At 49.4% G+C, this 57,671-nt stretch carries 42 protein-coding genes, 1 tRNA gene and 1 riboswitch (1 of these 44 running past the window's edge); of the genes, 18 read left to right on the top strand and 25 right to left on the bottom strand.

The genetic code is table 11. The annotated features are described in order from the left end of the window. Nucleotides 1–1,156, bottom strand: partial view of a PD-(D/E)XK nuclease family protein gene (locus ACO0LI_RS27735; RefSeq protein ID WP_423036782.1) — the 5' end (the start) only. Its footprint begins 1,595 nt before the window's first position; only the first 1,156 of its 2,751 coding nucleotides appear in the window; the start codon lies at nt 1,154–1,156; its stop codon lies beyond the left edge, outside the window. A gap of 276 nt (nt 1,157–1,432) precedes the next feature. Here ACO0LI_RS27735 and trxA point away from each other — a divergent pair, with 276 nt between their 5' ends. Both trxA and rho read left to right on the top strand, forming a co-directional pair. Further along, entirely contained in the window at nt 1,433–1,759 is a 327-nt protein-coding gene (gene trxA / locus ACO0LI_RS27730) for a thioredoxin TrxA (RefSeq protein ID WP_422952738.1), read from the top strand. 239 nt (nt 1,760–1,998) lie between these two features. Beyond that, the gene (rho, locus tag ACO0LI_RS27725; RefSeq protein WP_110257254.1) at nt 1,999–3,261 is read left to right on the top strand and encodes a transcription termination factor Rho; all 1,263 of its coding nucleotides are present in this window, start codon (nt 1,999–2,001) and stop codon (nt 3,259–3,261) included. 184 nt (nt 3,262–3,445) lie between these two features. Here rho and ACO0LI_RS27720 read toward each other — a convergent pair whose 3' ends face one another. The 4 genes from ACO0LI_RS27720 to ACO0LI_RS27705 form a co-directional block, all read right to left on the bottom strand. Continuing rightward, nucleotides 3,446–4,030, bottom strand: a complete 585-nt coding sequence (locus ACO0LI_RS27720; protein WP_423036780.1) for a hypothetical protein — start codon at nt 4,028–4,030, stop codon at nt 3,446–3,448. Between the two features lie 236 nt (nt 4,031–4,266). Then, nucleotides 4,267–5,709: an efflux transporter outer membrane subunit gene (locus tag ACO0LI_RS27715; protein ID WP_423036778.1), complete on the bottom strand. Its 1,443-nt coding sequence runs from the start codon at nt 5,707–5,709 to the stop codon at nt 4,267–4,269. Nucleotides 5,710–5,711: 2 nt separating this feature from the next. Then, on the bottom strand, nt 5,712–8,867 hold the full coding sequence (locus ACO0LI_RS27710; RefSeq protein WP_422952735.1) for an efflux RND transporter permease subunit: 3,156 nt from the start codon (nt 8,865–8,867) through the stop codon (nt 5,712–5,714). A gap of 72 nt (nt 8,868–8,939) precedes the next feature. Next, nucleotides 8,940–10,313, bottom strand: coding sequence for an efflux RND transporter periplasmic adaptor subunit (locus ACO0LI_RS27705; protein WP_423036776.1), 1,374 nt, complete (start codon nt 10,311–10,313; stop codon nt 8,940–8,942). A gap of 643 nt (nt 10,314–10,956) precedes the next feature. Between ACO0LI_RS27705 and ACO0LI_RS27700 the strand changes: the two genes are divergently transcribed. After that, nucleotides 10,957–11,640: a TetR family transcriptional regulator gene (locus ACO0LI_RS27700; RefSeq protein ID WP_422952733.1), complete on the top strand. Its 684-nt coding sequence runs from the start codon at nt 10,957–10,959 to the stop codon at nt 11,638–11,640. A gap of 21 nt (nt 11,641–11,661) precedes the next feature. On the opposite strand, the gene ACO0LI_RS27695 is transcribed toward ACO0LI_RS27700, so the two are convergent. After that, the gene (locus ACO0LI_RS27695) at nt 11,662–12,291 is read right to left on the bottom strand and encodes a trimeric intracellular cation channel family protein (RefSeq protein WP_422952732.1); all 630 of its coding nucleotides are present in this window, start codon (nt 12,289–12,291) and stop codon (nt 11,662–11,664) included. Between the two features lie 604 nt (nt 12,292–12,895). Between ACO0LI_RS27695 and ACO0LI_RS27690 the strand changes: the two genes are divergently transcribed. From ACO0LI_RS27690 to ACO0LI_RS27675, 4 genes are all read left to right on the top strand, one after another. Then, a complete protein-coding gene (locus ACO0LI_RS27690) occupies nt 12,896–13,162 on the top strand; it encodes a type B 50S ribosomal protein L31 (RefSeq protein WP_186955279.1) in 267 nt (88 codons plus the stop codon). A gap of 183 nt (nt 13,163–13,345) precedes the next feature. Continuing rightward, nucleotides 13,346–15,070, top strand: coding sequence for an ArnT family glycosyltransferase (locus ACO0LI_RS27685; protein ID WP_423036774.1), 1,725 nt, complete (start codon nt 13,346–13,348; stop codon nt 15,068–15,070). After that, entirely contained in the window at nt 15,067–16,491 is a 1,425-nt protein-coding gene (locus ACO0LI_RS27680) for an MATE family efflux transporter (protein WP_423036772.1), read from the top strand. The genes ACO0LI_RS27685 and ACO0LI_RS27680 overlap by 4 nt, the downstream gene beginning before the upstream one ends. Before the next feature lie 93 nt (nt 16,492–16,584). After that, a tRNA-Leu gene (locus ACO0LI_RS27675) sits at nt 16,585–16,669 on the top strand. A gap of 425 nt (nt 16,670–17,094) precedes the next feature. Here ACO0LI_RS27675 and ACO0LI_RS27670 read toward each other — a convergent pair. The 5 genes from ACO0LI_RS27670 to ACO0LI_RS27650 all read right to left on the bottom strand — a co-directional run bounded on the left by ACO0LI_RS27670 (nt 17,095) and on the right by ACO0LI_RS27650 (nt 26,198). Next, entirely contained in the window at nt 17,095–20,484 is a 3,390-nt protein-coding gene (locus ACO0LI_RS27670; RefSeq protein WP_423036770.1) for a type I restriction endonuclease subunit R, read from the bottom strand. Between the two features lie 23 nt (nt 20,485–20,507). Then, on the bottom strand, nt 20,508–22,220 hold the full coding sequence (locus tag ACO0LI_RS27665) for a GmrSD restriction endonuclease domain-containing protein (RefSeq protein WP_423036768.1): 1,713 nt from the start codon (nt 22,218–22,220) through the stop codon (nt 20,508–20,510). A gap of 18 nt (nt 22,221–22,238) precedes the next feature. After that, complete coding sequence (locus ACO0LI_RS27660) at nt 22,239–23,402, bottom strand: restriction endonuclease subunit S (protein WP_423036766.1); 1,164 nt, start codon at nt 23,400–23,402, stop codon at nt 22,239–22,241. Nucleotides 23,403–23,538: 136 nt separating this feature from the next. Next, nucleotides 23,539–25,695 (bottom strand): N-6 DNA methylase, encoded by a 2,157-nt coding sequence (locus tag ACO0LI_RS27655; RefSeq protein ID WP_423036764.1) that lies wholly within the window; start codon nt 25,693–25,695, stop codon nt 23,539–23,541. A gap of 137 nt (nt 25,696–25,832) precedes the next feature. Then, nucleotides 25,833–26,198: a hypothetical protein gene (locus tag ACO0LI_RS27650; protein WP_110257271.1), complete on the bottom strand. Its 366-nt coding sequence runs from the start codon at nt 26,196–26,198 to the stop codon at nt 25,833–25,835. A gap of 203 nt (nt 26,199–26,401) precedes the next feature. On the opposite strand from ACO0LI_RS27650, the gene ACO0LI_RS27645 reads away from it, so the two are divergent. The 7 genes from ACO0LI_RS27645 to ACO0LI_RS27615 all read left to right on the top strand — a co-directional run bounded on the left by ACO0LI_RS27645 (nt 26,402) and on the right by ACO0LI_RS27615 (nt 34,476). After that, a complete protein-coding gene (locus ACO0LI_RS27645; protein ID WP_423036762.1) occupies nt 26,402–28,066 on the top strand; it encodes a VRR-NUC domain-containing protein in 1,665 nt (554 codons plus the stop codon). Beyond that, complete coding sequence (locus tag ACO0LI_RS27640; RefSeq protein WP_423036760.1) at nt 28,063–30,321, top strand: helicase C-terminal domain-containing protein; 2,259 nt, start codon at nt 28,063–28,065, stop codon at nt 30,319–30,321. Before ACO0LI_RS27645 ends, ACO0LI_RS27640 begins: the two co-directional genes overlap by 4 nt. Nucleotides 30,322–30,553: 232 nt before the next feature. After that, nucleotides 30,554–31,297 (top strand): TetR family transcriptional regulator, encoded by a 744-nt coding sequence (locus ACO0LI_RS27635; protein WP_422952725.1) that lies wholly within the window; start codon nt 30,554–30,556, stop codon nt 31,295–31,297. Beyond that, nucleotides 31,294–32,646: an ABC1 kinase family protein gene (locus ACO0LI_RS27630; protein WP_423036758.1), complete on the top strand. Its 1,353-nt coding sequence runs from the start codon at nt 31,294–31,296 to the stop codon at nt 32,644–32,646. Before ACO0LI_RS27635 ends, ACO0LI_RS27630 begins: the two co-directional genes overlap by 4 nt. Further along, the gene (locus ACO0LI_RS27625; RefSeq protein WP_423036756.1) at nt 32,630–33,025 is read left to right on the top strand and encodes a DUF6463 family protein; all 396 of its coding nucleotides are present in this window, start codon (nt 32,630–32,632) and stop codon (nt 33,023–33,025) included. Before ACO0LI_RS27630 ends, ACO0LI_RS27625 begins: the two co-directional genes overlap by 17 nt. Beyond that, complete coding sequence (locus tag ACO0LI_RS27620; RefSeq protein WP_422952722.1) at nt 33,022–33,531, top strand: DUF2867 domain-containing protein; 510 nt, start codon at nt 33,022–33,024, stop codon at nt 33,529–33,531. Before ACO0LI_RS27625 ends, ACO0LI_RS27620 begins: the two co-directional genes overlap by 4 nt. 153 nt (nt 33,532–33,684) lie before the next feature. Continuing rightward, on the top strand, nt 33,685–34,476 hold the full coding sequence (locus ACO0LI_RS27615) for a hypothetical protein (RefSeq protein WP_423036754.1): 792 nt from the start codon (nt 33,685–33,687) through the stop codon (nt 34,474–34,476). A 41-nt stretch (nt 34,477–34,517) separates the two neighbouring features. Here ACO0LI_RS27615 and ACO0LI_RS27610 read toward each other — a convergent pair whose 3' ends face one another. After that, nucleotides 34,518–35,273 (bottom strand): ATP-grasp domain-containing protein, encoded by a 756-nt coding sequence (locus ACO0LI_RS27610; protein ID WP_423036752.1) that lies wholly within the window; start codon nt 35,271–35,273, stop codon nt 34,518–34,520. A 179-nt stretch (nt 35,274–35,452) separates the two neighbouring features. Between ACO0LI_RS27610 and ACO0LI_RS27605 the strand changes: the two genes are divergently transcribed. Together ACO0LI_RS27605 and ACO0LI_RS27600 are read left to right on the top strand one after the other, a co-directional pair. Further along, complete coding sequence (locus ACO0LI_RS27605) at nt 35,453–35,872, top strand: hypothetical protein (protein WP_423036750.1); 420 nt, start codon at nt 35,453–35,455, stop codon at nt 35,870–35,872. Nucleotides 35,873–35,998: 126 nt separating this feature from the next. Then, nucleotides 35,999–38,875, top strand: coding sequence for a M16 family metallopeptidase (locus ACO0LI_RS27600; RefSeq protein WP_423036748.1), 2,877 nt, complete (start codon nt 35,999–36,001; stop codon nt 38,873–38,875). Between the two features lie 111 nt (nt 38,876–38,986). On the opposite strand, the gene ACO0LI_RS27595 is transcribed toward ACO0LI_RS27600, so the two are convergent. From ACO0LI_RS27595 to ACO0LI_RS27570, 6 genes are all read right to left on the bottom strand, one after another. Further along, a complete protein-coding gene (locus ACO0LI_RS27595; protein ID WP_423036746.1) occupies nt 38,987–43,057 on the bottom strand; it encodes a translocation/assembly module TamB domain-containing protein in 4,071 nt (1,356 codons plus the stop codon). Nucleotides 43,058–43,172: 115 nt separating this feature from the next. After that, nucleotides 43,173–45,062: an autotransporter assembly complex protein TamA gene (locus ACO0LI_RS27590; RefSeq protein ID WP_422952716.1), complete on the bottom strand. Its 1,890-nt coding sequence runs from the start codon at nt 45,060–45,062 to the stop codon at nt 43,173–43,175. Nucleotides 45,063–45,078: 16 nt separating this feature from the next. Further along, the gene (locus tag ACO0LI_RS27585) at nt 45,079–45,522 is read right to left on the bottom strand and encodes an ExbD/TolR family protein (protein ID WP_110257282.1); all 444 of its coding nucleotides are present in this window, start codon (nt 45,520–45,522) and stop codon (nt 45,079–45,081) included. A 16-nt stretch (nt 45,523–45,538) separates the two neighbouring features. Beyond that, a complete protein-coding gene (gene tolQ / locus ACO0LI_RS27580) occupies nt 45,539–46,234 on the bottom strand; it encodes a protein TolQ (protein WP_162040380.1) in 696 nt (231 codons plus the stop codon). Between the two features lie 59 nt (nt 46,235–46,293). Beyond that, the gene (ybgC, locus tag ACO0LI_RS27575) at nt 46,294–46,704 is read right to left on the bottom strand and encodes a tol-pal system-associated acyl-CoA thioesterase (protein ID WP_422952715.1); all 411 of its coding nucleotides are present in this window, start codon (nt 46,702–46,704) and stop codon (nt 46,294–46,296) included. A 129-nt stretch (nt 46,705–46,833) separates the two neighbouring features. Beyond that, on the bottom strand, nt 46,834–47,586 hold the full coding sequence (locus tag ACO0LI_RS27570; protein ID WP_423036744.1) for an SDR family NAD(P)-dependent oxidoreductase: 753 nt from the start codon (nt 47,584–47,586) through the stop codon (nt 46,834–46,836). A 198-nt stretch (nt 47,587–47,784) separates the two neighbouring features. Then, nucleotides 47,785–47,921: riboswitch (ZMP/ZTP riboswitch) on the top strand. A gap of 89 nt (nt 47,922–48,010) precedes the next feature. On the opposite strand from ACO0LI_RS27570, the gene glyA reads away from it, so the two are divergent. After that, nucleotides 48,011–49,261, top strand: coding sequence for a serine hydroxymethyltransferase (gene glyA / locus ACO0LI_RS27565; protein ID WP_423036742.1), 1,251 nt, complete (start codon nt 48,011–48,013; stop codon nt 49,259–49,261). Nucleotides 49,262–49,402: 141 nt separating this feature from the next. Further along, the gene (nrdR, locus tag ACO0LI_RS27560; protein ID WP_110257305.1) at nt 49,403–49,855 is read left to right on the top strand and encodes a transcriptional regulator NrdR; all 453 of its coding nucleotides are present in this window, start codon (nt 49,403–49,405) and stop codon (nt 49,853–49,855) included. Nucleotides 49,856–49,872: 17 nt separating this feature from the next. Here nrdR and ACO0LI_RS27555 read toward each other — a convergent pair whose 3' ends face one another. The 7 genes from ACO0LI_RS27555 to ACO0LI_RS27525 all read right to left on the bottom strand — a co-directional run. After that, nucleotides 49,873–50,322: a type IV pilin protein gene (locus ACO0LI_RS27555; protein ID WP_423036740.1), complete on the bottom strand. Its 450-nt coding sequence runs from the start codon at nt 50,320–50,322 to the stop codon at nt 49,873–49,875. Between the two features lie 33 nt (nt 50,323–50,355). Next, nucleotides 50,356–53,835 (bottom strand): pilus assembly protein, encoded by a 3,480-nt coding sequence (locus ACO0LI_RS27550; protein ID WP_423036738.1) that lies wholly within the window; start codon nt 53,833–53,835, stop codon nt 50,356–50,358. 160 nt (nt 53,836–53,995) lie between these two features. After that, complete coding sequence (locus ACO0LI_RS27545; protein WP_423036736.1) at nt 53,996–54,538, bottom strand: pilus assembly PilX family protein; 543 nt, start codon at nt 54,536–54,538, stop codon at nt 53,996–53,998. A 32-nt stretch (nt 54,539–54,570) separates the two neighbouring features. Continuing rightward, a complete protein-coding gene (locus ACO0LI_RS27540; RefSeq protein WP_423036735.1) occupies nt 54,571–55,509 on the bottom strand; it encodes a PilW family protein in 939 nt (312 codons plus the stop codon). 11 nt (nt 55,510–55,520) lie between these two features. Beyond that, a complete protein-coding gene (pilV, locus tag ACO0LI_RS27535) occupies nt 55,521–56,057 on the bottom strand; it encodes a type IV pilus modification protein PilV (protein ID WP_423036733.1) in 537 nt (178 codons plus the stop codon). A gap of 14 nt (nt 56,058–56,071) precedes the next feature. Continuing rightward, on the bottom strand, nt 56,072–56,683 hold the full coding sequence (locus ACO0LI_RS27530) for a GspH/FimT family pseudopilin (RefSeq protein ID WP_423036731.1): 612 nt from the start codon (nt 56,681–56,683) through the stop codon (nt 56,072–56,074). A 773-nt stretch (nt 56,684–57,456) separates the two neighbouring features. Next, on the bottom strand, nt 57,457–57,671 hold a 215-nt coding region (locus ACO0LI_RS27525; RefSeq protein ID WP_423036729.1), incomplete at its 5' end, for a hypothetical protein.

Raw genomic sequence — 57,671 nt, 5'->3', positions numbered from 1 at the left:
GCTCAGTATTATCCGGGTCTTTCCATAGCAAGTAAGGGGATTTCAAAAAATCCAGCAAGGCCATGGTATCGGCCCGCGTCGTCACCACTTCCAGCCAGGCGGCGATGGCTGCAGCAGCCCGGGTGGTCGATAGCTTCCAGCCGGTTTCATCTGCCACCATGATCTGTGCGCGTTCCAGCAAGGCGCGTATGCGGCGGGACACGACGCGGTCTTGCGCCACCACGGCCACACTTTGCTTGCCTGCCTGCAGCCAGTTGATGATGGTTTGCGCCCCCTGCACCGCCTCATCTTCGAGCGAAGTGGCGCGGCACAGGCGTATGTGAGATGTCTCTACATATTCAGTCAGCGCCTGCTGATGTTGGCTGCCGGTATCCTGCAAACCCGGCCAGGCATGGTAATACGGTTGCGGCAAGGTATGTGCGCGCCAGTCCAGGCTGATTTGCAATACGCTTTGTTTCTTTGCCCAGGCTTGCAAAAATGCCTGTTCCATGGGATTGGGCGGAGTGGGCGCTATCCATAGCAAAGGCTCGCTGGCCTGCGTGGCAATTTGCAGCAATTGCGCATAGCGTTTTACCTGCGGGTCATTGCCATCAAGCTGGCTCTGCCAGACTGACCATACCAGTTGTGTTTCTTCAGATAATAAAGCCTGCGCAGGTGCGGGCAATTGCGCCAGTGCTGCCTGCCAGTCTTTTTCCAGCTTGCTTTTATCCTTGCCTACGGTGGGCAATAAGACAGCAGTCAATTCATCCGACAGCGTCAGCAGAGTCTGCGCCAGCGGCAATAAATCAGTATTGCGGCGCGCACCAAATAATTTCTTTAACCAGGGATGTTGCCGCAATTCCGCATACAGCCCCATGAGTCTTTCGCTGGAATCTCCGCCAATGCTATTTTGCAGTGCAACATCCGGTGCCTGCATTTCCAGCAGGGCAAACAGGGTTTGTATGCGTGGCGGAATAAAGTTACCCTGCAATACTGCCCCCAATGCCCTTAACAGCAGGTGGGCGTGCTGGTAGGTGGGCACGATCACTCTTACCCCGGAAAAATCCCGCTCTTGCTCGCGCCCCCAGCCCTGCTCCCTGGCAGCGCGCAAAAACGCCTGTGCAGTCTGTTGCCAGAAGAGGGGGCCAGCAGGTATCAGTTGGGGATTATGTAGCATCAAGGATTAATGGTTTTGCCTGTAGAGCAAGTATACTATGCGACGGCTACAGCATTTTGGCTGCATGCATGACACTTTTCTAAAAAATAGGTTATTATCTACCGCATAGCTAACCATGCCTGACTCATTTTGCTTTAGTCACGGTGCGACACTATTCAACACCATTGAATTTGTGACTATCACCCCCAGATTCAAATCAGAATGCGGCGCGGTCCCAAAATACCGACATTCAGTGGCGCTGTTACCCCTTAATTTTTCCCTCTCGTTGAGGATTCCATGAGCGAAAACATCAAATATGTAAGCGATGCTTCATTCGAAGCAGACGTATTAAACTCTAACGTACCGGTATTGGTCGATTTCTGGGCTGAATGGTGCGGTCCTTGCAAAATGATCGCCCCTATACTGGAAGAAGTTGCCAAAGAATATAACGGCAAAATCATCGTAGCCAAGATGGACGTAGATGCCAACCAGGCAATTCCTGCCAAGTTCGGTATCCGTGGCATCCCTACCCTGATCCTGTTCAAGGATGGTAAATCAGCGGCACAAAAAGTAGGTGCATTGGCAAAAGGCCAATTAACCTCTTTCATTGACAGTAATATTTAAGGTATTATTGCGGTCTGAAACTTTAAAGCTGCGAACAACAAGATTGTTTGCAGCTTTAAAATACAGAAACAAGAGACAGCTGCCCCGGTTGATGACCCTCAACTGCTGCATGCAAATTCAGACCTGAATTACATAATATTAAATAAAACGAAACCAAGACAGAATTCTTTCTATCCTGTTTAATCTGTAGTTCCTCTGCTCACTCCCCCACCCCATAATCCCATCCCGGGACACTCACCATGCATCTATCTGAACTAAAGGCCTTACACGTATCCGCTTTATTGGAAATGGCCATAGGACTCGATATCGATAACGCTGCGCGTATGCGCAAGCAGGAATTGATGTTCGCGATCCTCAAAAAACGTGCAAAATCAGGCGAACAAATTTTTGGCGATGGCGCCCTTGAAGTATTGCCTGACGGCTTTGGCTTCCTGCGCTCGCCAGATGCCAGTTACATGGCCTCGACTGATGACATCTATATCTCTCCTTCGCAAATCCGCCGTTTCAATCTGCATACTGGCGATTCCATCGAAGGTGAAGTACGCACACCAAAAGACGGTGAACGCTATTTTGCATTGGTGAAGGTGGACAAGGTCAATGGCGAATCGCCAGAAGCCTCCAAGCACCGCATCCTGTTTGAAAACCTGACGCCCCTGCACCCGAACAAGGTATTGACACTCGAACGCGAAATGCGCGGCGAAGAAAATACCACCGGCCGCATCATTGACATGATCGCGCCTATAGGCCGTGGCCAGCGTGGTTTGCTGGTGGCGTCACCAAAATCCGGTAAGTCCGTCATGCTGCAACACGTGGCACACGCGATTACCACCAATCACCCTGACGTTACCCTCATCGTTTTGCTGATCGACGAACGTCCGGAAGAAGTAACCGAAATGCAGCGTTCAGTACGCGGTGAAGTTGTCGCATCGACTTTCGATGAACCAGCTACCCGTCACGTACAAGTTGCTGAAATGGTGCTGGAAAAAGCCAAGCGCCTAGTAGAAATGAAAAAAGACGTGGTCATCCTGCTCGATTCCATCACCCGTCTGGCACGCGCTTACAACACCGTCATCCCGGCTTCCGGCAAAGTATTGACCGGTGGTGTGGATGCAAATGCACTGCAACGTCCAAAACGCTTCTTCGGCGCAGCACGTAATGTAGAAGAAGGCGGCTCACTGACCATCATCGCGACAGCCCTGATCGAAACCGGCAGCCGTATGGATGACGTGATCTATGAAGAATTCAAAGGCACAGGCAATATGGAAGTTCATCTGGAACGCCGCCTTGCTGAAAAACGCGTCTATCCAGCCATCAACTTGAACAAATCCGGCACCCGTCGTGAAGAATTGCTGATCAAGCCGGATCAGTTGCAGAAGATCTGGATCTTGCGCAAATTGCTGTATAGCATGGACGAAATCGAAGCGATGGAGTTCATCCTCGACAAGATGAAAGCCACGAAAAACAACGCAGAATTTTTTGAAATGATGCGCAGAGGCGGTTAAGCCCCTCTCCTGTTTTCAGGCTGAAGAGCCGTCACTGTTGTGGCGGCTTTTTTATTGCCTGGAGCCTTGGTAAAAGTCATGGTAAAAGTCGTGGCAAAAGTCGTGACAACAGCCCTGGTAAAACAACAAAAAAGCTGGCTTCCATACAAGAAAGCCAGCTTTTTTACACTATCTGTTTTACAAATTATCCACGTACCTGATCATCTGTTTTTTCTTTGTGGATTTTTTTGGATTGATGGTTCTCAGCGTGCTCAATATTGCGCTGCTCGGCTGCGCCGACATGACCATTTTTTGCCGCAACAGCCTCTTTGTGATCAACTCTTGCCTGGCCTTTTTCAAGCTTTGCCACTTCATGATTGGTCAACTCACCAGACTTGATGCCATTTTCAACGCGCTGTTGCTGGCTCACGTTTCTTTGTACATCAGCCTGCATGCGTTTGCTGGATACTGAATTGGGATTGCCGACCTGGGCATCATGCTTTTCTGCATAAATATCGGCACTGGCCTTATCCTGCATTCTGGCCAGCTTGTTTTTTTCTTGCTGACTCAGCTTGCCATCTTTCAAGGCCTTGTGTTCTTCATGTGCGACAGCCGCCTGCTCACGTTCCAGCTTGCCTGCTTCTTTGGTCGTCAACTGTCCGGTTTTCAAACCGTCTTCTATGCGTGTTTGCTGGTTCACATTGCGTTGTACATCGCTACTGACGGTTTGTGCAAATACAGAACCTGTCAACAAACCAGCCAATAACAAGGGGATAAATTTTGTTTTCATGATGATTTCCTTATGCAGTGTTAAGATTTTTATGTGCTAGTCACATGCCTATAACGACTCATCAGAAAGTGCCGATGACAGCCAAGCTGTAAGAGAGAGTAACAAGCGTAAGTAGCAAAATGTAACTCCTTGAAGCATTGCAAACCCCAAAAGAAACGGGCCAGTCTTGTGACTGGCCCGCTGCTTTTTTACTTTATTTCTTTTACTTTACTTCTCTTACTTTATTTCTTCATGACTTACTTGCTGGCCAAAACCTCAGGCTTGCTCCAGCCGCCGCCTACGGCCTTGTAGATGCTGACCACGGCAGACAATTGCGCACGCTTGCTGTCGATCAGGCTGGACTGTGCCTGGAACAAATCGCGTTGTGCATTCAAGACTTCCAGATAGCTGCTATAGCCATTCTTGTAGCGCAAGTCTGCGAGGCGCAATGAATCTTTCAAGGCAGTGACCCTGCGCTCGGAAGCCACATTGACCTGCTCATTAGCCGCCGTATTATTCAGCGCGTCATGCACATCACGGAAAGCACCCTGCACTGCCTGCACATATTGCGCCAGTGCCTGGTTCTTGCGGGCTTCGGCCCCTTGTACCACCGCACCAATTGCACCGGCACGGAAGATAGGTTGCGCCAGACTGCTACCCAGGCTCCACAACAGCGATGCCGGATTGATCAAGTCCTGGAATACGCGGGACTCGTAACCAGCCGTCGTCGTCAATTTAACGCTAGGGAAATATTGCGCTTTGGCTTGGCCGATATCTGCATTGGCGGCTACCAGCGCCTGCTCTGCCGACAAAATATCCGGGCGACGGTTCAGCAAATCAGACGGCAGGTCTGCTGGCATGACCAGTTGCTGATGCAGACTGCCAATCTCGCTACCACGGGCAATCACAGGCTGTGCGATCGCGCTGGCAGAACGGCCCAGCAAGACAGCCAGTGTCGATTCTATGTTTGACAAGGCCTGTTTGGCTTGAGCATAACTGATGTCCGATGCGGCTGCTTCAGATTCAGCCACATGCAAATCAAGTTCGCTGGTTGCACCAGCCGTAAAACGGCGCTGTTGCAAACGCAGGTTTTCCTGACGGGTTTTCAGGGTCGAATCCGCCAGCGCCAGTTGTGCATCGGCTGCGCGCAGGCTGAAATAAGTCTGCGCGACATTTGCATACAGGCTGCTTTGCACCAGACCACGATTGGCTTCCTGCGCCAGCAAACGTGCACGGGCTGCTTCATCGGCACGAGCCAGCTTGCCCCAGAAATCGACTTCATACGAAGCTGTCAGGCTCAGTTGAAAGTCTTTGCTGTAAGGGCTGACACCAGTACCCAGCTTGCCAGCATTTTCACTGGTACGGGTACGGGTCGCACCAAGGTTGCCATCTACACTTGGATAGCGGTTCGAATTGGCACCGACCGCAACGGCACGTGCTTCTTCTATACGTGCTGCTGCCAACAACAGGTCCTGATTATTTTTTGTTGCTTCGTCCAGCAAGCTATCCAGTACAGGGTCCTGGAAGCTTTTCCACCAGGCGGCATAATCGACTGCTGCAAGTTTGTTTTGCGTGACCACCACACCAGGGCTGACAGGAGTTTCCAGCGCCGGACGCTGGTAATCAGGCCCTACCGAGGCACAGCCTGCCAGCACCATGCTGGCAACCAGTGTCGTTAATATGAATTTTGTTCCAGACATTATTATTCCTTCACATCTGCTTGAGGCGCATTGTGCAAAATATGGACAGGGTGCTCAAAATCCTGCTCAGTCGTTTTCAAGCGTCTGTCATTGATCAGCTTGAAGAACAGAGGCACGAAGAAGATCGCCAGGAAAGTCGCTGCCAACATACCGCCCAATACACCAGTACCCAGAGATTGACGCGCAGCAGCACCAGCGCCGTGCGAGAAAGCCAGTGGTACCACACCCAAAATAAACGCCAGCGAAGTCATCAGAATCGGACGGAAGCGCAAGCGTGCCGCTTCCAGCGCCGCAGCCACCGGCGCATAACCTTCATGCACTTTCATGACCGCGAACTCCACAATCAGAATCGCATTCTTCGCCGACAGACCTAACAGCGTCACCAGACCAATCTGGAAGTACACGTCATTGTTAAAGTGACGCAGATACACCGCCAGCAAGGCACCGAAAATACCGAAAGGCATCGCCAGCAAGACCGAGAATGGCAGAGACCATTTTTCATACTGTGCAGCCAGGATCAGGAAAATCATCAGGACACCGGCACCCAGTGCCAGGCCTGCGGCATTGCTGCTGCGTTTTTCCTGGAAGGACGCACCACCCCAGTCATAGACTACATCGGCTGGCAAGACGTTTTTCGCTGCACGCTCCATCGCTGCAATCGCCTGACCAGAGCTGTAGCCTGGCTTGGCATCGCCCAGCAATTTGATCGATGGCAAGGCATTGAAACGCTGTACAGAATCAGGACCGGTGATGAACTTGATGGTCGTGAAAGCACGCACAGGTATCATCTGGCCAGTGGCAGAACGCACATACATGCTGCCTATGTCATCTGGCTTGGCACGATACTGACCTTCTGCCTGCAACTGCACGGTGTAGATACGGCCATTCTTGTTGAAGTCATTGACGTAGTAACTACCCATGGTCGCAGCCAGGGTGTTATACACGTCAGACAAGGCCACACCCATGGAGCGTGCTTTTTCATTGTCCACATCGACATACAATTGTGGTGAATTGGCTTGCCACAAAGTTTTAACACCGGCCAGCTCAGGCTGCTTGTTAGCTTCAGCGATCAGCAATGGCAACAGTTGCGCCAGACGCTTGACGCCGCCTTCACCCGCATTTTGCAGATAGAACTCAAAGCCACCAGTCTGACCCAGGCCCTGAATTGCAGGCGGGGCAAAGAACAAAGGCAGACCTTCCTTGATACGGCCAGTTTTCATATAGCTTTCGCCCACCATCTGCTGAGCAGACTGCGTGCGCTCTTCCCAAGGTTTCAAGGGGAAGAACATGGTAGCAGCGGACGATTTCAAACCGCCACCACCCAGGAAATCCAGACCAACCAGGGCAAACGTCGTGTCGATATTTTTGTTGGTTTTCATGATGGATTCAACCTGACGCACCATCGCATCAGTACGGTCCAGCGAGGCACCATCCGGCATGATCGCCGCACCAATGAAATAGCCCTGATCTTCATCCGGCACCAAACCACCAGGTACGTTTTTCCACAGTAAACCAGTCAGGGCAACCATACCCAGCACCAGTGCAATACCCAGTACCGCACGCTTCATAAAGAAGGTCACGCCATTGGTGTAACGCTTGGTCAAACGCAGGAAAGCTGCATTAAACCAGGTGAAGAAACGGTTATGATTTTCGGAACCTGGTTTGAGCAAGATCGCGCACAAAGCAGGTGTCAAAGTCAAAGCAACGATACCGGACAAGACCACAGCAATAGAAATCGTGACCGAGAACTGACGATACAATTCACCGGCCAGACCACCGAGGAAAGCGATAGGGCCAAACGCTGCAACCAATACCAGCACAATCGCAATAACCGGGCCAGTCACTTCATGCATGGCCTCAATCGCTGCATCTTTTGGTGTCATGCCTTCTTCATTGATCAGACGCTCAACGTTTTCCAGCACCACAATCGCATCATCCACCACAATACCAATCGCCAGCACCATACCGAACAAGGTCAGCGTGTTGATGCTGTAACCCAGCAAATGCAGACCCGCCATCGTACCAATCAGAGATACCGGTACAGCCAGTGTAGGGATGATAGTCGCGCGCCAGCTTTGCAGAAACAGATACACCACGATGAACACCAGCACCATCGCTTCGCCCAGGGTTTTCAACACTTCGGCAATCGACTCTGTCACGAAAGGTGTCGTGTCGTAAGGCGTGGCGTATTCCATACCTTCAGGGAACTTGGCTTTCAGGTCTTTCAGGGTTTGCTCTACCGCCTTGCGGGTTTCCAGCGCATTTGCACCAGTCTGCAAGAACACACCGATGTTGGCAGATGGGTGACCATTGACGCGGCCATACAGGTTGTAGTCCTTGGAACCCAGCTCAACACGTGCGACATCACTGATACGGATGGCAGAACCACCCTTGGCAGACTTGATGATGATATTGGCAAATTCAGATGGCTCCAGCAAACGGCCCTTGGCCGTCACTGTCATCGTCAGTTCTTCGGTATTGTTTGGTGGTGCACCTACTTTACCTGCTGCGTACTGGGCATTTTGCTCAGTAATCGCGTTCGAGATATCGGCAACCGTCACACCCAGTTGTGCCATGCGGTCAGGACGCATCCAGATACGCATCGCATAATCCTTGGCACCGAAAATCTGGATATTGGTGGTACCCGGTACACGCTTCAATGCATCCAGCACATTCTGGGTTGCGTAGTTGGACAAATACAGCGCGTCGTAGCGGTTATCTGGCGAGAACAAGGCCGCAACCACGAGGAAGTTGGACGAACTCTTGGAGACCGTCACACCCTGGCGGCGTACTTCTTGCGGCAACTTGGCATCAGCCTGACGCACACGGTTATTAACGTTCACCGCCGCAATATCGAGATTGGTACCAACCTCAAAAGTGACGTTGATCGATACACGACCGTCAGCAGAAGAAACAGAATCCATATACAGCATGTGTTCCACGCCGTTGATCTGTTCTTCGATAGGGCCAGCGACAGTACGCTCAACCACCTCGGCAGACGCGCCAGGATAGACCGCAGTCACATTCACTACCGGCGGAGAAATCTCCGGGTAGCGCGAAATCGGCAGGACGCGCAAAGCGGCCAGACCGGCCAGCACGATGATCAGCGATAAAACTGTCGCGAAGATCGGCCGGTTAATGAAAAATTTTGAGAACATGAATTATTCCTTGTAGCCTTAGCTTTGTTATGCAGCGGATTTTCAGCTTGATACTTTGGCTTAATATAGGGCTTAGTGTTTTACCTCAGCGCTTGCTGCCGGTGCTGACGCTGCTGGCGCTGCTGCTGGTGCCGAAGCAGATGCACTGGAAGCAGCTGGCTTACCTTCTGCCGCAGGGGCACCTGGCGGCGCGCCAGCTGGGGCTGGTGAATTCGCTGCCTTGGCCATAATCGCGATTGGCGTTACCGTCATGCCAGGATCATGCGCTTTGATGAAACCATCCACCAATACGCGGTCGCCACCTTGCAAACCCTTGGTCACTATCCATTCACCATGTGACCAGCCATCCAGCTCAACCGGCTTTGGTACCAGCTTGTTATCTGGAGATACCGTGAACACGATCTTGCCCATAGGGCTGTCAATCACAGCGCGTTGAGGTATCGCAATGGCAGCACTACGAGTAGCACCACTGAGTATCACGCGTACAAACTGACCTGGGCGCAATGTGCCGTCAGGATTAGGTACCTGGGCGCGGGCATCAAAACCACCCGTGTTAGGGTTCACTTTTTCGCTGACAAAGTTCATCTTGCCTGTGACTGGAGCTGTGCTGCCGTCAGCCAGCTTCAGTTGAACATCAAACGCCAGACTACCATTATTGGTTTTCTTGCCGGGCAGGGCAATCTTGCCTGCGCCAACGTCTTTACTCAGCTTCAGATAATCTGCTTCTGGCACGCTGAAGTTGACATACACAGGGTCAGTTTGCACGATGGTGGTCAGCAAACTGTCTGCTGCTGTCACCAGGCTACCGTTTGATTTGGCAGCAACACCGGTCACACCGTCAATAGGGGCCACAACACGGGTATAACCCAGATTGAGTTTGGCTTCATTGACCTGTGCCTGTACTTGCTTGTAGCTGGCCTCTGCTGTTTCCAGTGCAGACTTGGCATCATCAAATTCTTTTTGGCTGATGGCTTTTTCTGCTGCCAGTGGTGTCAGACGGGCAAATTCGCGCTTGGACTGGTTCAGCTTGGCTTCAGCCACGCCAGCGGCAGCCTCGGCAGATGCGAGTTGCGTACGGTAAGCACCCTGGTCAATCTGGAACAAGACGGTGCCAGCCTTGACGCGGGAACCCTCTTCATACAGGCGGTTTTCCAGGATACCGGCAACGCGGGCACGCACTTCTGTTTCGCGTGAACCTGCGGTTTGCGCAGCATATTCAAAATCCAACCCCAGGTTGCGTGGCTGTACGGTAACGACATTTACTTCTGGTGGCGGCATTTTGCCTGGACCACCGGCGTTTGCGGCACCTTTATCGCCACAGGCAGCCAATACCAGCAAAGGCAGGCTGACAGCAGCAATGCGCAAAACAGGCAGGGCCTGCGTCATATGGCTGGCAATCGAAGATAGCTTAAATACATTTGTTATTGGTTTTGCAGGGGAGCGCATGGGAGATTCTTTCTTCTAAAGGGAAAGGCGGTGTGCTATTATATACATTCACGAATGTTTGTAAATAAAGTTTTTATACAGCCCTACGGTATTACAGGGATTTTGGCAATACTGAATTTATTCTGTCCTATGAAAACTGCCGCAGGATGCAGCATTTTTTCTAAGGCCATGTTTCTTATTTAGCTTGACTCATCGTGAGTCGTTTTCAAATTAACAAAATTGCGTCATGCCATAAAGCGCAAAATTCATCAATACGGCATCCGGTATTAATGACTTATAGCCCCGTCAGATTAAAGCCTCATGACAAGCTAACAGAGCGGAATGGTGCGGGCGGGCATTGACTAAATGTTTAAGCAAGAAAACAAGTATAAAGCAGGAAAAAAATTTCTGCTTTGCAGCAATTAATTTGATCTGAAGCATTGATCTAAAACAGCGCAGCGTTTGAAAATGTGCGTCAGTATCAATCAGTAACAATGCAGGTCTGGCAAATACACAAAAGGTATATATATACCTGATCATCAGAGTGAAATTAAAAGCAGATAGTTTTTGACACTTCACTCAAGTGATTACATACATGACGAAGAGACAGCAAAAAAATTGTACGTAGCGATAAAAATTGGCAGCGTACGCAAAGGAAACAGAAATGGTCAGGAAAACGAAAGAAGAAGCGCAAGAAACTTATAATACTCTGCTAGACGCAGCAGAAAAAGTCTTCGCCGAAAAAGGTGTCACCAGTACCACACTCAATGATGTTGCCACAGCAGCAGGCATGACGCGTGGCGCTATCTACTGGCACTTCAAGGATAAAAACGCCCTCTTTCAAGCCATGTGTGACCGCGCCTTCCTGCCTATGGAAGCCCTGCTCAACGAGATTGTTTCCACACCGCACAAAGACCCGCTGGCGGGTATCAAGCAATTAAATGTCCACTTCCTCAATCTCGTCACTGGCAATGCGCGCCAGCAAAACGTGTTTGACATCATTTTTCATCGCTGCGAAAAGAATAGCGAACTGATCTTCTTCAGCGCTGAAAGCGAAAAACGGGTTGAATGCCTGGCCAAAGTGCAGGCCATGATCCAGCAGGCAGTCGATCAGGGGCAACTGCATCCCGACACCGACACCTGGATCGCCATGCAAGCCATCCACGCCTATGTCATAGGTATAGTCCATGAATGGCTGGAAGATTCTTCTGCCTATTGTCTGATGCTGCATGCCGAAGACATGATAGACATGTTCCTGGCAGGCCTGGTCGCCCGCCCTCCCCTGAAAAAAGCCAGATCATCAGAAAAAGAATGCGGTCTGCAACTGGTCGTCAATAATCAGGACTAAGCAAAACCAGGTAAATAAGCGCTAAACCGGCAGCTTCCAGTCAAAACGTACAGCCATCATGCGCAGTACGAAGCATATGCCCACGCCAAAACCCAGGGCAACACCTTCATTGAGCTCCAGCCAGTTCAGTATCAGGTAAGCCCAGCAACCGGCAAACGCACAAGTCGCATATAAATGACTGCGCCTGAATACCAGCGGTATCTCATTACAGATAATATCGCGCAAGACACCGCCAAAAATACCGGTGATAACCCCCATCATGACGCACACAAACATCGGCATCTGCGCCTCTTGCGCCAGTGATGCCCCGGTCACGCTGAACAGACCCAGACCCAGCGCATCAGCCAGCACGATGGCATTCTCAGTCACGGCATTGCGCAAATGCTTGAGAAACGGGATGGCAATAATCGACATAACAAAGATCAAGATAGGGTATTCCTGATTCTCTACCCAGAACAAGGGTCGCCTATCCAGCAACAGATCGCGTAGCGTGCCGCCACCAAAGGCCGTGATAAAGGCCACGGTAAACACCCCCACCACATCCATACGCTTGCGCCGTGCCTCAATAAATCCCGAACTGGCAAAAGCCAGTATCCCGGCGACTTCAATGGTATGCAACATCGAACTCATACCCAGATAGCTCGTCGTCATGTTTCTCCTTCAGGATTTGGTGCAAAAATGGGGATTTTATCAAGTTAGAAGTGGTTTTGGGTCTGATAGTCTATGGCTCTTTAAATTCAAGACCTCTTACCACGGAGCAAGGAAAGACTGCTTGCAAGCAGTCTTCGTTACACAGGCGAAGAGCACGCTCCCCTACGCGGGCCGCACGAAACCCCTGCTACACCACGAGACGCAGAGGAAACCGCAGAGAAAAACAAACAAAAATCACCAAAAATCAAAGAGTATATGCAAAGAAAACACCCTCAAATTCGTCGCTCCTGCGCAGGCAGGAGCCCAGCGGCGTTCGTAGCAAACCAATATGGACCGCAAAAGATATACTTTAAACACAATATTTCTTAACGCAACACCCAAACCGTCCTCTAAATCGCGGCATTTAAACAGTGTTACCCTATCACCGCAACAACATCCCATCGCAAAAACCCCAATTTTCATTGTATAATCATCGGCTTGGCATTTTGGGCGTCCAAAATCCAGACAATTATTTAACCTTTGGCAAGTGATAATGCAATCGGGTCAAGAAGCAAGACGACCGACGAAGTGCTTATTGGCTACCTACACTATTTTCGAGGCAAGCATGAGAGATGGCATTCACCCAAATTATCGCGAAGTTCTGTTCCACGACGTTTCTTGCGATTTCAAATTCATCACACGTTCAACGATCAACACCAAAGACAAAGGTGAGTTTGAAGGTAAAGAATACCCACTGGTAAAGATCGAGGTTTCTGCAGAATCTCATCCTTTCTACACTGGCAAACACAAAATCGTGGATACAGCCGGTCGCGTTGAAAAATTCCGCCAAAAGTTCGGCAAAGTCGGTTCCAAGACTTCTGTCGCCAACTAATTGGCCAGGGAAACACAGCACGGTTTCATGCGTTGGCAGGGCCAGCCCTGCTAATACAAAATTGCAGAGCACGCAAGACCGTCTGTGGTTCTCAAGAATTTTTAGTAAAAAAGGCAGCTCAGGCTGCCTTTTTTACTACAGCTTTACCCTACAATAAGCATCCTTTCCCTCCAACACCCAGATATGAAGCCAGTACGACTTCCTGCTGCCGCAACAGTTGCGCTACCGCGCTGGGGAATCATCGCCCTCTGTCTCCTGTATATCCTGCCCGGCCTGATAGGCCGCGACCCGTGGAAAGGCGACGACGCTGCCGGTTTTGGCATCATGTGGACCATGGCGCATGGCAACCTGGCTGACTGGCTGTGGCCACACATCGTCGGCCTGCCCATGCCAGAAGAAGGCCCGCTGGCTTTCTGGCTCGGTGCCATCTGCATTAAATTATTTGGCTGGCTGGTAGGCGAACCTATGGCTGCGCGCATGAGCACTGGCTTCTCCTTCCTACTCGGCTCACTCTCGGTCTGGTATGCCACTTACCTGCTAGGCCGCAGGCAAGAAGCGCAACCATTGAAACTGGCCTTTGGCGGCCAGCCAGAAGCGCGCGACTTTGGCCGCACCCTGGCAGACGGTGCCCTGCTGATTTATCTGGGTTGCCTGGGCCTGCTGTTACGCAGCCACGAAACCAGTGCAGAAGCGCTGCAAATATCCCTGATCGCCTGCACCCTGTATTTGTGCATACGCCTGCTGGATGACCCAGCCAAACTCACCGCAGCAAAAATCGGTGGCATACTCGGCTTGCTGGTTCTGACCCGTGGCTGGGTATTGCCCACTGGCTTATGGATCAGCCTGCTGGCAGTCTGCGCTTATCGCCAGCAACCCCAGCCGCTGAAGTACCTTCTCTATATTGCCCTGCCGGTTGCCATTGTGGTAGCAGGCGTCTGGATTTGTGCCATCACCCTGATCAATCCTTATGACAGCTCGCCTTATCAGGCATGGATGCTGTGGAATTATCGCCAGTTCAATTTCCCTAATTTTGACAGTATCAGCTACCTGTTTCGCTACGGTATCTGGTTTAGCTGGCCCGCCTGGCCCTTTGCTGCATGGGCGATTTATGCCTGGCGCAAACAAGAAAAAGCCCTGCATATCTCATTGCCTGTCAGCTTTTTGATTTGCTTTGGTGTGCTCGGCATGCTCAATCACCAGTCTGAAGAAGCAATACTTTTACCCATCTTGCCACCACTGGCCATACTCGCAGCCTTTGGCTTACCGACCATGAAACGCAGCGCCATCAACGCGGTGGACTGGTTCTCAGTGATTGTCTTTACCACGGCTGCCGGCTCCATCTGGATGTACTGGCTGGCAGACCAGACTGGCTGGCCACAGCACATGGCAAAAAAAGTCGTGCGCGTGGTGCCAGGCTATCATTCAAGCTTCAACATTTTTGTTTTTATCATTGCACTGGCGGCGACAATTGCCTGGTTCCGTCTTGTGTACTGGCGTATCTCACGACAACCGGCCGTGCTGTGGCGTGCTGTTGTCCTGTCGAGTGGTGGCGTGATACTGTGCTGGTTACTTTTCCAAAGCCTGTGGCTGCCATGGTTTGACCAAAAGATCAGCTATGCACCGCTGGCGCAAGAACTGGCACAAAAAGTGCCTGCCAATATGGGCTGCATACAAGCCCACGTCGGCCCATCACAACGCGCCTCATTTGCGTATTTTGGCAAACTGCATTTTGCCGGCTTTTCTGACAATGAATGCCGCCTCTTGCTACTGCAAAACAGCAAAAAATCGCAAAATGAAAACCCATTGCCAGCAGAATATAATCTGGATCAATGGACAATCATCTGGTCTGGTCACCGCAGCTCTGACAATGACGAATTGTTTACCCTGTACCAGCGCAAGCAGCAATGAAGACCGAACACCCCAGCACGCTGAGCGGCAACATCAAGCGCATCGCCTCACTGTCATGGCCCATGATGGTGGGTCAGATGGCCGTGGTGGGCAATGGGGTGATAGATACAGCCATGACTTCGCGCTTCTCTGCGACTGACCTGGCAGCACTTTCCATCGGCATCTCAATTTACGTCAGTATTTTCGTTGGCCTCAACGGTATTTTGCAAGCCATTTCCCCCGTGGTCGGCCAACTGTTTGGCGCACGCAAATTCAAAAAAATAGGCGAAGAAATCAAGCAAGGCGTATGGCTGGGCGGCTTTCTCGCATGTATCGGTTGTTTGATCCTGCTGTTCCCAAATAGTTTGCTCTCCATCGCACAAGCTTCACCGACCTTGAATGACAAGGCCGCACAATACCTGCAAATCCTCGCCATCGCCCTGCCCGCCACGCTAGGCTTCAGGATTTATGGCGCACTCAATAATGCCGTTGGCCGCCCCAAGATGGTCATGGCAATACAGCTCGCTGCGCTGGCGATAAAAATCCCGCTCAATACTCTGTTCATTTTTGGTGGCCTTGGCATACCCGCCATGGGTGGCCCCGGCTGCGCGGCTGCTACCGCTGTCAATGCCTGGCTCATGCTCATTACTGGCTGGCTCATGCTCAAGCACGTCAAATATTATGAATTGTTTGCACTATTTGGCACCGGCTTCGTCAAACCCAACTGGAAAGCCCTGCGCAGCCTGCTGCACCTCGGCATACCCATGGGCCTGAGCTATCTTATCGAAGTCACCGCATTTGCCTTCATGGCCCTGTTCATCGCCCGCCTCGGTGAAGTCGCTGTATCCGGCCACCAGCTCACCGCCAACTTTGGCACCATCCTGTACATGCTCCCGCTCTCGATTGCCAGCGCCACCGGCACCCTGGTCGCGCAAGCCATCGGCGCCAAACAAATGCAGGCCGCCCGCGTCACCGGCAATGCTGGCATCATCCTCGCTGCCATGCTGGCTGTGCCCATCGGCATCACCATCTGGTTCAGCCGCGATTTGATTTTGCACGCCTACACATCGAATCCCATCATCATCGCCGCAGCCTTCCCGCTGTTCACCTTCATTTCGGTGTACCAGATTTTTGATGCGATACAAGTCACCACCGCCTTCATCCTGCGCGCCTATAAAATCGCCATCGTGCCCACCATCCTGTACGCCTTCGCACTATGGGGCTGTGGCCTCGGCGGCGGCGTCATGCTGGGCCTGGACCCCTACAACATCAGCCCCGCCTTTTTGCATGGCGCAGCAGGCTTCTGGATGGCCAACAGCACCAGCCTCGCCATCGTCGCCTTCAGCCTGTGGTACTACCTGCGCATCGTCCAAAAACGCTTCCCCACCCCCGCCATGTGGCGCAGGAACGTAAATTTCGACCAGCCAGGCAGAAACCCATGATGAATAACAAAAATAGCAAAACCAGCAAACCCGGCAAAAGCAGCAGGCCGCTTGCAAAATTTTGACGGCTCTGTCATAATTTCGTTCTGCGTTGCCGAGATGGCGGAATAGGTAGACGCACGGGACTCAAAATCCCGCGCCGCAAGGCGTGCCGGTTCGATTCCGGCTCTCGGCACCAATTAGATGTTTTAAGACATCAAGTAAGATACAAATCAACCCGTGTTTCTTTATGAAGAGCGCGGGTTTTTTGTTTTAAGACTTCTTTTCACCTCCATTAAAATCCAACAGTTTTGCATCGATACCTGAATCTATTGTGCAAACCAAAAAACTGTATGGTTGCAAAATCTCTAATTCCAAGCCGCTTTTCAGCGGTGGTGTCACAACAAAAATTGATTATTTAACGAATTCTGCTTAGAGGCAATCGGGGTTTGAAAGGCAACTATTTTTTTGCATTACTGCTCCAAAATTTCTGCTGCAATTTCTAGATCTATCATTTTTATGAATTCTTAAGTTTCAACTTTAACTCAACGCAAAATACGAAATACTAGATCAAAAATCTATACACGATTCTCAAACCTCATAATCAATGCATCGTTGGACTACTCAAATATTTGATTGAACCCCCTGCTGCCAAATATGTTTGTAGAGCAATCCAGAAATCTGCGTTTTATCCTCCGATGTGTAAGGCGGTTCAGGTAAGGTTTGATAAACATGATCGAGAATAAACGTTTCGACTTCCGCCTGTGTTTGTTCCTTCTCAGTCCAACGATCTAGTGGCGCAATTACTTTTAGAACCCCTGCCAATAAATCTTGACTTGCCTGCTTAATACGTTCGCGGTCTGATTTGCTCAAATCATCACGTTGGATCAAATCGAATAATGCCAGTTGTTCCTCCGACAAACCTTCATTCACGGCACGTAGTTGTTCTGCATTCAAGCCATTCGACAATTCTATTAACTTGGCAAAAGTGTCTTCTACAGTCGCTCTATCCTTGTCTTGATTGTAGGCGGCGATAATGTCTTGGTATTTCTTCTCGTAATTCATGCGCAGCGGGTTTTTTGCCAGCATCTGAGAGAGCTTTTCCTCAACTATTATGCGAATATCTTCAATTACTGTGGCTTTGTGTTTTACTTTTTTAGCGAATTCGTCGCGTAGCTTTTCCATGTTTATTTGAGATAAATCGACGGTCAAGCTATTCGCTTGGTCATCGCCAGGTGAATGAGTCGCTATCGCTTGATTAACAATGCGATGAAGTTTCTTAAGCAATTCTGTTACATCAGCTGTATCACGCCGTTCGGTCAATTTCTTATAAATTGCCTCGAGATTATCGTGACGCTCGGCGTATATCAGCGCAGATGGTTCAACCAACAATGCTTTAAACCGATTGAAAACCACTCGACACATGATTTCGCAACGTCGTTTCGACTCATCGCTTGTGTAGACTGCTTCCACAGCATCGGCCAAGTGTTGAATGCGCGCGAACCCCTTAGCACCGATTAAAAGACTTGCATCGAAACCCAAGCTCAACAAATGTTCCTCGGTCACCGCGATCGCATCAGCTAATGCTGCAACTCGCTCTTCAAGAGGAGCTACAATTTCTGGGTTAGTTCCAGCGTCTCCAAGCGCATATTGTGCGAGGGCCTCTCGTAGGCTTTTTAGCATACCGTTGTAATCAACGATCAACCCAAAATCTTTACCTGGATACACGCGATTTGCACGGGCAATTGCTTGCATCAATGTATGTGCGCGCATTGGTTTATCAATGTAAAGTGTGGACAAGCACTCCACATCGAAACCAGTTAGCCACATCGCGCACACGACGGCAACACGGAAAGGATGTTTAGGATTCTTAAAAGCAGTTTCGACATCAACGCGTTGACCATCTGCAGTTTCAAAACCAAGTTTCATCGTCGAACGATGTGGAATAATATCGAAGCCCCATTGTTTAAAATCAGCGACTTCGTTTTGCGCTTCACTAATAATCAATTCGATGATGGTTGAATCCATCCAACTTGCCTTTGCAAGCAAGCGATCTCGTTGAGCACGTAATATCTGTCGCGCGTCATCATCGACTTCCGCTTCGATGTTGAATAACTTCTCTTGCGCTTCTTCTCTAACGCTTTCCGCCTTTAACTTCCATTTTGGTCCAAGAAACTTAAGCATTCGTGCACATGTGATCTTGTCGATGCACACAAACAATGCCTTTCCCGCTTCCCATCGGGTGCTACAATGCTCGACGAAGTCAGTGGCAATTCGATCAAGTCGTTCATCCGCAGTAATCACCTCATAATCACGACCAACTAGTCGCTCAAGAAGCGCTGTTTCATCGTGATCCAAATTTGCGGCATCGACTTCTTTTGCGATACGGTCATTCAAATCGAGTTTTGCTAGACCTAACTTTTCACCTCGATTGTCATATACAAGCTTAACGGTTGCGCCATCTTGTTCACTACGTTTAAAGTCGTAACGTGAAACGTAGTCACCAAATATGCGTTTGGTTAAATGGTCATGCTTAAATAGTGGCGTGCCTGTAAATCCAATAAAAGCCGCATTCGGCAATGCCATACGCATATTGCGGGCAAGCTTACCTGACTGTGTTCGGTGCGCCTCATCAGAGATCACAATAATGTTATCGCGCTCGCTATACGGTTCATCCGGCTTTACATCTTGGTTAAATTTGTGAATTAAACTAAAGACGTATCGGTGATTTTCAGTTAATAGCTGTTGCAACTCTCGACCGGAGCCAGCTCGCGGTGTTTGTTGATCTGCGACACCACAGCCGACAAACGTTTTGTAGATTTGGCTGTCAAGATCATCACGGTCTGTCATCAAGACAAAAGTAAAATTACCAGGAACGGTACGACGCACTTTTTCAGCAAAGAAGGCCATTGAATACGATTTACCACTTCCTTGCGTGTGCCAAACAACCCCCAAACGACCTAAATCTGGATGCGCTCGTTCGATAATTGACAGGTATTGAGTTTCAGCTTCCGCTGCGTTTGGATAGGCGATAATTTTGTCATTACTGGCCTTTGCAGCGTCAGAATATGGCGGATCGAAAGTACGATAAGTCAGTCGCTTACCAACAGGGAATTCACGTTTTAGGAGCTCTTGTCGCAGAGCAGAATCCACTGCTTGATTTACACCTAACATCTGATGATTACGTGCTACAACTTTGCGGACATTCCCTGCTTTGCTAGCATCAAATAAAATAAAATTCTCTAAAATATCGAGCAATCGGTCCTTTGCCAACATGCCATTCAACATGACTTCTGCCGCTACGTTTCCAACATCATTTTCATTCAGGCGCTTCCATTCTCCAAAATGTTCCCATGTGCTAGTAATCGAACCAAACCGCGCATTGTCGCCATTACTGACAATCAAAAAAGCGTTATGATGAAAAGCATGAGCAATCACATTCTCATCCATGTAATCACGCAAATTACCATCAAATCCTGCTCGGATATTTTTGTAGACAGCTTTTAGTTCGATGAATACTAACGGCAAGCCATTTATGAAGCAAACCAGATCTGCGCGACGATTGTAGTTCGGAGCACGCAGGCCGGTTAATTTCAGTTCTCGAACAACCAAAAAACGATTGTTGTCACTGTTTCGGAAGTCAATTACAGTAGTCTGAGCATTGCAGATTTGGCCTTTTGCGTCTCGATAACTTACCGGCACACCATCTCTGATTAAATTATGAAAAGTTTGATTGTGCAGCAATAACGAACGTGAAAAATCGTGGTGCGTAAGCTTGGTAATCGCAGATTCAATTGCGATTGCCGGTAATTCTGGATTGAGTCGTTCCAGCGCCTTTTTCAATTCACGAACTAAGACGACATCACGTTCACTATTGCGACCGAGCGTTCCATCAGGTCCGAATGTTTCTTTGTTCCAAGCATAAACACTAGTCCATCCTAGCGCCTTTTCTAAGTATTCTGAAAAGGTTGCCTGCACCAACCTGTCTTCGCTGTTGATATCCGTGTATGCCATAGAAAGCAGCTCCAGCGTTTTCGTTAGTTGATTTTTTCAGCTTGCAACGCCTCTTCTTGCGTCATCGACAAAAGCTTGACGTTTAGAGCGATAGCAATAGCTCTTGCACGTCGCTGGATGAATGCGTCGTAATCATCGTTATTAACACCGTATCCTTCCAAATCGTGAATGAGATGCGTTTTTAAAGAGTCCATTAAACTATGGTTGGTTTCACAAAACTCTTTTGTATACTTGCTTGGCGATTTTTTTCCAATACGATGTTTGTTTGAATAGCCATCAATCAAAGTAATATTCGCGATCAAATTTGGTTCCTTGCTTCTATCGACACTTGCGAGATAAGCCTTTGGAAAGAAATGATGATAATTGCGACTGGTAGCGATCCTGAGATTACTATTATCCAAAATAACGATGCCGTTGGTATCAAAAGATTTTGGCTGTTGATAAGCCATGAGACACAAAATTGCTTTGCAATAGCCATTACCAGCGGAGAACCACGTCTCAGCAATTTTTTCTGGAGATATGGTTAATTCAGTATTCGGGTAGATGGGATTCTTGCAATTAGCGACGGCATCCATCTTATTGAAGTCTTCACTTAACTTTGACTCCGTCGAAGCACTATAGCGCTCTGTTAATCCAGCCCAATAAAAGAACTGTTCAAGCAACCTAATCTGCTCCATCTTTGGTTTTTTATTGGCCGTCACTTTAAAGAAGTACACCAAAGGGATTAGCAACGCGGGATATGGCACGAGTTGCGATACCGGCACACGCAATTCAGCCCGGATAAAATCAATCGCCATGAACAGCGATGCTTTCATTGGCTCCCAATTCTCAATAAAAACTTCACGACGTATTTTGAGTATGTCCCTACTACGTACCGCTCTTAGCGTAATTGCCGCGACACATTGTATGATAATAGATTCAGGAAGTGTCTCGAATTTAGCAAAGGTTAGACATTCCTTTTCATCCCCACTTCCATCACGAAGTAACTCATACTTCTCAGCCAAATCGAATTTCTTCGCTTCATCATAGGTTTTGGCAACCATGATCTCAAAAACGGTCAGAGATTTACCACCGGTATTAATGCGAGAGAAAATTTCACAAGCCACTTCGATCGGATAATCTTTGATTGTAATCGTCGAAAAATCATAGTTGGTCAACTTATTTTTGTATGTCTCGATTTGCTTGAGTGTTTCACGAATAGGGAACTCATCCAATAGATCAGTCACCTGACTAGTCAGTATGCGGTGGACAGATACGTAGCGTTTACCTGCTCGCCGCTCAGTTACTACGATCTGTTCGTCTTTCTCTGGGTCGTGATCTAAGTTGATATAGATGTCGCGATAATCAACCTCTTTCCCATCCTTGGTGATACGTATGCCTTTGCGAATCGCGTAAAGCGAAGTGATGCGCTGTTGTCCATCCAATATATACTGGGCGTAATCACCTTTATCTGTCTCTGGCAATTTGTGATTGCCGACTTCTTTGTAGCTGCGCAATTCTTCCTTCGTCTTCCAGAAAATGAAGGTACCAATCGGGAAACCCTTGAGGATCGAATCAATCAGCTTTGACGACTGCTCTTTTTCCCACACAAACTCACGTTGAAACATCGGCAGCTTAATTTGCCCACTGTCAATCTCCACGAAGAGTGCTTCATATTTCTTATTGTGGTTGTCTGGTTGGAGGAATACCGATCTTTCTGAATTAGAAACTGGTAGAACTGGTTTGACGTCGCTCATTGTTATCCCTTGGATTTATTAAACGGCAAGTTCACCGCTCAACAAGCGTGGAAGTAATAAGTCACGCGCGGTGCGTAGTTTCTCGCTTTGAGATGTGATGTTTTTAATTTGTGCGAATATCGGCAACGCAAATTCATCAAAGGCTCTACCCAAAACAGGCGATGGAATCAGTACATTTTGTCGATGTACAGTTTTGCGATCAAGCGTAGGAACGGAGGAACCACCGTTAAATTGTTTTAAATCGAGTTCTCGTAATAAGAATAATGCAAAGAAAGGCGAAACGCGTTTGAATTCTTTTATCCACAGTGTCGTGTTAAGTGGCCAATAATCTTCATCGACATACTGTACTTCACCTAAAGTACCGCTTCGCCCTGTGACAATACCAGGTGCACAAGCTTTAGCCTTATTATGATAGCCAAGGATTCCAGTAGATCCATAAATTGGAACTGTACCCTCTTCTCTACTCTGCGTAGGAAGGTCGAAGCCACGTTGTAGCACCAACGTAGACTCAAGTGCTACCCGCTCCCATCCTTTTGGCACGCCATCAATTATGTGTGTATGTTCATGGCCAGGAAAGCGTAGGTGCACGAACCATTCACGGTAAAGTAGACGCGCAGATTCTTCCAGCAACGCAATGCGGCGGCGGTTATTTTCAATTATGGCATCGTAGAAAGACAGAATGCTGCCAACCTTTTTTTGATAGCTCACATCCCGCGGCACTCGAACAACACATTCCTTTATACGTGTTGGTGCAGTATGACGAACTGTCGCCCCACTGGCAGAACCACGAACTTGAGCGCGATAATTGTGTGAGTTCAGTAGATAGTAAAGAAAGCCTTTATCGATTCGCATTACATCAGTAATTTGAACTAAACCTAATCGTTGGTTATGCAGAAAACGGTTGTTCTCTGGGATCATAAATGCGCCGCCGAGTATTGGCGCAGTGTTGATAAGATCTGTCATAACAACGAGCATGTCGCCTTCAGACATTAGGTACTCGGGAGGGAATTCACCCGAATAAAATTTTTCCTTGTCGCCCTTAAGCTTCAAACCACCTTCTTCATGACAGTTTCCTGGTGATAAAAGGATATACAGGCCGGAGTCTGTAAAAAATTCACTTTTGAAGGCATAACCATGCTTGATGTCGATCACTTCACCAAGCTTCAGGCTAACCCACTTCATTGGTCACCTCGTTTGTAAGGACTGGAACTGTTTTCGTAAGCGCACAGGCAAAAAGTAAACGTTAAAAGGACCGTCCTATTGCAATATTTTTGGAGCTCAATCAAGAAGCTACCATATTCAACCTGACAAAATTCGCTCATACACCCAGCTCTTCAAAATTGATTTGTATCTGCGCAGCCAATTCGGCAGCTTCACGGTTCAGGTCGGCCAATTCTAGATGAATATCGCGCAGGCTTTGTTCAAAATCAAAATCTTCATCAACTTCTGCGGGGGCAACACCGACAAAGCGCCCCGGCGTTAAGCTCCAGTCGGCCGCTTCAATCTCACTATGGTGTACCACTCTGCATAATCCCAACACGTCGCACATTTCTGCATTCGGAAAGCGCTCTTGCAGCCAAGTGATCTGACGTTGAAAATAGGAACCGTGCTTAATTTGTTCGACAGCCTGCTTACGAACCTGCTCCAACAGTTTGATTAACTTATTTAATTCACGCCGCTCAAATAATTTATCGGCTTGCTCGTAGGTAGCTTCCCCCTGTGTCAATACCTGTGCCAATTGTGCAGTGAGAGCAGCCTGCTTGTAGAGCAAGTCGATTTGCTTATTCAAACCACGGCCAGCATCTGCCAATGGTGCAAATACCAATCTAGCAGCATGTTGGGCTTTATTGGTTTTTGGAGACTCATTATATTGGCTGCAAAAAGTCGCCAATCCGGTCACAAATGCGGAGCGATCAATGGCGTAGCTAGTCGCGGCATTGGTCCACTCGAGCTGCGCTTCAATCAAACTTAGGCGGGCCGTATCAAAGCCATCCTGTGGCTGCGCTTCGATTTGTTTAACACCATCAATAAAACTGCTCAGATGCGTATGGCAATCGGTCAAGCAGGTCTCAAATGCAGTCAAGGCAGGCGCAACGGCGACAGCTTCATTGCGTAGGTTCACGCAGTAATTTTGTATGAGTCCTAAAAACCGAGATTGTTGGCCACGGTAGAGCCAGACGATCGCGGCTAAATTCGCCTGTTGTTCAGGTGAGAAATCAAAAATTTTTCGCGTTACTTTGCGGTAGACATTGCGTGCGTCGAGCATTAAGACATACTCCTTGCGCTCATCTGGTTTTGCGCGGTCGAAATGCCACAATTCACAAGGTACGGTACGGGTGTAAAAAAAATTAGAACGGATCGCGATCATTACATCCACATCGCCGGTCTCTACTAATTTGCGACGCACTTCTTTTTCGCCATGCCCTGCACTACTCGCCTGCGAGGACATAACAAAACCAGCACGCCCCTTTGGCGATAAATAGCTGTGAAAGTATGAAATCCAAAGATAATTGCCATTCGAGACGTGCTTATCTTTATTAATGCCGGGTAGACCGAATGGCAAGCGACGATCGGTCTTGATCGTTTCGGCATCGACTTTATCGACATTGAATGGTGGGTTCGCCATCATAAAGTCGACGTTACCCCAAAGTGGGCGGCCATCTTGTAATCGATGTGGATCGTCATAGAAAGTATTGGCCTCCTGAATGTCGCCTTCCAAGCCATGCACAGCAAGATTCATCTTTGCCAAACGAATAGTAGCAGGTGTTTTCTCTTGGCCATAGAAAGTCACACGCTTCATTGTTTCAAAGCCCTCATGCTCGATGAAGTGACTACTTTGCACAAACATGCCGCCTGATCCACATGCGAGATCAGCCACAACGCCATGATCTGGCTCGATCACGTTGACAAGCGTTTGTACTAGGGACGGAGGCGTAAAAAACTCTCCATTATCCTGCGCGCCTTGCATGGCAAACTTCATCAAGAAATATTCATAAATCCGACCGAACACGTCTCCAGTAGCATTGCGTAAGGTCTCTGAATCAAAACAGCGCAGCAAATTTTCTAACAATTTATTATCGAAGCGATCGTACTCTTTGGGCAAACTGCCTTGTAGCGGTGGGAAATCAGCTTCAATAGCATTCATCGCCGCGACTAACGAAGTGCCTAAACTTCCTCCAGATGGAAGGCTAAGTAAAGTATCGTAATGGGCAGAAACCGGTAACTGTAATGCTCGCCGTTTAATGAAATCTGCTTTAGTCAGAGGGCGATTAGGCATCTTGCCAGCGGCTTGATCCGCCTGGATAGCGTCCAATGCGGAACGATAACGGTTTGTGGCATGCCGTAAAAAAATCACCCCAAGCACAGGCATGGAGTATTCAGTGGCAGTAAGATTAGAGTTAGCGCGGAGCTGATCGGCAGCCTCCCAGAGGGTGGCTTCTACTTGTGAGATGCTATCAAAGGCGTTTATGGTCATTGATTATTTTTGATTTTATTTACGAAGGGAAATGTAAGCTCAACCTATCTCACAACTTAATAACTTGTCTACTTAAACAATTAAAACAAAAAGATAAATTTGAAAGCTATAACTAGGTCGAAACTTCTCGGCCTATTTTAATACCTATGCTCATCCACCAAATGCTTATTAAAGCTGTACTTGCTGCCACCTTGCAGCACGTCTGTCAGGCGTTTGGGGTTGGCGGATGAGATGAAGATGTCGGCGATGCCGTCCTTGACGCGGAACTTGGTGGCAGGGCTCAGGATGTTGTTGGCTTTGATCATCAGGTGGCGGATGATTTTGGCTTTTTCGCTGCAGATGAGGAAGTGGTTTTCTTTTCTGAAGTTGGTCAGGGGGATGTTGAGCCACCAGCCCTCGTCGTTGCCATAACGGACGACTTGGGAGAATTGGGTGTTGCCTTCGTTGAGGACGTTGGCTTGCAGGGAATCGTTGGCGATTTGGATGGCTTCGGCTTTGTTCATTTTTTGATCTTTTGGAAATTGTGAGCAGATGGGAGGACAAATTGCACCTGGGGCTTTCGACTGAAACCCATCACCATCCCGACCTTCCCCTTGAAGGGGAAGGAGCTGCAAGGCTACATTGTAATCCCTGGCGTTTGCCCGGTGTCCAACATTGCGTTAAACTGTATGCATATACAGTTATTTAAACGCTACTCCCCTGCCTCATGCTTGCCAATCTGGATAATCCTTTTTACTACCTTGAAAACTTCCAGGCCGTGCTGGACTGGGTGGGTGGGCGCTATGCAGATTTGCTGACTGATGATGAAGAGACATTTATTGCGCAGTTTGGCAGCCTGGCGCAGGCATCGCGGGCTTTGTTTGTGCGTATGGTGATGCGCAAGGGTTGTGTGTTCAGGGCCAGCAAGCTGGTGTATGGCGAGATTGGTGATACCTGTGCTGCCATGCAGGCGCTGGTGGATGTGGGCTGGGTGCAGGCTGATCCTGAGCTCGATATTGCTGGCTTGTTTGATTTGCTGCAAAAGCCTGAGCTGGCGCTGTTGTTGGCGATAACGCCTGCTGAAAAGAAATTGCCCAAGGCTGAGCAACTTGGCTTGTTTAGCTTGCGGCATACGGGTAGCCAGGCATTTTCTGCGTGGTGCTCAGGTGCTGTCAGTGCGCTGGACGATGTGGCTTACCAGGTTGTGAACAAGGATTTGTGTGATCGTTTGCGGCTGCTGTTTTTTGGTAATCTGTATCAGGACTGGTCTGAGTTTGTTTTGTCTGACCTGGGTATTTTCCAATATGAGAAGGTGGAATTTTCTGCGGCCTCGCGTGGCTTTGGCTGCCGTGCGGATATTGATGCTTATCTGGCTTTGCATGCCTGTCGTGAGGCTTTTCATGCGGAGTTGCCGGTACCAGAAGTGCTAGCGCAACTAGCTGGTTTGCATGACCTGGAAAATGCCTGGATTGCCAGCCGCCGTAACCGCTTGTTGTATCAGATTGGCGATTACCTTGAAAAGCAAAAGGACTGGGCGCTGGCGCAGCAGGTGTATGCGGGCTGCACTTACCCTGGTGCGCGTTTGCGGGCCATACGGGTGCTGGAGAAAAGCGAACAGACGCAGGCCGCCTATGATTTGCTGACGCTGGCGCAGCAAGCGCCCGAGAGTGAGGCAGAGCATCAACAGGTGTTGCGTATCGCGCCGCGCCTCAGTCGCAAGCTGGGGCTGGCTAAAGTTGCCAAAGCGGCTCGTACATCACCAACAGAACTGGCCTTGCACCTGCCCTTCCCGCAAGAAGATTATGTGGTTGAGTATGTAGTGCGCGACCATTTGCATGCAGATGATGCGCCGGTGTTTTATGTAGAGAATGCGCTCATCAATTCTCTGTTTGGTTTGCTGTGCTGGCATGTGATTTTCAAGGCGATACCGGGGGCGTTTTTTCATCCTTTCCAGCGTGAGCCTGTGGATTTATTGAGCGCCGATTTTCAGACGCGGCGGGCAGATGATTTTGCGGCCTGTTTTGCACAACTGGAGTCGGGTATTTATCACCAGACCATACGGCAAACGTATGCGGCCAAGTCTGGTTTGCAATCACCCTTTGTGTTTTGGAGTACGTTGTCTGAAGACTTGCTGGAGATGGCGCTAACATGCATACCGGCTCAGCATCTGAAGCATAGTTTTGAACGCATCTTGCTCGACATACGCGCCAACCGCAATGGCTTTCCTGATCTGATACAGTTTTGGCCGCAAGAGCAGCGCTACAGGATGATAGAGGTCAAAGGGCCAGGCGACAAGCTGCAGGATAACCAGAAACGCTGGCTGGACTTTTGTGCCAGGCATGACATGCCAGTGGCTGTTTGCTACCTTGAGTGGCAAGAGGCTGGGCAGTGAGTGCCATAAGCTCAGCCAGTTATACCGTCGCCGTGCGTGCCTTGTGCGAATTCACGGCCAAGCAAGGTGATCTGGATTTGCGCTTTACGCCTTCGCCCACTGCCGAGCAAGGCATGGCTGGGCATGCAACAGTTGCCTTGCGCAGAAGCAGCAGCTACCAGCGCGAAGTAAAACTGGAAGGTCAACATGGCAGCTTGCATGTGCGTGGCCGCGCCGATGGTTATGACCCTGACTTGCAGCAGATAGAAGAAATCAAGACCTACCTGGGTGACTTGCATGCGATGCCAGAAAATCACAGGCATTTGCACTGGGCGCAAGCAAAGGTGTATGGGCATTTGTTATGTCAAAAGCTGGGCTTGCAAAAGATCAGTGTGGCGCTGGTGTATTTCAATATACAAAGCCAGAAAGAAACGGTGTTGCAACAAGAATTACCTGCAGCTGAATTGGCAGATTTTTTTGCTTTGCTGTGTGGCCGCTTTATTGCCTGGGCTGAACAGGAAGTCGCACATCGTGCAGCGCGTGATCTGGCTTTGGCGGACATGGTCTTTCCACACGCGACATTCAGGCCAGGGCAAAGGCAACTGGCTGAAGCCATGTATAAGGCCAGCAAGCGCGGCTGTTGCCTGTTGGCGCAAGCGCCGACGGGTATAGGCAAGACCATAGGCAGTTTGTTCCCCTTGTTAAAGGCGACGGCAGAACACAAGCTGGACAAGATTTTTTATCTGGCGGCAAAAACATCGGGGCGGCAACTGGCTTTGCATGCGCTGGGCAATATCCAGAACAGCACGCCAAAACTGGGCTTGCGCACGCTGGAACTGGTCGCCAAGACCAAGGCATGTGAATACCCTGAAGCGGCTTGTCACGGCGATGCCTGTCCGCTTGCCAAAGGTTTTTATGACCGCCTGCCTGCTGCGCGTGCGGCCGCTGTTGAACAGCAATTGCTGGACAAGGAGGGCTTGCGCAGCATCGCTCTCCAACACCAGGTTTGCCCTTATTACCTGGGCATAGAAATGGCACGCTGGGCCGATGTCATCATAGGCGACTATAACTATTATTTTGATCTGTATGCTTTGCTGCATGGCTTAACCATAGTAAATAACTGGCGAGTCGCCGTGCTGGTGGATGAGGCGCACAATATGATGACGCGGGCCCGCCAGATGTATAGTGCAGAGCTGCAGCGTGATAGCCTGAAACGCTTGCGCAAGTCACCACCGCCAGCGCTCAAAAAAACTTTGGATAGTTTGTATCGCGCATGGCTGCAACTGGAAAAAGAGCAGGAGCCTGATTACCAGCCCCATGCAGAAATACCAGAAAAGTTGTCGGCCGCATTGACGCGACTATGCACAGAAATTGGTCTTTACTTTGCTGACAACCCAAGCCAGTTAGCGCCGGATTTGCAGCAGTTTTATTTGGATGCCTTGCTGTTCAATCGTCTGGCAGAAAGCTTTGCTGATCATTCGATATTCGATGTCAGCAAAGCGCATGGCACGTCGACGCTCTGCATACGCAATATTGTGCCTGCTGCTTTCCTGACACCGCGTTTTGCGGCCAGTCATACGACAGCGCTGTTCTCGGCTACGCTTAGTCCATGGAATTATTATTGCGACACGCTAGGCATGCCAGATGGCACGGCCTGGGTGGATGTGGAATCACCCTTCTCTGCTGATCAGTTGCAAGTACACGTAGTGGATAGTGTATCTACCCGCTATGCCGACCGCGCGCGTTCTGTTGCACCTATCGTCGCCTTGATGGCGCGGCAGTATCATGCGCAGCCGGGTAATTATCTGGCCTTCTTTAGCAGCTTTGATTATCTTGAGCAGGTCAGCAGCAGCTTTACTAATGCATATCCTAATATTCCTGTGCGTTTGCAAACCCGGCGTATGAATGAAGCGGATCGTGAAGAGTTCCTGGCGCAATTTACTGAGGATAGTCAGGGGATAGCTTTTGCTGTTCTCGGTGGTTCATTTGGTGAAGGGATAGATTTGCCGGGTGCTCGCCTGATAGGTGCGTTTATCGCGACGTTGGGTCTGCCACAACTGAACCCCATCAATGAACAGATCAAGCTGCGCATGGATAAGATTTTTGGCGCGGGGTATGACTATGCTTATCTTTATCCTGGCTTACAAAAGGTGGTGCAGGCTGCAGGGCGGGTGATACGGCAGACGGATGACAAGGGTGTGGTGTATTTGATTGATGACCGGTTCGGGCGAAGCGATGTGCGGGCTTTGTTGCCGGGGTGGTGGGCAATGAGGTAGCTGTATCGCACCCTTGTAGGTTGGGCTACGCTTCATCAGCCCAACACTGGGTCTCAGCAAACGTATACGTCATTTAAACGCCCAGTATTGGGCTGGTAAACCGTAGCCCAACCTACATTTCCAGCCCAATCAACACAAACACTCCATTAAACAAGTAAACCTTGTTATTTAAAGAAACAATGTATATATTAACGGAACTCAATCACCATTTTTATAGAAGTTCGTCTCGATTATGAAAACTTCCAAGTCCCAGCAAGAGCAAACCAGGCGCACGCTAATACGTACTGCCGTTGATCTGATTACGGAAAAAGGCTATGACGCCGCCACCATGAAGCAGATTGCCCGTGAGGCGGGTATAGGGGATGCGACGATTTACAAGTACTTCCCCAGCAAGGAAAAAATCCTGCTCGCTTACTATGAGCTGTGTATAGAAATCACGCTGGAAATAGCGCAGGAAACGCCGGGCTGGGAAGAGTTCACTTTGCAAGAAAAACTGCAAAGGCTGGTCGATTCCCTGCTTGAACTCTTGCTCGGTGACCGTGAGTTTGTTGCCATCACGCGCGATATTTTTGGCAAGTCTCCACTTTTAATGATGCGTGACAATATGCCAGGCCAGCAAACCCTGAAGCAGGCTATCGTGGGCTTTTTGGACGAGGCAGAACAACGCGGTGATATCTCGCCTTGCGATTTCAAGAACCTGATCGGTGGTTTGTTTGGCGATTACCTGTTTGCCGTCATCGCGTACTGGCTCAAGGATGAATCGGAAGAATTCTCAAATACTACGCAACTGGTGGATTTGACGCTGGCAATCATGGTTGTGGCTTTGAAGAGTGGCATCGTCAATAAAGTGTCAGAACTTGCCAGCTTCATGCTGCGTAACCAGCTGTCGCGCCTCATGCAAAATGGCTCTGGTTTGCTGGACATGTTTAAGCTCATGCAGAATGGATTGGGACGTGGCCTGGGGGATGCACGATGAACAAGGCACCACCTGCCAGCAAACTGGGCAGAACTGCAATTACTGGCCTCGCTCTGGCGCAGGCTGGTGCCAGCAAGCTAGGACACAAGGCGCGGCAAATGCTACGCAGCGATGATGACAAACAGGCTGCGCAAGAAAAACATGAAGCTGAACTGGGCCGCATACTGTTCAAGGCACTGAATCAGTTGAAAGGCAGTGCGCTGAAGGTATCGCAACTGCTGAGCATGGAAGCAGATTTTCTCCCGGAAGGCATACGCCGTGAACTGGCGAAAGGCTGCCACCAGGTCACACCGCTGAACCGTGCGTTGATCCATAAAGTTTTCCAGCGTGAATTTGGCAAGGCACCAGAACATCTGTATGCGCAATTTGATGCGCACGCCTTTGCTGCAGCCAGTCTGGGGCAAGTACATCATGCTCAAATGGCTGATGGAAAACAACTTGCGGTAAAGGTGCAATACCCTGGCATAGCGGCTGCGATAGGCAGTGATTTGCGCATGTTGCGTGGCATTTTCCAGACCATGGCGATAGGCTCTACCATGCTGCCTCGCAAGGAGGTCATCGATCGCTTCATGAACGAGCTGGAAGTGAAGATGGGCGAAGAGCTCGATTATGAGCACGAGGCCATGCAACTGAACTGGTTTCATGCCCGCGTTAACCTGCCCGGCATCGTCATACCGAAATGCCTGAATGACATGTCAAGCAAGCGGGTGTTGACGATGGAAAAAATCGACGGCCTGCACCTTGATGCATGGCTGGCGACAACACCCGATCAGGCGCAGCGCAATCACTTTGGGCAACTGCTGTTTGACTGGTTCTGGTTCAGCGTGTGTGAACTGGGGCGCTTGCATGCAGACCCGCATCCTGGCAATTTTTTGTTCATGCCGGATGGGCAACTGGCAGTACTGGATTTTGGTTGCACGAATAAAGTCTCTTACCAATTTTGTGATGCGACGGCACGTAGCTGGCACGCCCTGTTGATGACAGATGAAGCCGGGCGCAATCGTCTTTTGCGCCAGGCCTACATGGATCTGGGTTTGTTTGCAGATACAGTCACGCAAGATGAATTTGATGGCAGCATCATGCCAGCACTGGCTGATTTGCATGCGTGGAAGATGGAGCCATTTCAAACCAGCCAGTTTGACTTTAGTAATAAATCTGGCTATCCCAAAAACATGAATGCAGAACATAACAAATTGCTGTCTGGCGTACTGCAAGGCTGGCATGAGGATGTGCCCTACTTTGATCGCGCCTATCTTGGCCTGATGAATATGCTGAGGAAAATGGGGGCTGTAGTCAATACAGAAATAGCCTGGACCAGGCAAGGAGCCGTTCATGTCAACACCAACTAAAACCCGCACAATCTGGATAGGCCGTTATTTGATTATCGTTGCTGCGCTGCATACGATAGTGGCATTTTTGATTTACGGCCAAGTCTTTGTTGGCATGCTGGAGCGTGGCGTGTTCAATACAGTAAATCGTGATCCTTTACGATCAGCGGCGACATGGTTCCTGCTGTTTGGTGGCCCGCTTTTTCTATTGGGCATCTGCATCAATAGCCTTGAACAAAAACCTGACTTTACTGAAGCGGGCATGATGGGCCTGGGGATATTACTGTGCTCCATCCTGGGTGTAATACTGATGCCGGTGTCAGGTTTCTGGCTGGCCATGCCTGCAGCGATTGCATTGATGAATTTGCGCCCATGCGCAGGGCAAAGGCAAATAGCATGAAAAACAAAATCACAGAAACTGCAGTGCCAGCCAATAGCAAGATCGCTGAAGATGTGCCGGGCGCTTACTTTTATGATTGCTATCAAACACCTTTTGATCACACAAAATTAAGTGCGATGCAAATCTATATGGATACCTTCGCAAAAACACCCGCCTGGGTCAATGCATTGATGGGTGTGCGTAACCGAGTGGTTGGTTTATTTGGCCTGAAAAATCTGGGTGGGATGAAGGCGCTGAACAAGAGCAAAACCGCAGAAGCCTACAAAGTAGGCGACAGGGCTGGAATATTTTCTCTGGTGTATAAATCTGATGACGAAGTCATACTCTGTGATTCTGACAAGCATCTTGATGTCAAGGTATCGGTCAGCAAGCAAACCCGGGATGGTCAGCCCTTCATTGCAGTCACCACCGTGGTGCATGTACACAATAACCTGGGGCGGGCATATATGTTGTTCGTGGGGCCGGCACACAAGGTGATTGCCCCGGCGGTATTGGCCAGAGCCTGAGGGTGGTATTAGCGAGGGCTCAAGATATCATCTTGCTTGATTTAACAGATAAACTGTATACGTGTTTTCCCTCATCATTTTTGTCATCCATTTGTCATAAATCTCTTCTAAGATGAAATCACTAAAACAAAAGAGAAAAGGAGATTAAAGACGATGCTAAGTAAATTAAAACAAAAATACCAGATGATGCGGGCAAAAAATATTGTTCAATATTCCGATTACAGGCGTCAACTGGTCGAGATACCGAATGCAGTGTTCCTGCATTGGCAAGCAAAAGCGAAGTATGAATTCCCCGGCATCCCTAGTGATGCCGTTTTTTTTGCCCGCGCGGCAGAGGGGCTGATGATGTTTTTCAGCTGCATCAGCCGCAGCAAGCAGGCTTGTGCCCTGCCTTCAAAAGCCGCCGATTCAGTCTGGCATGCCTGGAACAGCTGGTCATCGATCAGCCTTGACAATTTCTGCTGCAAACATTTTGGCAGCACCATACCGCATGTAGAAGCAGAGAACATGGCTTCCGACATGGGTGCGGCACTGGCCAACTGCCTGGTGACAGCGCAAAGGGTAGATGGTATCTGGCCTGGCAAACCCGTCCTGCCCCGCCTGTTTGCACTCGACAGCAAGCTGTACATGCCGCATGGTTATGCTTACTTTGCCACCACCAGCCGCATCGGTTTCCAGAACATGAATGGGCGGGGTACGGGAGAAGGTAAATCTACTTACCCTGAGAGCTTCGGGGCAGCCCAGTTGCTGGCCGCTGGCCTGATCACTACCCTGGCCTATGAAGAAATGATCAAAAAACAGGCGCAAGCCGCGAATACAGGATCATCCTGCGGCGGCGGTAGCAGTTGCGGCGGCAACAGCAGCGACTCGGGTGGCTGCGATGGCGGCGGATCAAGCTGTGGCAGCAGTTGCGGTGGCGGTTGCGGCGGGGGCTGCGGTAGTTGAAACCCATCCACCGAGGCACTACTCAGCTAAAAAAATCTCAACTAAGAAAATGCCTGCTGTATCGCATCAACATACTTCAACACGTCGCTGGCATAAAAACCGGAACTATTGATGTTGTTAAACTCAATCACCTTATAGCCATCTTCAGACAAGCAGACATCCATGACAAAAGCCTGAGCTGGCGTCCACTTGCTGACAACGGTTTGTGCGTAGGCCAGCACTTCATCGTCCAGGTCAGCAGACACTTGCGGCCTGCCAGCCATTTTGTAGAGCGAACCTGTGACAACCCTGCCATTCACCACAAACAAACGGTATTCGCGATAAATATCCTTGACTGGAGATACCATGACATCCAGTTCCAATAAATTACTTTTTTCCGGATCGCTACGCCAGTCGGCCAGCATTTCGTTATCAATGACTGTGCCATCGAAGGCTTTATTATCTTCCATGGGGCGGATAAAGAATTGCTTATACCGGGCGGTATCAATATCTGCCAGCTTACCGGTACCCACGGCATGGTTAAGCAGCTCTGAGCCCAAATGCTGCTGCCAGACATTAAAGTTGAAATTTTCATTTAATAAACTGCCGGGTAGCCAGCCACGCTCATTCGCTATTTTGGCGAGTTTGATGGCGCCGCAAACATAGACTTTTCCAGTCAGTTTGACAGCGGGCTCCAAATCGTAAGTACCTGGCTTGATCGTCACGCTTGTGTAAACAACTTCCAGGCTATCAAGCGCCTGTATCAGCAAATCATAATTGCCTGGTTTAAAAATACTGCGCTGTATTACCCAATGCATGGTCATCCTTATAAAATTGCCTTACAAGTTCAAAAAGCTGGAGCAGCAAACATGGCAATGCTACCATTATCAATATCATAGCTAATTTGTGATGTAAATCCAGGCAAGTACAAGACCTAAGTACAAGACCTAAGTGCAAGACATAAGTACAAGATATAAATAAAAGAAATCAGGCAAAAATGAATTTATCAAAAATAAAAATTATTTCAACAGCCTTACTGGCAATGACTATCAGCGCCTGCGCAAGTGGCAACCGTTATTATCTGGGAGTTTCAGAAACTGATGCTCCGCAACAAATGGCAAGTATCAAATTTTCTCATGCACTTAAAGTCAATGAGATCGATAACAAGGCATTCTTGCCCAACTCAGGCGCATCCAATTCCACTTTGCATCAAGTATTTTTGCCTGCGGGCGTGCATAAATTTACCTTCAGGTATCGCAGTGGCGTTTCGCACAGCCTGGAAGATGTGGTATTGGCACGTAATCTGGAAGCGGGAAAAAACTATGCCATCATGATATCGGCACCAATAGAAAGTAAAAATGGGAATGCTTCTCAGCGCACGATGGCATTCAAGATTGAAGAAGTGGCAAAACCCTGACCGCCTGCGAGTTACGCGTAGCGCAGCTAAAGCGGCGGGACTGTAGCAAATCGATACAAAGCCCGCCTCACCCGCATCCCGCCAACAGGGTACACTGGCATTTTTATCTAGCCTGCGCTGCTATTTATGCCGAATACCATTGATACCTCAGTCTTAAAATCATCCAATTATGCCAAGAGGCTGAGCAAAGGCTCGGTAGCCAGCCTGCTGTTGCTGGCGTTTAGCCTGCCTTTGAGCCTGCCTGCACTGGCAGAGATCAAACTGAATGACCCGCTTCCCATCAATCCCGACCTGAAAAAGGGCAAGCTGGAAAACGGCCTGACTTACTATATTCAGAAGAATGACAATCCACAAAAGAAAGTGGAACTGCGCCTGGTGGTAAAAGCCGGGTCGGTGCTGGAGGACGATGATCAACAGGGTCTGGCGCATTTTACTGAGCACATGGCCTTTAATGGTTCAAAACATTTCAAAAAACATCAACTGATTTCTTACCTGCAGTCGATAGGCGTGAAATTTGGTGCTGACCTGAATGCCTATACCAGCTTTGATGAGACGGTATACATCCTGCCCATTCCTACCGACAAGCCTGCCTACCTGAAGACGGGCTTTCAGGTATTGGCTGACTGGGCACAAGGTGTAGATATGAAGGATGTCGATATCGACAAGGAGCGCGGCATTATCCTTGAAGAGGCGAGGTTGGGCAAAGGTGCCAGTGACCGCATGATGCGCCAGTTTTTGCCAGAGGTATTCAATGGTTCCAAATATGCAGAACGCCTGCCCATAGGTAAAGAAGACATCATCAAGCAATTCAAGCATGATGCTCTGCGCCGTTTTTACAAGGATTGGTACAGGCCAGACCTGATGGCCGTGGTTGTTATCGGTGATGTGCAACCGGCAGAAGCCGAGAAGATGATACGCAAGTATTTTTCAGGCTTGCAAAATCCTGTGCCTGCCCGCGTCAGGCCACAAATCAGCATACCGAAGAACACTGCCTCCAAGGCCATGGTGATTACCGATAAAGAGGCCACCAATAACATGGTGATGCTGCGTTACCCACTGGTAAAGCAGCCTGCACATGATGTCATTGCTGACTACCGGCAAGATATTATTGCCGGCTTTTACAAGTCCATGCTGAACCGCCGCCTGGGCGCATTGACTGAGCAAGCCAACCCGCCTTTCCTGGGTGCTTCTGCCGGCAGTGAACAAGTCGTGCCTGGCTATGATTCATTTATCTCGACAGCGATGTTGTCACAGGCAGGCATACAGCCAGCGCTTGATGCTTTGATGCAAGAGAAAAACAGCATACGTCAGTTTGGTTTTACGGCAGCGGAGTTTGACCGCGCCAAGAAAATCGAAGCGCGTGAATATGAAAGCATGTTCAATGAGCGCAGCAAATCCAATTCTGCGACCTTTGCCGCAGAATATATACGCAACTTCCTGACCAATGAACCTATCCCTGGCATCAAGAATGAGTACCTGTATTTCAAGGAATTTGCCGAAGGTATTTCACTGGAAGAGATGAACCAGTTCGCCAGGAACGCAACGCCGGATGACAGTATCAGGCTGGCGTTTTATGTGGGCTCGAACAAGGCAGGCGAGACCATACCAAGCGAAACAGATTTGCTGGCGATGACTGCCACGGCAGAGCAAAAACCATTGCAGGCGCGCACAGAAAAAGCCGCCAGCGCCAGCTTGATGACGACTCTTCCTACGCCCGGCAAGGTCGTTTCTGAAAAAGAAAACAAACTGCTGGGTCTGGTGGAGATGACTTTATCGAATGGCGTTAAAGTCAGCTTGAAAAAAACCGACTTCAAGAATGACCAGGTCTTGATGAGCGCCCGTCGTGCAGGTGGCATGTCTTTGTTCTCTGACGCAGATTATTTTAATGTGTATTACAGTAACCCCGTGGTCTGGGGCATGGGCATGGGTAATTTCAGCCAGAAAGATTTACAGGAAACCCTGGCGGGAAAATCAGCCAATGTCCGCACCAGCATGGATAATTATTCTGAAAGCATAGGCGGTGCATCTGGTGCCAGCGATATAGAAACCATGTTGCAGTTGTTGTACCTGCGTCTGACCAGCCCGCGCAAGGATGAAGCCATGTTCCAGTCACTGATCAGCTCACAAAAGGAATTGGCCAGGAACACCTGGGCACGCCCTGAAGCTGTCTTCTCGGAAGCAATTACCACGACCATCTACAAAGATAATCCACGTGTTCCACGCCTGGCAAGAGTCGAGGATTTTGACAAGATTTCGCTGGACCGCAGTATGGAAATTTATCAATCCCGTTTTGGTAGCGCCAAAGATTTGCACTTTATTTTTGTCGGCAGCTTTGAACTGGACAAGATCAGGCCGCTGATCGCCACCTATCTCGCCAGCTTGCCCAATACGGAAATCAAGACTGAGTATCAGGATTTACATATCAATCCTGTACAGGGTGTTGTCAAGAAAGATGTCTATGCCGGCAATGAAGAAAAAAGTACTGTGGTACTCAGCTTCAACGGCACATCCACTTATACGCGGGAAGAAAATGCACGCTTTCATGCGATGGTGGATATCCTGAATCTGAAGGTCATTGATGTGCTGCGCGAAAAGCAGGGGCTGATTTACAGCGGTGGCCTGAGTGGCTCTTTTGAACGTATTCCATCAAACAGATACAGCATAGATGCAGAATTGCCTTGCAGCCCAGAAAATGTGGACAAGGTCATTGCTGCCCTGTTTGCCGAAATCAAGAAAATACAGCAGTCTGGCCCGCAACTGGAAGACTTGAACAAGGTCAAGCAATCCTGGCTGAAAGCACATCAGGAAGAATTGCGCAGCAATGAAAGCTGGCTGAACCACCTGCAAGGCGCGGTCTATTATAAAACCGAGGCAGAGGCCATCTTGTCGGTGGATAAACGCATACGCGCCATCACACCTGCACAGATCAAGGAAGCAGCGCAGCGTTATTTCAACTTCCAGAACTATGCGCAGATTGTGCTCTATCCTGAACAGAAGAAATAATCTGGCGCAATTCCAGCGTAATGCCTGCGGCAAGCGTGAGCGCAGAAAAGATAAAGGGAAGACAATCCAGACAGATTGCCTTCCCTTTTTTTATAACGTTTTAAAAGGGTTTTAATTGAAGGAGAAAGTGTAATTCACATCCACCGCAGACTCAGCACCAGTACGGCCTGTGATGCTGATGCGCCGGGTCAGTTGCCAGCTCAGCTTAATACCGCCACTGGCGTCTGACAATCCACGTTCTACCGACAACACCAGGCCCGGCAAGATACGTTTGCCGACGCTGACGACCTGGTCGGTTGCGGCATTGGTGGTACCGGTTGAACCGGCAATCGTCTGCACTGGCAGGCGGCTGCCTGAACCATTCGATGAAGAACCTATCGAAAACTCATCAAAGCCCAGACCTTGCACAATGTCGCGCGGCACATTGCGGCTGCCATCACCACCAAATATCGCTGTTGCTGCCGACATCAGTAATGAGGCATCGCCACTGGCAAGTTGGTCTGAGCCACGTCCCAATACCAGCCATGAGAGTTTTTCAGCATCCGGCACTTCTGGTTCTGACACCAGCCTGACTTGCGGTGCGCTGACTGTGCCTGCCACTTCTACCCCTGCTTCGACAGGCAAACCCTTGCGCAAGGCGCGGATATTCAAACCAGGGTTGGCCGGTGGTCCCTGGAAATTCAGGATACCCCGCTCTATCGCCAGTTGCTGGCCATAGCCTTCATAAGCGCCCTTGACGGTGCGTATCGAGCCGTTCGCCTGCAAAGGGCTGCCATCGCTGGAACGCAGGCGTAGGCTGCCCTCCAGGCCGGTATCGAGGCCACGGCCAACAAACACGAAGCGCGGCCCCATGTCGAAGCTGACATCAATGCGGGTCTTGAGACCTTTTCTATTACTGTCTGCCTCTGCTGTTTTAGTTGCTGCCGTAGCTGCCGTAGCCGCCTTGTCGGTCTTGCGTACGACAACGACATCGCTGGAAAGGCTGGGCGGCGGCAACTTGGGCAGCCTGAAGTAAGCACCATCAGCCAACACTTTGCCTGTCAGACTCCAGATATTATTGGCTTCGACAATATTCGCCTGACCAGATACCAGCAACCATCTGTCCTTGCGCTGCAGCAGTGGAAACTGCGTCCATTGCGCCTGTATGCTGCCAGTTTCCTTGCCCATGTCGATATCACCACTGGCCTTGAACTCCCCTTTGCGGCCTATCCAGTTCTCATCCCTGAATTGCGCATGACGCGGCATGTTGGCGACGGTGTTGGAAAATTGCAGATTCGTCAGTTTCAAATGTTTGTCTTCTATCTGCGCATCCAGGCTGCCGTTTGGCAATAGCAAACCTTCAGAAGCAAAAGCGATTTCCATCTCACGCCCCGCCAGATTGGCACGATAACCTGGCTTGCCTATGGTGCCAGACAGGCGCGCATCGGCGTTCAGTTTACCCTTGAGTACCAGGCCGGGATTGACAAAAGGCCCCAGCCATTGCAAGTCAGGTACGGCTGCTGTGACCTGACCACTGAGGGGTGCGCTGGTCAGTATGGTCCAGGCATCGTTTTGTTTGCTTAAGCGGGAATTGAGCTTCGCTTGCCACTGGCCCAGGCGGCTGCCATCGGCAAACAGATCAAGACTGAGATTTTCGCTATTGCTACCGGCAACCAGGCCACCCAGTTTCATCTGCAATTGCACATCACGTATGCCCAGGGCGACTGAAGTACCAGTTCCCTCAGGATCATTGAAGCGCAAATCACCGCTCTGGCGTTGCAATTTGATTTCACCCTGGGCTTGTTCGGTCAATTGCAATTTCCATTGTGCATTGAGGCGCAGATTACCTGTGACTGCATTTTGTGGGTAAAACAGTTTGGCAATTTCCAGCACTTGTACATCGCTGATTTGCCCTTTGGTTTTGAGTGCGGCAGGTGTCCATTCCAGTTCTTCCAGTTCCAGCTTGCCGAGTGCACTCTGCAGCGACAGGCTACCCAGGCGCACAGACTGTGCCGACACCTGTAATGGTGCTGAGCTTTGCAAGCGCAGATCAGGATTGCCATTCAAATTCAAGGCCTGCAATTGCCCATTCCATGACCAGGCAGTATCATTTTTTGCGCTGGCCTGCATGCTGCCATTCGCGACCAGGCTCAGTGCCTGTTTGTTAGGGAAGATGGTTTCCAGGCTCAGCTTATGGGCGTCACGCCTGCCCTGCAATTTGAGACTGACTTGCGCGAGTTTGTCAGGATTATCAGGCGCAGAGCTCAGGGCTGGAAGATCACCCCCCAGATGCTGGGCCACCAACTCACCATCAAACTGGCCTTTGGCACCGTTGGCCAGATTCAGGCTGGACTTTAACTGGGCAATGGTAAATTGCTGCTTGCCACGCTTGATCACGATCTGCTGTGCCAGCGCGTCGAGACTGCCAGCGGGCTCATTGAAGCGGCCCCGCAATACCGCATCTGCCTTCAGGTTTCCGCCCAATGCCAGTTGCCAGTTGCTGAGCAAGGGATTCAAGTGACTCAAATCCTGGGCATCAATATTGAACTTCAGGCTGTCGTCGGCACCGCCCCAGTTGCCTTGTGCTGTCACTGTATTTTTACCAAAGTGCGCATCCAGTTGCCTGACTTGCAGTTGCTGGTCTTGCAGCCAGCGCGCATCCAGCGCTGCCTGCACAGGCTGGCCCGCATATTGACCCTGTAATTGCTGCAGATTGACTTGTACATCAAGGCGCGGCGACAGTTGGCCACGGGCGCTAAAGTCTGCCTGCAAACGGCCTGCTGGTGTCGCCACCCAGCGCGCGGGGTCAAAATCTTTAAGGCTGGCCTTAATGTTGAATGCCTGCTTGCCCGCAAAGCTGATATCACCTGCGCCCTGCAAGTGAGCATTTTCTGCCTGCAGATCAAATTTATTCAAATCGAGGAGCAGCTTCTCAGGATGGTAACTGGCTTCTGCTTTCAGGCTGGCACGGGCATCTTGTAACTGTGCTTGCAGATTGATGCTTTTGTCTTTCGCTGTCTGTGCAGAAAACTGGCCCTTGATATTACTGGCATGCAGGCGCTGGTCGATCTGGTTCAAGTCGATATTAGCCAGATTCAGTTTCAGGTCAGCCTGCAATTGCGCCGCTTGCCAATTGACGTCGGCCTGACCTTGCAACTTGCCTTTGCCTGCCAATTGCACTGCCAGGTCTGTCAGACTCAGATGCTGACCCTGCCAGAATAATTTGGTACTCAGCGACTGCACTGGCAAACCTTGTTTATTGATGCTGGCCACCTGGCTATTCTGAATATTGATAGGGCCAGTCAAACCAAATACAGTATTTTTTTGCGCGTTTTTTTCTGTATTTTTTTCTACATTTTTCTCATCTGTTATCGGTTTCAACTTCGTCAATACACGCAAGTCTGCATGAGGTGCACTGACCTGCCAGGCAGACGGGTCGAAATGTTGGACGTCAATGTCAAGCTCGCGTACATACGGTGCTGCAAATGAATTGATACGCCCCCTGGCATGTCCTTGCAGGTTTTGGTTGCGGATATTTTTTTCTGCCGCGCTATCCAATGCAGCTTCCAGCGCGATTTGCATATCATGCAGGTTGCCAGAAACCACACCTTGCAAAATGACGGGGGGTATGTCTTCCTGAACCTGGCCTTGCAAGCTCAGGCGGCTATCCAGCTTGAAAGGACTGTGGCTGCCAAGTGCAGCTTCGCCTTTCAAATTACCCCAGGGGCTGCTGAATGCGGTTTGCGCTTTGTATAAATTGTCCTGATAAGAAAAACTGCCAGTCAGTGCGCTGAGCTTCAGGGTTTCCAGCTGTTTGCCATCCTCAGTCAGGGTAGCGATATGCAAGCGCCCCAGTGCCAGCTTTGGTGCACTCAGGTTAAAGGGTAGTCCTATATCAACAGGTACGCTGGCCGCTTTTTTGCTGGATCTGCTGGCGATAGTCAAAGCGCTCAATTGCAGACTGGTGATATCCAGCTGACGTCGCCATAAAGACCCTGGCCGCCAGCGCAAGGAGATGGCGCTGCCATCGATATGCAAATCCTGGGCTACCAAGCTGAATTCGTCGAGTTTGAGTTCGCCATCCAGAGTGCCTTGCACACCACGGAATTTGAGGCTGCCAAGACTGATATTTTCTATCAATGCCAGCGCAGTTCTGGTGCCACTCTCAGTTTTGTACATCCAGGTCAGGGCGAGGCCGGACACAACAATGATTAGAAAACACAACTTGAGAATGAACAGGCTCAAGCGGTGCAAATGACTTCGCTTTTTTTTAGCGAGCACTTTTTTCTCTGGCTGATTTTTTTCGTTTTCGCTCATATCAGAAAGCAATCGCGATAGAAAAATCCAGCCGCACCTTCTTGGTCTGGCGACCATAAGCCAGATCAAGTGCAATCGGCCCCGCAGGTGTCTTGTAACGTGCACCGACACCCATGCCCTGCTTTAAATTCAACTCACGGAAGTTATCAGCGGCATTACCCACATCAAGGAAAGTGGCAGCGCCCCAGGAAGAATTAAGCCAGTGCACATATTCAGCACTGGCCGTTGCCAGCACGCGGCCACCACGTGTGCTGCCTACATGTTGTATGCCCAGGGTTTGATAACCATAGCCACGCACGGTAGTACTGCCACCAGTGCGGAACAGATAATCTTCAGGGATACCCTGCTCATCTTTGGAAAAAACTGCACCTAGCTCTGCTCGCAAGATCACGGTGTCTGTTTTGCGTACTGGTATCCAGCGCTGATATTTGGCGTAGCTGCGTATAAAGCGCTGGTCAGAGAACAAGGCTTTTTCAGATGCGGCAAGATCAAATTGCAAAATCTGCCCGCTGCGTGGATCAAAAGGCTGATCAACATCACGCCAGGTCCAGCCTATGCTGGCAACCAGTGCCTTGTTGACCTCTTCTGCTTCGCCATCAGGAGAAATTTTTTCCCTGACGATGTTCAGGCCCAGGCGTTGTTCGAGATGGCCGCGGGTGCTGGTGCGCTTGATACCGAGAGCATAGCGGCTGGAACGCACGCCGGCGATATTTTCGCGCTCCACCAGTACACCAAAAGAATCGAGGAATTTGCTTTCACGCGGTGGCAGGTAAATATCGGCATACCCAAGTTGCCTGCGCTGCTCCAGCCTGACGGCACTACGCAAATCCCAGGCCTGCTCAAGTATATTGCGGTCACGATAGGCAACTTCGCTGCGGTAACCGGTATTGGTGCTGTAGCCCAGGCCAAAGCTCAGGTCACGGGCCTGGCGCTCTACCACGGTCACATCCACAGGTACGGCGTCGGCTTTTTCTGGATCAGGATCTATGCCTACTGCAACAGTAGCAAAGTAAGCAGAGTTTTGCAGGGAGCGCTGAAAATCCAGCAAGCGCGAACGTGAATAGACCTCGCCTTTTTTGGGTGCCTGATAGCGCTCTATGAGCCAGGAGGGGTAACGCTGCAAACCGGTGACACGCAAATCACCCAGGGTAAATACCGGGCCACTATCGACTTCTACTTGCAGGATGCCGCTATGCTGGTCAGCGTCGATTTTTGCTTCGCTGGATGTCATGCTGGCTGAGGCATAGGCATCTGAGCGCAGGCTTTCCAGCAGCTGGTTTTTTGAATCACTCCAGTCAGCATCACGGAATGGCTGGCCGACTGCGAGGCCCCAGTCTTCTTGCAAAGCCCGTCGCCTTTTGGTAACGGCTTTGTCGCCGGCATCAATCGCGTCTGCCATGGGGCCCTGCACCTTCACAGACACGTTTTCTATGATGGTGCGCTGGCCTGCCTCCACAGTCACATGGATGATTTTATTTGTGGAGGCTGGCGCAAGAGCCTGATCTGGATTATCAAACTGGATTTGTGGCGAGAAATAGCCTTCAGTAGCGAGGATATTGCTGATATCCAGGCGCAATCTCTTGATCAGTGCGGGAGTAATATTCTGCGCTTCAGCATTGCTGGCAAATTCAGGAATATGTTCCCTGAGCAGATCAGCCCAGTGTGATTTGGCAGCAACCAGTTGCAAACGGCCACTGCTGGTGGTGGAAACAGCTTCATTGTCTGTCTCAGGCATTTGCACAGATGGAGCAGACGCAGCAGATGCAGCAGTTGGAGTCGATTGGGCAGAAGAGATTTCGGTTTGCCCTGACTGCTGCGCTCTCACCAAGCCTGCACCGCATAAACCGGCAGCACAGAATAGTATCAGTAAGGGGCGCAGTCTTATCTGCATCTGCATCTGCAAAAACTCACTTGGTCGCCAGACCAACGCGATTGATACCCAGTTTTTTTGCTTCTGAAATCACCTGTATGACCTCGTCATAAATCATGCCCTTGTCGGCAGACACCAGCACAGACAACTCTGGCTTGGCGTCATGGTACTCACGCAGTTTTTGCATCAGTTGCTTGCGGTCTTTGGCTTCTTCCTTGCTTTCCTGGCGGTTGTTGCCATTGTTACCGGCTTTGCTATTGATGCTTATGGTGGAAGCTGCATCGGGCCGCAAGGTGATTTCTATGTAATCAGATGGCGGCTGGGTAGATTGCCCGGCAGTAGGCAGGTTGATGACGCTGGGATTGGTCATTGGTGCGCACACCATGAAAATCACCAGCAACACCAGCATCACGTCGATATACGGCACAACGTTGATCTCTGCCTTGAATTTGCGTTTACGTTCGCCACGCAGGGTACTCATGCTATCTCATTCTGCCTTAGCGTGACTGACGCTGGAGAATGTTGGAAAATTCTTCAATAAAAGTTTCAAAGCGTATCGCCAGTCTATCGATATCGTGGGAGTAACGGTTGTAGGCCAGTACAGCAGGAATCGCGGCAAACAGGCCTATCGCGGTAGCGATGAGCGCTTCTGCAATACCTGGGGCCACGGCAGCCAGTGTCGCCTGCTGCACATTCGCCAGACCACGGAAAGAATTCATGATGCCCCAGACCGTGCCAAACAAACCTATGTAAGGCGAGACCGAGCCGACGGAAGCAAGAAAGGACAGGTGTGACTCCAGCAAATCCATCTCACGCTGGTAAGACGCACGCATGGCACGGCGCGCACCATCGAGCATGGCGGTGGCATCCAGCGTGGTTTTATTGGCGGTCTTTACTTTGTGGTATTCGCTCATACCGGCTTCAAAAATACGTTCGAGCGCACCGCTGGTGTCGCGGCCAGTACGGCGGCTATTGGTCGCCGCTGCATACAAATCAACCAGATTGCCACCAGACCAGAAATTGCGTTCAAATTCTTCAGTTTGTCCGCGCGCTTTTTTGATGGCGAACATTTTACTGAAGATGTAAGTCCAGCTCGTCAGTGACACGCCTAGCAGCAGTGCCATGACCAGTTGCACCAGGATAGAGGCATTCGTGATCAGACTTAAAAATGAAAGGTCTTGGGTAACAGTCATATTGAATCAATTCAAAAACAAAACACCGGGCAATGTTGCCGCCCTAAAATAAAATAATCTCAGCCAGCATCTCTGTCTATCTGTGCCAGCACGTCAGCAGGAATTGCCGCTGGTCTGACTTCAGTCTTACTGACACAACCAACTTTGATCTTGCCAGAAGCCAGTAAGCGCTGGCCACACCAGGCCTCTTGCACAAACTGCACAGATGCCCTGCCCAGCTTTTCGACCACGACGGTGAGTCTTAGTTCATCGTCCAGCCTTGCGGGTGCATGATACTCGACTGCGGTGGCTTTGACGACAAACATCAGGCCGTGCTCATCTGCCATTTGCTGCTGGTTGACGCCTGCAGCCCTGAGCCACTCGGTACGGGCACGCTCAAAAAACTTGAGGTAATTCGCATAAAAAACGATGCCACCGGCATCAGTGTCTTCATAGTAAACCCTGACCGGCCATACAAATTCTGTTTTCATAGTATAAACTTTACCAGCTATTCAGTGCGTATATTTACTCTTTGTCACTCAAAGGAGCGGTTGCTGCCATCAATTTGGCAGCAGGCAGAGTAAATCAATGTCTCAGTAAAGCCTGAGACCTGATGAAAATCACACAGTATTGCGCTTGATGACCAGTGGCCCATAGCCCTGGCAAGTAGGCATCATTTCTATATGATTGATATTCACATGCGCAGGCAAAGTAGCGATCCAGTAGGCTGTTTCAGCGATATCAATGGCTGTCAGCGGTACGGTGCCCTCATAGACCTTGGCTGCCGCATCATCATTGCCTCGGAAGCGCACATTGGAAAATTCAGTGCCGCCGCAAAGGCCAGGAGCAATATTGGTAGCTCGCACGCCTGTGCCAACCAGATCAGCACGCAAATTGCGGGTAAACTGATCGACAAAAGCCTTGGTCGCGCCATACACATTGCCGCCCGGGTAAGGTGTTTCGCCAGCCACTGAACCTATATTGATGACCGTGCCACTGCCACGCGCCACCATGTCTGGCAGGATGGCTCTGGTAACCGTCACCAGACCTTTGGTATTGGTGTCTATCATGGTGTCCCATTCATCCTGGGAAGCCAGATGGGCAGGCTCTGTACCCAGGGCCAGGCCGGCATTATTGACCAGCACATCGATTTTTTTCCATTCAGCACTTAATCCAGCCAAAGCCTGTTTGATGGAATCTTTGCTGGTCACATCCAATGTGACTGGCAACAAGGCAGCGCCAAGCTCTGCCTGCAAGGCGTCCAGCCTGTCTGTGCGGCGTGCTGCAGCAATGACCTTATGCCCTTCACGAACAAATTTGCGTGCCATTTCTTCACCAAAACCTGAACTTGCACCTGTAATCAAGACGATCATGCTGAATTCCTTCAATTTTTGTGGGTAATTTGCCTAGCTGACGTTTGCAGCTCTGAAGCATACTATTTTAAGTGGTTTTGCCATCCAATATCGGGAAGCTAAAAATTTCAGGGCAATACTTGTGTGAAAATTAATTTTTGCTACACCACTGCTGGCACTTGCCGATTCAAACGCCATCACGTAAAATCCTTGCACCATTTCATCTCACGTGACTGGCGAAGTGGCCATATCTGCTCTGTTAGACGGGCAAGCATTCTGGCCCAAGATGGAGATCCATCGGGAAGCGTGAGATTTCGGAGTCTATCTGACTCCAGCCGTGCGCCTGGGTAGCCTGATGGTAAAAGCAATGAGGCTGCCCCTATCCGTTTCAGACACCTCATTAACAACAATCATTGTTTATTAACAGGAATAATCAGGAACCGCCATGTTTGCAAAAAATCATACCCTCGCCAACGTAGATCCAGAACTGTTTGCTACGATACAAAATGAAAACGTTCGTCAACAAGAGCATATCGAGTTGATCGCCTCTGAAAACTATTGTTCTCCAGCCGTCATGGAAGCCCAGGGCTCCCAGTTGACCAACAAATATGCTGAAGGTTATCCAGGCAAGCGCTACTACGGCGGTTGCGAGCATGTGGATGTGGTCGAGCAACTGGCCATTGACCGTCTGAAGCAATTGTTCAACGCCAATTTCGCCAATGTGCAGCCTAATTCTGGCTCACAAGCCAACCAGGGCGTGTTCTTCGCCTTGCTGAACCCAGGCGACACCATCATGGGCATGAGCCTGGCTGAAGGTGGTCACCTGACCCACGGCATGCCTTTGAATATGTCTGGCAAATGGTTCAATGTGGTCTCTTATGGCCTCAATGAGCAAGAAGATATCGACTACGATGCCATGGAAAAACTGGCGCGTGAAACCAAGCCTAAACTGATCATCGCCGGTGCTTCTGCATTTGCCCTGCGCATCGACTTTGAACGTTTCTCCAAGATCGCCAAAGAAATCGGCGCTTACTTCATGGTCGATATGGCCCACTATGCTGGCCTGATCGCTGCAGGTGCGTATCCTAACCCAGTGCCTTTCGCTGACGTTGTCACCTCTACCACTCACAAGAGCCTGCGTGGCCCACGTGGCGGTATCATTTTGACGAACGACGAAGCGATCGCCAAGAAGATCAATTCTGCGATTTTCCCTGGTCTGCAAGGTGGCCCGTTGATGCATGTGATCGCCGGTAAGGCAGTTGCTTTCAAAGAAGCACTGACACCAGAATTCAAGGCTTACCAGGAACAAGTCGTCAAGAACGCTGCTGCGCTGGCAAATACCTTGACTGCGCGCGGCCTGCGTATTGTTTCTGGCCGTACAGAATCCCACGTCATGCTGGTGGATTTGCGTCCTAAAAACCTGACAGGTAAAGAAGCCGAAGCAATCCTGGGATCTGCCCACATGACTTGCAACAAGAACGGCATCCCGAACGACCCACAAAAACCGATGATCACTTCTGGCATTCGCCTCGGCAGCCCGGCTTTCACTACCCGTGGCTTCAAGGAAGAACAAGCAGTTAAAGTGGGTAACCTGATTGCGGACGTGCTCGATAATCCACATGATGCAGCAACGATAGAACGCGTGAAAGCTGAAGTCAAACAATTGACAGATGCATTCCCGGTTTATCAAGCGTAATAGATTCATCAAGCTTAAGAGATTCAAGCAAAGCAAGGCTTAAGTATCAGGCAGCACAATAAAAAGCCACTCGCTTGAGTGGCTTTTTTGTATCATCGAATTATAAAATCAATTATAAAAACCATTGGAGCACTATACGTCATGAAATGCCCTTTTTGCCACAACGATGATACCCAGGTCATCGACACCCGCGTTTCAGAAGAAGGCAATGTCATACGCCGCCGCCGCCGCTGTGCCGACTGTGACAAACGTTTTACCACCTACGAGCGTATAGAACTGGTGATGCCTGTCATCGTCAAGAAAAACGGCAGCCGCACAGAATACGAGACCGCAAAGCTGCGCGCCAGCCTGATGCTCGCCCTGCGCAAGCGCCCGGTATCAGCCGAAGCGGTCGAGACAGCCATACAGAGAATAGAAGAAAAATTATTGTCCAGCGGAGAGCGCGAAGTCATGTCCGGCCACTTGGGTGAACTGGTCATGCGCGAATTGAAACGCCTCGACAAAATCGCCTACATCCGCTTCGCTTCTGTCTATAAAAGCTTTGAAGATGTATCCGAATTTGCCGAGGCGATACAAGAGGTCAGGAAGAGCTAAAGCTCCTCCCGGTTTAATTACTTGGTCCAGCAGGTATCTACAGATAAAGTATTGCCCACATTCGACCTTGCGCCACTTTCATTGATCGCATAAGTGCCACAGCCATCTGTAGCCATCCTGCCACCAGCCCGAGGTACTGCACGAACGCTAAAAGTAGTGGCAGTTGGTGCTATCGTAAAACTGATGTCATAGTCAACATTACTGCCAGTAGCACCTACCGGGCTGACCAGCATGGGAAGGGCGACCGCTGTGTTATCACGCATCTTGTCATAACGATCATTCGCAGTCATGAAGCTCTGCATGAATTGCACATTTTGCGTTAAAACAGAACGTGCATCCGCACGTCGGCTCCGTCTGACATTATCGGTATATGCGGGGACAGAGATTGCCGCCAATATCCCCAAAATAACGACCACAATCAATATCTCTATCAGAGTAAAGCCAGCTTCCGATTTCTTAATTAACACTTGAGCACCTCTATATTTTTAATCAAAGCGAGTTCAATCACTGCGCAAAATCTGCTTCCAGATACGTCTTGTCGGATTGTAACTTGGGATGAAATTTGTTGAAGTCGTACCATTATTAGACAATCCACTACCAGATGAGACTGGTTGATAAATAATCGCCGAACGTCCATTTTTCAACAAAGTTGACCCAAAGGTCAGCCCAGCTTGTTTACCCGCTATAAGTGCATCGGCAGAAGTTACTGCCTTATCGCCATCAGTGTCAAAGGTGGGATAAGGAAATACGCCACCAGTCAAGGCATTCAAAATGAATGTCGTTGATTTGCCGTCAGAGGAACAAGTATCTACTGCACTGGCTGGAATAATGGTCGTCATAACGACCTCATCAAAGAACACTTGTGGATCAATGGTAAGGCGCTCACCTGTACTCAAGTTCAAATCGACAAACCAGCCTCGCTTACTACTCCAATCAATGGTTTCGTTCGTAAGTCCATAAGCACTGGGGCCAGACCAGCTCAAAGTATGCCTCTGCAATGCAGACTGACTTCCTGAAATTTTATCAGGAGAACTAACGCCCGTAGCTCCCGTCTGATCCCATACACCATACAAGGACTGGACATCAGTAGTTAAGGCATCCTCAGTTTCGTAAATTTTTCCCGTACCAAACAATACGACTATACCACCACGGTTGTGCGGCATGATATCTGGCTGCACAGTGATTGGCTGTACTACGCTACCAATCTTTGCCTGGAACAAGGGGTTACCAGAAAATGCCACCGTAGTACCTGAGTTCTTGACATCAAACTTCCACAAATTACCTTGAATATCCCCTGCAAAGATTGCTTTAATTGTTGCATCGGCTCCAACAACCAACCTTGGCGTAGCCAGGCCATTAGGCGCGCCTGTACTACCAACTCCCGTATCTACTCTGGTAACAGCACCATCCACCAGACGAATAATGAACAACTGTGCGTGCTTGGAAAAACTTTCATAGCCATTTCCCACGACTGCAACCCAGTCACCATTTGGCATGCGCCCAATTTGAGGAGTACCAATCGTATATCCCAACTCTGCTTGCGTTGTGGAATTAATTTCCCAAAGAATCTTGCCTGGCCCGAATGTAGGAAGTGTCGGCACAGTAACATCCATGGCGAAAACAGCCCTGCCACCTGCACCAGTAGTGCCAACCAAAGCCGTCTTCCAACCATTGTCGTAATAGTCTCCTACTGCAGGCGTACCATCGACAAAGAATCTGTGACCATAGGTAGTACGTGAGAGAAGAGGTAAATTACTCATGACAGCTTTTGGGACATAAGCAAACTCCTCGACACCTGTAGTACCGTTAATGGCATGCAACATACCATCGTTCGAACCTATGTACACCATAGGTGTGCGATTATATTTAGTCAGCAGATATCCGCCGTAACTAGTTTTGCCATCGGTGCCTGCTGGCAAAAAGCTATAGCCACTGTCGTCACCTTCTTTGACGTATTGAGGAGCCGAGTTCACAAAATCACCAAATGGCACAGTACGTGGGCGAAGACGGTTCAAATCCGGTCCCCCAATAATGTAATTGACTATATTAGCGCCAGTAACGGTAGTTGCAGGATAGGTACTAGCTTCCGTATCAAAATAGGCCTGATCTGCAAGTGCAAGATTAGTGTAATTAAAGACCTTACCCTTAATCACAGGATCAATATAGGTAAATACTCTATTTTGCCTGGATAAAAAATCAGGTACCGTTGCAGTCCAGCCATTACCTGTAATCTCACCATCATCATTCAACAATCTCTGCACCAGCTGACCAGACCAGTCGGATGTACGATAAGTCGAGGTAAAGATACTACTACCTGCGCGTACCGTATTACTGGATGTGCCAACAGCCGCAGCATCGCCGACACGCTCTGCTATCGTATTCAGAGAAGAATCAAGTGCTGCTGCAAACTCCGTAGGATTGGATGCACTAAAGTACTTACCACGGGAATTAACAGCGGCATGCCACAAATCGTCAATCTGATTGGTCGAACCATCTGGCCAGACTTTGGCACCACTCGTCAAGGCGGGCAAATCAGTGCTTGGATCCAGCGTTCCTTTGACACCCAAACCCACTGTGAACTGCGTCAGATGTTGCCAAAAAGCAGGATCAGCACCTGTGGTCGGTACATTTTTCTTAGCTGCGGTCCAATCCGGACGCAAATCATTTGCCCAATAATAAAAGGCTATATCTGCCAGCGTATTGCTAAAAGTATCGGTGTACGGCTTAGCGGGTGTGTATTGATAAGTTGATCCATCTGGCCGGGTCATTGTTGGGCCATTGGCACCATCATAGTTGCCATTGCGTCCTGCACCTGCAGCCGTACCGTTCCAATAACCATCAGTCATTAAGATATTATAATTTTGGCGGCAAGTTAATTGCGTTGAGGTCAAACCGACACCTGAAGTCGTCTGCCATGGACCAGTAATTGATGTGTCTTTGAAATATTGACCAACCTCATCAACAGCCTTGCGCAATGGAGTGCCGGCAGCAGGCATTCTTTGCTTGTACAAAGTATTCAAGAAATTGGTTTTATTAGTGGCACTGAAATCATTTGAGACTTTGTTGATGACAGTACCATTCGTATTAATAGTGCCGAAACCCACCCTGATCGTAGAATTTTGCTTGGAAAAAGCCTGCCCACTACCACCGCGTGCAGTCAGAATACGAGAACGATGATATTGAAACCAGTTGGCAAAGTTTTGTAGCTCTTCCGTTACTGTACATGCACTGAGAGCACAGTCGGTACGGGCTGGCGCTTTAGCAGGGAAAGTTGTCCCGGCTTTGATTTCATAGCGATCGAAACAGGTTAGCGTAGAAAGATTACATCCACTCGTACCTTTATACACATAGTAAAGTGCGGGAAATATTGTTCTGGAATTGGTGTCGTAAGCGGTTGCAGCATCATTCAACCAGCCATAGACGCCAGCGGGAAAAGTCTGATTAATTGATAAATTAATCGTATTGGTATTTGTGCCGCCACTTGGAGCTACTGGATTATATAGCGCAGCCAAAGGATTGGCGGGTGCCATCAAGCCACCATTAGGATCAGCCCAAGGCTGATATAAAACCTTGGGGTCGTAATAAGCTTTGTTCACGTCGGAAGAACGCCAGCGTGCCACTGTAATATTGTTGTTAAACCCAACAACAATCGAGTTCTGAATACCATAATCACCTGCCCCGCCAACATTATATAAATTAGCCGGCTTAGGAAATACGTTAGTGACCCAGCATCCTCCGCAATAATCATCGTAACCTGTTCCTGTAACATCACCGTTACCAGTTCTGGGAATATCGTCAGGCATCATTTCCCACATCATGGAGCCTGAGTCATCCAGAGTATAAAAAATGTTAGGTGGTACATTAGGTTTCACCAATGGTGGCGCATTAGATATGGTGGCATATGCCAAGCCAGGGGCAATCAATTGCCCTATCAACGAGCCAATCATGCAGGCAATTAGCGATTTATTTATTTTCTTCATGGTCTTCCCCTGAGTATTCATTTGTCTGCGGCTACCAAATCATTAATGACTACGTTAGACCGCTAACAATATCAATCAGCAAAACCTAAATGCCGATATTTACAAAACATACTGTCTCAAATAAAGTTATCTTCAATAATTCTCTTGAATATGAACCTGTTTAAGTTGCAGAGCCTATATAAAGGACAACCTGCAGCCAAATAACTGAAAGATTCGAAGTCCCCTGACCCCGCGCAGTAAACACATACGCTTTTTGTTGCCCGTTTGATTGACCACCAGGCCCTCCATTCGAACCACCAATGAAACTACCGCCGTCCTTAGGCTTATACCATTCTTCTATCATGCATTCGGGTTGCTGTGTAGCGTCCAGATTGGCTACCGAACCTGCTGGCAAACGGTATCCTTTCGTAGCCCAGTTTGACCTCACGTTCCACAGCGTTGGCGGTGGATTTGACATGTCGAGTTGTACATACTGGTTGACAGGGATATTGCCTACAGTTCTGTCAAGACCTGCAGGTAAAATGTCACCTTTATTAGTCAATTCGAAGTCCTTCTGGCAAAAACGCAGTGCTGTTTCTGCTGCCTGAAATGCTAAATTCTGCTCTCTTATGCTGCGTGCAAAACGTTCTTCCTGAGTTGCACGCCTGACTGCAGTGATTGCCAGCATGGTCAGCACCATCAAGAAAATCATTGATGTCAACATCACAAATCCACGCTGAGATGAATGTAGCCTTCTCATAGAGTTCTCCCATTTGTGCGGCCACGCAAGGAAACCACAGTAGAAAATGTTGAATACAATCTCTTATCAACAGCCGTCACCAAAGCACCAGTGCAATCGCGGTATTTTTGCTGGGTAGGTGTGAGATTATCGTTGGCTGAACGCACCACAATACAAATTTTGGCTGACAGAACTTTATAAAAACGATCAGCCATTAATGCTTGGGTTTCTGGCGGTAAGGTTTGAATGTCAGGATCTTTGTATGCTGGCATCGGTACCGATGAACCAGGTGCTAAAGAGGCTGCCGTATAGAAACCATCAACAGACTGATTGTCATCCTGATCGTATCCATAAGTCACTTTCATGTCTATGACATTGTCTGCAATCGGTTGTCCTGCCAACAGCGTTCCTGAACCAGGCGTTCCACCATTGCCAGCACAAAACAATTCCTTCCGGTTTGTGGCTGGGTTCAACTGCACATAAAATCGATTTTCCACAATACCACCAGCAACTGCCTGACCAAGGCAATCAGTAGGCACACCACCACTTTGATTTGCGTTGACACTATCGATCACGTAACGGACAAGAAATGAGTCTGGAGTAGTACCGCCCGCACAACTTATAGGAACTGCCGTCGGTGATGTAAATCCACCACTACACCCCTGCAAGGCTTGCCCTGCCCCGGTATAACTAGTACTGCCACCACCTGACTGACGCGATCCTGAAGCATCCAGCAATTGACCATAGCCAGCCATCCTCACACTGAATGCCATCGTTGCCAATGCAAGCCTACCGTCTTCTTCCAGCAGCGCTTTATCATCAGTTACTCTATATGTCTGCGTATTGGTTACATATAAAGTGCTGACAGCAAGCATGATAATTAAGCCAATAGCCAAGGAGATCATCAACTCCACCAGGGTACGGCCTTGCGCATAACGTAAATTCATATTTTTCATATTTACCTCAGTTATGGCGTAAACCTGACGGTGAAACAGCGTACACCGACACCAGGAGACGGAGGCGCGCCATTAGGGCAAGAAGGGTCAGCAATAGTCAGATTGGCTTCTTTCCACATGACAACGACATCGTATCCCGTTGGTGCGACGGGAACGATATATCCGGCACCATCAGTCAACCGATTTGCCAGCCCTCTTTGCCATTCATTCACGTCCATGGCCGCCACCTCAGCAGGAGTGCAGGTAGATACAGCGCAGGTGGGCATGGCAGGCAAACTTGATACCGTCGTCGCATAGGCAGTCATATAAGTATATGAAGTAGCGCCAGTGACTGAATTCTTGACGCCTTGACCATTTGCACGCATGCGCTCACTCAGATCATATGCAGCTAACGTAGCTTCGGTACGCTGGTTGGCCACCTTCAAATACCGCATCGTGTTTGCCTGTAAGCTGGCAACACCCAACAAGCCGATAGCGATAATGATGATGGTCACAACAATTTCCACCATCGACGCACCAGCCTGCTTATTCAATTTATGTTGTTTCATGGCGTTCTCAATTCTCAATTACAAGCAGCGGTTTTGGAAACCATAATCCGCCCGCCAAGGCCAACGCATACATAGCGATTACGGGTGGTATCAGGATCATTGCCCTGAACATAGAAATTCATGGCCCCCCCCATATTTTGCCCTGTCGCATTAAAAGTCAACGCCACTATATTATTCGGATTTGGAACCACAGAGCCTTCGTTGAAAGTGCGCATGGTCGCTGGCTGCACAAATAACAAATCATCACCTGAGTTAAATTGCGCATCACCGTTTGCGTCCTTGAATACTATCCAGCCACCTGCCCAACCAGTATTGCTCGATGAATTACTGATGACGTTAGAACATGCCGGTGTCGTGGCTTCTGGGTTATCACTCTTGCAGATCACCACATTGCCACCCCGCTCACGTGCCGCAGCTTTTACCAGGAGCAAATCATGCAACAGTGAATCTGTCGTAGTCCGCACACGGCCACCACTGAGCATGTTTCTGAACTGGGGTACAGCAAATACTGAAATAATTCCGAGAATGGCAACAACAATCATCACTTCAATGATTGTGTAGCCGCTTTGCCGCTCAGATCGGATTTGATGTTGGTTGGTCATTATTATCACCTTAGTTTCAGACATGATATGCGTAATTGCATCCCGGAATCAAAAGTTAGTCGATTAACGGTATGCTTAAACTGATGAATGGATATTGAAAATCGTATCCGTAGTACGGGAGGCATCAGTTTATACCATGCGAGTTCGCTTTTTGAGCTTTAACTTGTGTCGTCAGTGACCCCATCAACAGTCCCAACGCACCGATTGGCGGACTGGAGGGCGGCGAAGATGTGAAGTTTTCAGCTTGATTCTTTTGCGCACAAACACAAGAATCGACTATTTTACTAGCGGCACTGGCAGTGCTTCTCACGTTGAAACAAACGCATTCAGATATAAAAACGATATAAATTCTTTTCTAAAAAGACTCGATTAATGCAAATGCTCAAGCGAAGATCTCTGTTAATCCACGAAAGCCGCTGGTCTCCTGCCTGTGCAGGAGCGACGATGTTAAGTTTTCACACTGAAGTACGCGCTTGCGGACGCAAAGATTTGAGCGACAGCTTCAACAATGGTAGCGATGCTGGCAGCCAGCCGCATAGGTTGCAAGAGCGTTGCCCTCAAATTCGTCGCTCCAGCGCAGGCTGGAGCCCAGTGTCGTTCGCTGGTGAGCCGTGCCGGTGATCAAGAGAGAGAATAAGTGATCAGACGGTGGTGCGCACGGCGCACCCTACTGCGTCAGGGGAGCTATATAGTCCCAAGAATGAAATAAAAAAGCAAAGACACAGAGTAGAAGCAGAGATTTCTCTTCGTTGTTTGCTGCTCTTGCCTTTCTCAGTGCACCTCTGTGTCTCGGTGCCTCAGTGTTGAGAGGTCTTGACGTAGTTTTTGATTATTTTGATGCTTGTTACCGCTAGTAGCTTGGTGTATTTTTCATTCCCGAACGCGCAAAAGCAAAACCCCCACTCAATTAAATGAGTGGGGGTATGCGGAATAAAAGCCTGACGATAACCTACTTTCACACTGGTTGCAGCACTATCATTGGCGCGTAATCGTTTCACGGTCCTGTTCGGGA

This window comes from Undibacterium sp. Tian12W (genome assembly GCF_049339405.1).
Lineage (GTDB): Bacteria > Pseudomonadota > Gammaproteobacteria > Burkholderiales > Burkholderiaceae_D > Undibacterium.
This window is presented reverse-complemented; position numbering and strand designations above follow the sequence as displayed.

Bases quoted from the DNA above. Each gene is read 5' to 3' on its own strand.
- ACO0LI_RS27635 (WP_422952725.1), top strand. From the start codon at position 30,554: ATGAAAACTTCCAAGTCCCAGCAAGAGCAAACCAGGCGCACGCTAATA.
- ACO0LI_RS27690 (WP_186955279.1), top strand. From the start codon at position 12,896: ATGAGAGATGGCATTCACCCAAATTATCGCGAAGTTCTGTTCCACGAC.
- ybgC (WP_422952715.1), bottom strand. From the start codon at position 46,704: ATGAAAACAGAATTTGTATGGCCGGTCAGGGTTTACTATGAAGACACT.
- ACO0LI_RS27655 (WP_423036764.1), bottom strand. From the start codon at position 25,695: ATGACCATAAACGCCTTTGATAGCATCTCACAAGTAGAAGCCACCCTC.
- ACO0LI_RS27620 (WP_422952722.1), top strand. From the start codon at position 33,022: ATGAAAAACAAAATCACAGAAACTGCAGTGCCAGCCAATAGCAAGATC.
- tolQ (WP_162040380.1), bottom strand. From the start codon at position 46,234: ATGACTGTTACCCAAGACCTTTCATTTTTAAGTCTGATCACGAATGCC.
- ACO0LI_RS27530 (WP_423036731.1), bottom strand. From the start codon at position 56,683: ATGTCTGAAACTAAGGTGATAATAATGACCAACCAACATCAAATCCGA.
- ACO0LI_RS27590 (WP_422952716.1), bottom strand. From the start codon at position 45,062: ATGCAGATAAGACTGCGCCCCTTACTGATACTATTCTGTGCTGCCGGT.
- ACO0LI_RS27700 (WP_422952733.1), top strand. From the start codon at position 10,957: ATGGTCAGGAAAACGAAAGAAGAAGCGCAAGAAACTTATAATACTCTG.
- ACO0LI_RS27720 (WP_423036780.1), bottom strand. From the start codon at position 4,030: ATGAAAACAAAATTTATCCCCTTGTTATTGGCTGGTTTGTTGACAGGT.
- pilV (WP_423036733.1), bottom strand. From the start codon at position 56,057: ATGAAACAACATAAATTGAATAAGCAGGCTGGTGCGTCGATGGTGGAA.
- ACO0LI_RS27570 (WP_423036744.1), bottom strand. From the start codon at position 47,586: ATGATCGTCTTGATTACAGGTGCAAGTTCAGGTTTTGGTGAAGAAATG.
- ACO0LI_RS27645 (WP_423036762.1), top strand. From the start codon at position 26,402: ATGCTTGCCAATCTGGATAATCCTTTTTACTACCTTGAAAACTTCCAG.
- ACO0LI_RS27610 (WP_423036752.1), bottom strand. From the start codon at position 35,273: ATGCATTGGGTAATACAGCGCAGTATTTTTAAACCAGGCAATTATGAT.
- ACO0LI_RS27630 (WP_423036758.1), top strand. From the start codon at position 31,294: ATGAACAAGGCACCACCTGCCAGCAAACTGGGCAGAACTGCAATTACT.
- ACO0LI_RS27670 (WP_423036770.1), bottom strand. From the start codon at position 20,484: ATGGCATACACGGATATCAACAGCGAAGACAGGTTGGTGCAGGCAACC.
- ACO0LI_RS27545 (WP_423036736.1), bottom strand. From the start codon at position 54,538: ATGTTGACATCAATGATTTTCTTGATGGTGCTGACCATGCTGGCAATC.
- ACO0LI_RS27540 (WP_423036735.1), bottom strand. From the start codon at position 55,509: ATGAAAAATATGAATTTACGTTATGCGCAAGGCCGTACCCTGGTGGAG.
- ACO0LI_RS27550 (WP_423036738.1), bottom strand. From the start codon at position 53,835: ATGAAGAAAATAAATAAATCGCTAATTGCCTGCATGATTGGCTCGTTG.
- ACO0LI_RS27680 (WP_423036772.1), top strand. From the start codon at position 15,067: ATGAAGACCGAACACCCCAGCACGCTGAGCGGCAACATCAAGCGCATC.
- ACO0LI_RS27605 (WP_423036750.1), top strand. From the start codon at position 35,453: ATGAATTTATCAAAAATAAAAATTATTTCAACAGCCTTACTGGCAATG.
- ACO0LI_RS27615 (WP_423036754.1), top strand. From the start codon at position 33,685: ATGCTAAGTAAATTAAAACAAAAATACCAGATGATGCGGGCAAAAAAT.
- rho (WP_110257254.1), top strand. From the start codon at position 1,999: ATGCATCTATCTGAACTAAAGGCCTTACACGTATCCGCTTTATTGGAA.
- ACO0LI_RS27710 (WP_422952735.1), bottom strand. From the start codon at position 8,867: ATGTTCTCAAAATTTTTCATTAACCGGCCGATCTTCGCGACAGTTTTA.
- ACO0LI_RS27600 (WP_423036748.1), top strand. From the start codon at position 35,999: ATGCCGAATACCATTGATACCTCAGTCTTAAAATCATCCAATTATGCC.
- ACO0LI_RS27665 (WP_423036768.1), bottom strand. From the start codon at position 22,220: ATGAGCGACGTCAAACCAGTTCTACCAGTTTCTAATTCAGAAAGATCG.
- ACO0LI_RS27685 (WP_423036774.1), top strand. From the start codon at position 13,346: ATGAAGCCAGTACGACTTCCTGCTGCCGCAACAGTTGCGCTACCGCGC.
- trxA (WP_422952738.1), top strand. From the start codon at position 1,433: ATGAGCGAAAACATCAAATATGTAAGCGATGCTTCATTCGAAGCAGAC.
- ACO0LI_RS27695 (WP_422952732.1), bottom strand. From the start codon at position 12,291: ATGACGACGAGCTATCTGGGTATGAGTTCGATGTTGCATACCATTGAA.
- ACO0LI_RS27705 (WP_423036776.1), bottom strand. From the start codon at position 10,313: ATGCGCTCCCCTGCAAAACCAATAACAAATGTATTTAAGCTATCTTCG.
- ACO0LI_RS27650 (WP_110257271.1), bottom strand. From the start codon at position 26,198: ATGAACAAAGCCGAAGCCATCCAAATCGCCAACGATTCCCTGCAAGCC.
- nrdR (WP_110257305.1), top strand. From the start codon at position 49,403: ATGAAATGCCCTTTTTGCCACAACGATGATACCCAGGTCATCGACACC.
- ACO0LI_RS27585 (WP_110257282.1), bottom strand. From the start codon at position 45,522: ATGAGTACCCTGCGTGGCGAACGTAAACGCAAATTCAAGGCAGAGATC.
- ACO0LI_RS27625 (WP_423036756.1), top strand. From the start codon at position 32,630: ATGTCAACACCAACTAAAACCCGCACAATCTGGATAGGCCGTTATTTG.
- ACO0LI_RS27715 (WP_423036778.1), bottom strand. From the start codon at position 5,709: ATGTCTGGAACAAAATTCATATTAACGACACTGGTTGCCAGCATGGTG.
- ACO0LI_RS27660 (WP_423036766.1), bottom strand. From the start codon at position 23,402: ATGAAGTGGGTTAGCCTGAAGCTTGGTGAAGTGATCGACATCAAGCAT.
- glyA (WP_423036742.1), top strand. From the start codon at position 48,011: ATGTTTGCAAAAAATCATACCCTCGCCAACGTAGATCCAGAACTGTTT.